The organism is Methylobacterium sp. Gmos1 (assembly GCF_053764715.1).
This window is the reverse complement of sequence record NZ_JBSNCC010000022.1, coordinates 19,549-74,628: the sequence shown is the minus strand read 5'-3', so window position 1 is coordinate 74,628 and position 55,080 is coordinate 19,549. Positions and strand designations below refer to the sequence as shown.

Sequence of the window (55,080 nt, the reverse complement as noted above, 5' to 3'; positions counted from 1 at the left end):
TCCGCGGCGTCTGGCACGTCGGCGAGAAGTATCCCGTCTGGATGAGCCACGGCGACCGGGTGACGAAGCTCCCCGACGGCTTCACCACCGTGGCGATCTCCCCCAACGCCCCGTTCGCGGCGGTGGCGGACGAGGCGCGCCAGTTCTACGCGGTGCAGTTCCACCCCGAGGTGGCCCACACCCCGCACGGCGCGCTGCTCATCCGCAACTTCGTGCGCGACATCGCCGGCTGCACCGGCGACTGGTCGATGGCCGCCTTCCGCGAGGAGGCGATCGAGCGCATCCGCGCCCAGGTCGGCGGCGCGAAGGTGCTGTGCGGCCTCTCGGGCGGCGTCGATTCGGCGGTGGCCGCCGTGCTGATCCACGAGGCGATCGGCGAGCAGCTGACCTGCGTCTTCGTCGACCACGGCCTGCTGCGCCAGGGCGAGGCCGAGGAGGTGGTGCGGCTCTTTCGCGACCACTACAACATCCCCCTCGTCCACGTGGAGGCCTCCGACCTGTTCCTCGGCGAGCTCGCCGGGGTCACCGACCCGGAGGTCAAGCGCAAGACGATTGGCCGCCTGTTCATCGACGTGTTCGAGGCCGAGGCGAAGAAGATCGGCGGCGCCGACTTCCTGGCGCAAGGCACGCTCTACCCCGACGTGATCGAGAGCGTGTCGTTCACCGGCGGTCCCTCGGTGACGATCAAGAGCCACCACAATGTCGGCGGCCTGCCCGCCCGCATGAACATGAAGCTCGTTGAGCCCCTGCGCGAGCTGTTCAAGGACGAGGTGCGGGTGCTCGGCCGCGAGCTCGGCCTGCCCGAGGCCTTCGTCGGCCGCCACCCCTTCCCGGGCCCGGGCCTCGCCATCCGCTGCCCCGGCGAGATCACGGGCGAGAAGCTCGACGCGCTGCGCAAGGCCGACGCGATCTACCTGGAAGAAATCCGCAAGGCCGGGCTCTACGACACGATCTGGCAGGCCTTCGCGGTGATCCTGCCGGTCAAGACGGTGGGCGTGATGGGCGACGGGCGCACCTACGACCACGTCTGCGCGTTGCGCGCCGTCACCTCGGTCGACGGCATGACCGCCGACTTCTACCCCTTCGACATGGCGTTCCTCGGCCGGGTCGCGACCCGGATCATCAACGAGGTCAAGGGCATCAACCGGGTGACCTACGACATCACCTCCAAGCCCCCCGGCACGATCGAGTGGGAGTGAGGAGCGGCAGGCCCCGCGCCGATACGGCCGTGGGGCATAAGCCGAGAGTGCGACTCAACCTCCGGCCGCAAATCGCTTAGCCTGCCGCCTCGAAGATGCGCGCGGCCGGCCCCACCGCGGCACGACGGGGCTGATGGACGATGCGGAGTGAAGCGAGTGCGGTCCTGGCGGACGAGCCTGATGCGGGCTCGGCCCTCCACGACGCCTGTTCCCGCCTCGTCTGGAACGCGCCCGACCATGCCCTGTGCCTCCTCGACCCGGCCGGCCGGGTCGCGGCCTGGAACCTGGGCGCGGAGCGACTGACCGGCTTTCCCGCGGCGGACGTGATCGGCCGCGCCTTCGCCTACGGGGAATCGTCCGAGGAGAGCAGTGCCGCGCTCGCGGCGGCGCGGGAGGCCGGGCGCTACGAGACGGAAGGGTGGTGGCCGCGCCGCGACGGCAGCCGGTTTCGCGCCCACACGACCATCGCGGCGATCCGCGACGGCGACACTCTCGCGGGCTTTGCTCAGATCATCCGCGACGCGACCCCGCGCGCCGAGGAGGACGGCCAGTTCCAGGCGGTGGCGCTGATCCTCGACCTCGCCCTCTCGACCATGTCGCAGGGGCTGTGCCTCTTCGACGCCGACGGCCAGGCGCGGCTCCTCAACCAGCGCTTCTTCGCGATGTTTCCCGCGATGGGCGGGCGCGACCTCGTCGGGACGCCGATCGTGGCCGTGTGGGCCCTCGCCTTCGCCGGGCCGGAGGCCGGGCCGCCGGAGGGCGCCGCCCTGCTCGCCGGGCACGAGGCGGCGCTCGCCCGCGGCGAGACCGTGGTGGCCTCCACCCCCGACGGGCGGGCGATCGCCCTGGTGCGCCGGGGCGTGCCGGGGGGAGCGTTCGTCGTAACCTTCGAGGACGTGACGCACCAGCGCGAGGCCGAGCTGGAGATCAGCCGGCTCGCCCACCACGACGCCCTCACGGGCCTCGCCAACCGGGCCAAGCTCTGGCGGCACCTGCGCGAGGGCGCCGTCGACGGCGCTCTCCCGGCCGGCAGCGCGCTCCTGTTCCTCGACCTCGACGGCTTCAAGGCGGTCAACGACGACCTTGGGCACCAGGCGGGCGACGCGCTGCTCCAGCAGGTCGCCGAGCGCCTGCGCCGGGCCCTGCCGGATGGCGGGCTCGCCGCCCGGTTCGGCGGCGACGAGTTCGCCCTGCTGCTGCCGGGGACGGCCGGGAACCTCGCGGTGCCGCTGGCCGAGGGGTTGCTGATCGAGCTCGCCCGGCCCTACGCGACCGAGGACCAGCGGCCGCGCCACGTCACGGCGAGCATCGGCATCGCCTTCGCGGAGGACGCCACCACGCCCGATGCGATGCTCCGCCAGGCCGATTGCGCGCTCTACGCCGCCAAGGGCGCCGGCAAGGCCGCCTGGCGCGCCTTCACGCCGCAATTGGAGACGGAGCGCAGCGACGAGGAGCGCCTCGAGCAGGATTTGCGGCACGCCATCGCGGCCGGCCAGATCGGGGTCGCCTACCAGCCGATCATCGGGCTCGCCCACGGCGCGGTCAACGCCCGCGAGGCGCTGCTGCGCTGGACCCATCCGGAGCGCGGCCCGGTCTCGCCGCGGAAGTTCATCCCGCTCGCCGAGAAGTCCGACATGATCCGGGTGCTCGGCCTGTGGGTGCTCGACCGGGCCTGCCGCGACGCCGCCGCCTGGCCCGACCAGGCTCGGATCTGCGTCAACGTCTCGGTGCGCCAGCTCGGCGACGGCAGCCTGCCGCGGGCGGTGGGCGAGATCCTGGCGCAGACCGGCCTCGGCCCCCGGCGCCTCGAGCTCGAGATCACCGAGACGGTGCTGAGCAACAGCACCGAGGGCATCGTCGACGACCTCCAGCTCCTCCACGCCATGGGCGTGCGCATCTCCCTCGACGATTTCGGCGTCGGCTTCTCGTCCCTCTCGCGCCTGCGCGCCTACCCGTTCGACCGCATCAAGCTCGACGCCTCGTTCGTGCGCGACGCGGTCGAGCGGCCGGATTGCCGGGCGATCGTCGGCGTGGTGGCCGAGCTCGGCCGGCGCCTCGGCATCGAGACGGTGGCGGAGGGCGTCGAGACTCCGGCCCAGCTCGCGGTGATCCAGCAGGAGGGCTTCACCGAGGCGCAGGGCCATCTGTTCGGCCGCGCCGTCATGACCGCCCCGGCGGCGTGAGCCGCCGGGACGTCGGCCCGGATCAGGCGATCGAGCCGGTGTGCTTCTCCAGCAGCGCCCAGGCGTCGTCGCCGAACTTGCCCTTCCACTCCTTGTAGAAGCCGGCCGATTGCAGCTTGGCCTGGAACGCCTTGGTGTCGACGTCGTGGAAGGCGAGGCCGCGGCCGCGCAGGTCCTGCTCGGTGGTGCTCGCGCGCTGGGCCATGTCCGCGCGCTGCGCCACGGCCTGCGTGTTGAAGTGCTTGGCGATCACGGTCTTCACGTCCTGCGGCAGGCCGCGCCAGACCTTGCCGTTCGACAGGAGCCAGAAGCCGTCCCACATGTGGTTGGTCTTCGAGAGGTACTTCTGCACCTCGTAGAGCTTGGCGGTGTCGATCAGCGTCAGCGGGTTCTCCTGGCCCTCGGCGATCTTCGTCTGGAGCGCCGAGTACACCTCCGCGAAGTTGATCGTCATCGGGGCGGCGTCGAAGGCCTTGAACATCGAGGTCCACATCGGGCTCGGCGGGACCCGGATCTTGAAGCCCTTGAAGTCCTCCGGCTTCAGGATCGGCCGGCTCGACGAGGTGGTCTGGCGAAAGCCGTTCTCCCAGATCCGGTCGAAGGCGTAGAGGCCCGACTTCTCGATCTGCGCCCGCACGTGGGCGCCGAGGTCGCCGTCCATCGCCGGCCACAGCTTGTCGTAGCCGTTCCAGGCAAAGCCCACGCCGCTGATCGAGGCCGAGGGCACCAGTGTGGCGAGGATCAGGGGCGAGAGGGTGAAGAATTCCAGCGCGCCGGAGCGCAGCTGGCTCAGCATGTCGGTGTCGCCGCCGAGCTGGTTGTTGGGAAACAGCTTGATGTCGACCTTGCCGCCGGACTCGTCGCGGATCGCGTCCGCCGCCTTGGTCATGTAGACCGTCAGCGGGTGGCTCACCGGCGTGTTGTTGGCGGCCTTCAGGGTGTACTCGGCCGCGTGCGCCCGGGTGATGCGCAGTACCGCCGGACCCGCGACGGCGCCGGCGAGCGTGAGATGGAGCGCGCGGCGGCGCGTGAGCATGGTCATGGTGTCCTCCCTCGGATGGACCCGGTGTCCGGGCCGATGGCGTGCCCCGCGTCTCGTGCGCGGGTCCGTCGAGGCTTAAAGCACGTTTTTCCGGCTCCGGCATCCGCCCGGGCGGGCCGGCATCGCCCGGCATTCACTGTTACGCGCGGGCCGAAATGCTCTAAGGAGGGGCCCGACCGCATCACGCGGGCGGCGCCTCGCCGGGCGCCGCATCCCCGTCCGCCCGCGGCCGGCCTCCGGGCCCGGCCCGAAGGTTCGCTCGCCGCTCGCTATGTCCCTCGTCCGCTCGATCCTGTTCACGATCGCCTTCTACCTCGTCACCGCCGCGCTCCTGATCGGCGGGCTGCCGGCCCTGGTCAGCCGGCGCAGCGTGGTGTGGCTGGCCCAGACCTGGGCCCGGATCATCCTCCGGCTGCTCGCGGCCATCGTCGGCCTCCGGGTCGAGTTCCGCGGGCTGGAGCACCGCCCGGCCGGGGCCTGCCTCGTCGCGGCCAAGCACCAGTCGGCCCTCGAGACCCTGGCCCTCGTCACGGTGCTCGACGACTTCAGCTACATCCTCAAGCGCGAGCTGATGTGGCTGCCCCTGTTCGGCTGGTACCTCGCCCGCAGCGAGATGGTGGCGATCGACCGCTCGAAGGGCTCCCGGGCGCTCGCCCTGATGAACGAGGAGGCCGCCGCCGCCATGGCCGACGGGCGCCGCCTGATCATCTTCCCCGAGGGCACGCGGCGCGCCCCCGGGGCGCCGCCGGCCTACAAGTACGGCCTCGTCCACATGTACGACCGGCTCGGCGTGCCGTGCCTGCCCGTCGCGCTCAACACCGGGGTGTTCTGGGGCCGGCGCCGCCTGACCTACCGGCCGGGCACCGCGATCATCGAGTTCCTGCCCCCGATCCCGCCCGGCCTGCCGAAGGACAGGTTCCTCGCCGAGGTGCAGGAGCGGATCGAGACCGCATCGGACGCCCTGGTGCGGGAGGCGGGGATGCCTGCGTCGCCGCGTGCCGCGGTGCGGGCGCAGGAGACGTAGAAGGGCCTCTCTCACCGGGAGGCCCCGCATCCTCCGCGTCGTGACGGGTTCCCGTGCGCCGCTCCGGACTGACCCTGTGGGTGTGCGATCGGCCAGGCTTTCAGGCAATCCCGAAGGCCGCCCGTGGGACGGCGTGAGGATCTAGGTCAAAAATACCAGTATATTCCAGTCCTTGCGTACGATCGGACATCGCCCGAGCATGGCCGTGACACGGCCTCGGGACGCCGAACATGAACTCTTCGTAACCTGCGAAACGATTTCGCCCCCTCGTGCATTTCATGGGCCTCACTCTACAGGAGGCTATGATGCGTTGGAGCATGATTGCTGGCGCCGCGATCCTGTCCGTCGGTGCCGTCGTCGGCACGGGGACGACCGCGGAGGCGCGTGACGGCTGCGGCCCCGGGTTCCACCGGAACTGGCGCGGCTGGTGCCGTCCGAACCTCGGCCCGCGGGTCTTCTACGCCCCGGTCGTCGGCTACCGCACCGTCGTCGTCGGCCCGCGCTGGGGCTACGGCTATCGCCGTGTCGGCTGGCACCGGCCCTGGGGCTACGGTTACCGCCGCGTCGGCTGGCATCGCCCGTGGGGCTACGGCTACCGGCGGGTCGGCTGGGGCGGCGGCTGGGGCCATCACGGCTGGCACCATCGCTGGTGAGTGACCGCGCCGCGGCCGGGAAAACCCGGCCGCGGCGCCCTTTTTACCGGTTCCCCGCCGATCCGATCTTGAACTCTTCGCACCCCCTCGCCAGATCCCGCGCACTCCGAGCGTTCACGCTTGACGGACCTCCGGAATCGGAACTAGGCTGGAACAAATGGCGAACAAACGAGCCCTGTCCTGGTCGGTGGCGATGCGGGACATCCAGAACGATCGCGCGAGGAGAATGGACGTGCGTGAGGAGCGCCTGAGAACGGCCACTGGCCTGCGCGGCACCCCGGCGCTGCCGCTGAGCGCCTGGCGCGGCCGCTCCGGCCGCCGCTACGTGGTGGGGATCCACGCCCTCGACGACGACCCGGCGGAGGTCGGCGAGGCGGTGGTGATCGCGGTGCGCCGCGGCGGCGACGGCACCGCCGAGCTGGTGGCGGTGGCCGCCGCCGGCGAGAGCCCGCGCGAGCGCCTCGCCCGCGGCTGGCTCACCCGTGCGCGCGCCCGCGGCGCGACCGAGATGCACGTCCATCGCCTGGCCGAGGACGCGGCGGCGCGCCGCGCCGTGGTGGCGGATCTCGGCGGCGCGCCGGCCTGACGAGACTGGTTCAGTAGATCGGCCCCGACGACCAGGTCGGGCTGCCGAGCGGCAGCGGCTCCGGCAGGGCGCGGGGCTCTGCGGCGACCGCCGGGCGTGCGGCCGGCGGCGGGGCGTAGGCCTGGACCGGCGCCGGGCGAGGGGAGGGCGCGCGGGCGACCTTCGTGCCGGTATCCCGGGCGCTCGTCGGCGACAGGCCGTAAGGATCGTCCTCCTCGACGTCGATCGGCGCCGGATCGGGGGCGGGCTGCCAGGCCGGCGGCTTCTTGCGGATCGGCGACAGCGGCGTGCCGGGCGGCGGCAGGCGCGACTCGTACTTGATCAGCGGCTTGCAGATCCGGCGCAGGCCCCGCGGATCGTGCCGCGCGAGGTCGAGGTGCAGGTGGTCGTAGTGGTAGACGTTCGACCCCGGCGCCAGCACCGTCGTGAAGTGGTTGCACGCCCCGAGGAAGACTTCTCGCAGGAAGCCCTGCTCGGCCTCGGTGCCGCGCCAGCCGCCCTTCACCGTCACCACGTAGCCGTCGGCGAAGCGGAAGGACATCACGTCGACCGCGTTGCCGAACGAGTGCTCCGAGAGCTTGGCGCCGACCTGGTTGTTGCGGCCGCGGCAGGAATACGAGCCGGAATTGATCTCGACCACGGGTTGCCCGAAATACACTTCCGCCGCCGGCTGCACCGTGCCGGCGAGCCAGGCCTCGACCTCCGGGATGATCGGGCAGGCGAGCGTCATGCGTTGCTTGAGCGCGACGGTGCCGCCGGCAAGCCGCGTGACCCGGAACGGGTGCACCATGCCGCAGACTCCCGGCCCGTCGATCTCCTTGACCGGCTGGATGTCCTCGCTCGGACGAACGAGTTTCTGGGCGAGGCAGACCTCTTCGGCCTGATTCCGCCAGGGTTCGCGCTGCTCAAACCGGTTGAGCGCGCATCCGGTAAGCCCCAGGCCGAAGAGCGTGAGGGCTGAGAACGCTACGATGCCACGACGCATGGTGCTGACAATGCGCACGATGCCGTAAACACCGCGTCAACCGTCGCCGTCAGAGCTTGGCCCAGGATGGGGCGGTGTCCTCATGCGAACCGCTTCCCGTCGGAGCGACGGTTCGCTCACGCGAACCGTTTGGCCCCCGCGACGCACAGGACCACCAGTCCGGTCACGGCGATCATCGAGGGGGCGACCGGCTCGCCGAGCAGCAGCCCCGCCAGCAGCAGGCCGAGGAAGGGCTGGAGCAGCTGCAACTGGCCGACGCCGGCGATGCCGCCCCGCGCGAGCCCCCGGTACCAGAACACGAAGCCGACCAGCATGCTGAACACCGAGACGTAGGCGAGCCCGAGCCAGGCGGGAGCGCCGACCCCCGCCACCCCGGCCGGCCGGGTCGCGAGCGCCAGGACCAGCATCGCCGGCAGGGCGAGCACCAGCGCCCAGGAGATCACCTGCCAGCCCCCGAGCCGGCGCGACAGGGCCGCGCCCTCGGCGTAGCCGAGCCCGCAGAGCAGGATCGCGGCGAGCATCAGGAGGTCGCCGGCGAGCGCCCCCGCGCCGCCCTGGAGCAGCGCGAACCCCGCCACCGCGCCGCTGCCGAGGAGCGAGAACAGCCAGAACGCCGGCCGCGGCCGTTCGCCTCCGCGCAGGACCCCGAAGATCGCGGTGGCGAGCGGCAGGAGGCCGATGAACACGATCGAGTGCGCCGAGGTGACGTGCTGGAGCGCGAGCGCCGTCAGGAGCGGGAAGCCGAGCACCACCCCGAGCGCCACGATGGCGAGCGACAGGAGGTCGGCCCGCGCCGGCCGCGCCTGCCGTAACCCCCACAGCAGGCCCGCGCCGAGGACGGCCGCGATCACCGCCCGGGCAGAGGTGAGGAACAGCGGCGAGAAGCCCCCGACCGCCACCCGGGTCGCCGGCAGCGAACCGCTGAAGATCACCACCCCGAGGAGCCCGCTGCCCCACCCGCCCGCCGACCGCTGCATGGTTCGCATCTCTGTTCGCTTCCGGCGAAAGGCATAGCGCCGCCCGGCTACCCCACGAAGGCACGGTCCCATACAGTCGCGCCGAACTGTACGGGTGCCACCACCCACACTGTCGGGAGCGGGACGCGATGGCGGAGGGCGGCCGCACGGCGGCGGTGATGGCGGCGATCCGGGGGCGGATCGCCGCGCGCGGGCTCGCGCCGGGCGAGAGGCTGCCCTCGATCCGCGGGCTCGCCACCGCCATGGGCGTCTCGCCCTCGACGGTGGTCGAGGCCTACGAGCGCCTGGCGGCGGAAGGCGCGGTGCGCTCGCGGCCCGGCGCCGGCTTCTACGCCGCGGCGCCGCCGCCCCTGACCCTCGCCGAGGCCGGCCCGCGCCTCGACCGGGCGGTGGACCCGCTCTGGGTCTCGCGGCAATCCCTCGACGGCGAGCCGGAGATCCCGAAGCCCGGCTGCGGCTGGCTGCCGCCGTCCTGGATGCCGGTGGCGGCTTTGCGCCGCGCCGCCCGCGGCCTCGCCCGGGCCGAGGATGCGGTGCTGACCGATTACGGCGCCACGCGGGGATCGCTCCCCTTGCGCCGGCTGCTCGCCCGGCAATGCGCCGGCGAGGGGCTGGCGGTCGGTCCGGACCAGATCCTGCTCACCGGTTCGGGCACGCAGGCGATCGACCTGATCTGCCGCCTGATGGTGCGGCCGGGCGACACGGTGCTGGTCGACGATCCCTGCTACTTCAACTTCCAGGCGCTGCTGCGCGCCCACCGGGCCGAGGTGGTCGGCGTGCCCTATACCGAGGCGGGTCCCGACCCGGAGCACTTCGCGCAGGCCGCGGCCGCGCATCGGCCGCGGCTCTACGTCACCAATTCGGCCCTCCACAACCCGACCGGGGCGACGCTCTCGCCGGCGACCGCCCACCGTCTCCTCAACGCGGCGGCCGCGCACGATGTCGTAATCGTCGAGGACGACATCTTCGCCGCCTTCGAGCCGGAGCCGTCGCCGCGGCTCGCCGCCCTCGACGGGCTGGAGCGGGTGATCCGCATCGGCAGCTTCTCCAAGACCCTCTCGGCCTCGATCCGCTGCGGCTACGTCGTGGCAAAGGCGGAGTGGATCGAGGCCCTGATCGACCTCCAGGTGGCGACCAGCTTCGGCGGGATCAGCCCGGTCGCGGCGGAGCTGGTCGCGGGCGTGCTCGGTGACGGGCAGTACCGCAAGCACATCGAATCTCTGCGCCGGCGACTCGACCGCGCCCGGCGCGAGGCCGCCGGGCGGCTCGCGCCCCTCGGCATCCGGCCCTGGCTGATGCCGAGGGGCGGGTTCTACCTCTGGTGCCGCCTGCCGGAGGGCCGCGACGCCGCGGACGTCGCCCGGGCGGCGCTCCGCGAGGGCGTGGTGCTCGCCCCCGGCGACGTGTTCAGCGTCTCGCGCACCGCCGGGGACCGGATGCGCTTCAACGTGGCGCAGATGGGGGATGCGCGGGTGCTGCCGGTGCTGGAGCGGGCGCTGGCGCCGCCGGAGGGGTGACGCGCGCCGCGATCCTCGCCGAGCGGCCGGAGCGGTGTTCGACCACGTTGCGGCCGAGCGCTGCTCCAAGTCATCGACCTTGCCACATACCTTCGGCGAACCGGTGTCCAAGGCGTCGGAGCAGGCGCCGACGTGTAAGGAGTGCGGCGGCGGGCAAGGTGGCGGAGCCTTGTGGTGTCCGCTCGCTACCGCAGGAAATCCGTACCCCCGCCATCTGGAGCGACACTGTTTTTGGGTGTACGAGTTTTCCATGCGGATCGTGTGGGATGAGCCGAAGCGGCAGCGGAATCTCCGGCCCGAGCCCGAGGGCCACGGCCTCGACTTCGCCGATGTGGAAGACGGTTTCGACTTCGGGACGGCGATGGTGTTCCCCACCCACCCGGGTCCTGACGGCCGGCCGCGGTTCCAGGCTCTCGGCCTGTTCGAGGGCAGGGTGCACGCCCTGTTCTATTCGCGCCTCGGCTCCGAAGGCATCTCCCTCATCAGCTTCCGCCCGGCGAGCGCCAAGGAGCGCAAGAGATATGACGAAGCGCAAGGCTGAGATCCCGCCCGTGACAGAAGCGGAGGAGGCCCGGATCCAGGCCCAGATCGCCAACGATCCGGATGCTCCTGAGATGACCGACGAACAGGCCGCGCAGATGCGCCCGTTCTCCGAGGCGATGCCCGACCTGTACGCCGCCTGGAAGCGCCGGCCCGGCCGACCGAAGGCCGAGGTGACGAAGGTGCCCGTCAAGCTCCGGCTGGATCCGGACGTCGTCGAGGGCTATCGCGCCACCGGCGCCGGCTGGCAGACCCGGATGAACGATGTGCTCCGCCAGGGATTGAGCCCCGGCCGGCCCCCGGAGGCGGCGATGCCGAAGGTTGACCCGACGCCCGCGAGGCTGGTCAAGGTCGCCACCTACGCAGTCCGCGGTACGATCGCCGGTCAGCCGGTGAACACGATGGCGGAACCGCGGGGCGGGAAGACCAAAGCCAGGAAACGGCCGAAAGCCGAGAGCGCGTGAGACTGACCTCCTCAGCGCCACCAACCGATGCGTGCGGTCGGACTCGAACCGACATGTCTGTCAGGACGGCGGATCTTGAGGCCGCGGCGCAGACCCATCCTCTCCGGGCGGCAGATCCTCTCCTGGGTGTACGAGCCTCCCCGATTTATGTACATTGATACGTACGGATGGAGACGACCGTGACGCATGTGAGCCTGACGGAATTCCGACAGAGCATCGCGACCCACTTCGACCGGGTCGAACGCGACCGGGAGGAGCTGGTGGTGACCCGTCAGGGCCACGAGCCCCTGGTGCTGCTGCCCCTCGCCGAGTTGGAGAGCCTGCGGGAAACCCTGCACCTCCTCGGCACTCCCGCCAACGCGCGGCGCCTGATGCGGTCGGTCGATCAGCTCGACGCTGGCCGAGGGGTCGAACGCTCGCTGATCGAACCCGATCGGTCGGAGGAATGAGGCTCACCTTCTCGGACGATGCCTGGGACGAGTACCTGTCCTGGCAGGGCGAGAGCACGGCCACCCTGCGGCGGATCAACGATCTCATCAAGGAGACCCAGCGCACGCCCCTCACGGGGACCGGCAAGCCCGAGCCGCTGAAATTCAAGCTCAAGGGCTGGTGGTCGCGTCGGATCTCGGGAGAGCACAGGCTCGTCTACCGGGTGAGCGGTTCCGGAGCGGCCCAGACGCTCGAGATCGCGCAGTGCCGGTGGCACTACGACGACTGACCTTGTCGGCAATGTCCGACCGCGAGGCGATCATCGTCAGAGACGCATGGTGCGGGCGGTCGGACTCGAACCGACATATCCGTGAGGACGGCGGATTTTGAGTCCGCTGCGTCTACCAATTCCGCCACGCCCGCGCGCGGTGAAGCCCTTCTCCTGTGCCGTGCGAAGCGGGAGCGTGTCAATCCCGTGCGGTGCGGCCATTGCCCTGGCGATGCGAGCCGCGCTGCTCCCGAGGCGGCGCCTCCTTGGCCGTCTCCGGCGCCTCGTTGATGCCGGGCGCGATGCCGGGGGCGATCTGGTCGGCGCTCGGGCCCGCCTTCGGGTCGGGGGTGGGCAGGGTCGAGACGTCGTGCGGGCCCTTGACCGTGGTGGTGACGCCCGCCGGCAGGGCGTTGGCATTGTCCGGCCGCTTCGGCCCGAGGCGGTCGACGAAGGCGCTGAACACGTCGCGCAGGCGGTCGCCGCGCTCGGCATAGGCGCCGACCGAGACCGTCGCGGTCATGCCGGCGACGAGCGCCACGTTCGGCGGCACCTCCTCGATGCGGATGCGCACCGGCACCCGCTGGGCGAGGCGGACCCAGGTATAGACCGGATCGACGCTGGGGAGCCCCTGCGTGCTCGCCGCGGCGTTCGAGGTGCTGATGCCGCGGGTGATGCTGTCGACCCGGCCGCGGATCGGCGCGGCGTAGCCCATCAGGGCCGCGGTCGCGGCGTCGCCGACCCGGATATGGTCCATCTTGGTCTCCTCGAAGTAGCCGTCGATCCAGTACGAATCGGCGTCGATGACCGAGATGTTGCGGGTGCCGGCGCTGGCGTAGTCGCCGACCCGCAGGAGCAGGTTGGTGACGTAGCCGTTGACGGGGCTCCGCACCTCCGTCCGCTTCAGGTTGATCTCGGCCTGCGCCGCCTGGGCCTGGGCCTGGGCGAAGGCGGCCTCCGCCTGCTTCGCGGTGCCGGCGAATTGCTGCTTCTCCTCGATCGAGGTCGAGACCGTGGTCAGCGCCTCGCGCCGCGCCGCCTGCGCGCGCTTGACCTGGAGGTCGGCGGCGCGGTTCTCGACGTCGGCCTTCGCCGAATCGAGCGCGACCTTGAAGTCGAAGGGATCGATGACGTAGAGCACGTCGCCCTTCTTCACGAGCTGGTTGTCGACGACGCGCAGCTCGGTGATCTGGCCCGAGACCTGGGGGGCGATGCTCGCCACCTGCACCCGCACGCGGCCGTCCCGGGTCCAGGGCGCGGTGACGTAGTACTGCCAGACGATCAGCGCCGCGGCGGCGGCGAGGACGAGCACCACCAGCGTGGCGAGGATCCGCACCAGGCGCCGTCCCCGCGTCGTCCGCTTGACCGCCACGATTCCCTCCTCAGACCAGCACGATCAGCAGCGCCAGGATGCAGACGTAGATTCCCGCCTCGGCGAGCGGCGGGTTCGCGAACACCCGCTCGAAGCGCATCAGCCGCAGGAGCGGCCGCAGGGCCAGCAGGATCGCCAGGGCTATCCCTGCATAGACGACGAAGGGGGAGACCAGCACCCCGCCGATCGTCAGGTCGTGAAACATGGCCTAGCGGGCCCCCCACAGGTCGAGGCGGCGCAGCACCCGGCCCTGCCCCTCGACGACATAGGACGCGGTGGCGAGGTCGGCCACGACCCGTGTTGCGATGCGGCGCGAATCGGCCGGCGCGGCGCGTGCCGCCGCGAGGAGGGTGATGCCGGCCTCGCGCAGCGGCCCGGCCTCCGCCCGTCGCAGCGCAGCGCGGGCCTCGCGCACCGCGCCGTCATAGGCCGGCATCCCGGCGAGCTGGTTGAGGCCGGCCTGCGCGCCGGCGGCGGCGGTGTCGAGGGCGGCGAGCGCGAAGGCGTGGTGCAGGCTGGCACGGCGCACGGCACCCGCGGTGCCGCCCCAGCCGGCGAACTGCACCAGGCGGTCGGCATCGAGGTTGACCCGCTCGTCGGCCTCCTGCGGTTCGCCCGACAAGGCCTCGATCACGTCGGCCCGGGCCGCTTGCAGTGACCAGCGCCGGCGCTGGGCATTCGAGGTCGGCAGCACGATCCGGATCACCAGGAACAGGATCAGCCCGGCGACGCAGAACAGCACCGACGCGGTGATGTAGGATTCCGGGTTATAGGGCTGGGGGTTCGTCGGTGCCAGCACCACGGGGAAGAACACCAAGAGGATAAAGCCGAGGCTCGCGGTCGCCGGTCGCAGGCTGAGCAGGCAGGCGACGATGATCACCGGCGCCATCGCGATCGCGAGCAGCGGGAAGCCTTGGCCGCCGTCGAGGATGATGAACTCGACCACCCCGGCGCAGGCCGCGGCGAGCGGCATGCCCCAGAGCGCGCCGGTGGCAAAGCCGATCGGGTTCGGGTTGATCGAGGCGAGGGCTGCGAAGGCTGAGACCTGCAGCAGCGCCGCGGAGGTCGCCGGCCAGCCGCTCAGGATGAACAAGGCCGCGCTGATCGCGATCGTGATGACGACGCGGGCGGCGTTGCGCAGCGCATCGGGGAAATCGCGGTGCACCGGCAGGCGCATGTCGCGCATCGGCGCGCGGCCGGTCTCCAGCGCCTCGATCCCGTCCGCGGCGAGCCGGTCCTGGCGCAGGAGGTCGATGGCGCGCCGGTGCAGCAGCACGGCATCGGGATCGGCCTCACCGCCCGCCGCGAGCGCGTCGAGGCGGGCCATCAGGGTGGGCAGGGCGTCGCGGTCGCCGTCGAGGCCGGCGAGCACCTGGCTCCGCAAGTCGTCCGGATCGCCGGAGCGCGAGACCGCGAGGGCAAAGGAGCGGGCCGCCGCGACCGAGGCGAACAGCGCCGCCACCGCGCTTCTGGCGCCCGCCGCCCGGTTCTCGCCGTCGTGGAACTCGGTCGCGACGACCCCGATCGCGTCGCGGGGCGCAGCGACGAGGCGCATCGCGTCGGCGGCGGGTTCCGGGCCCGGATCGCCGTCCCGCACCGCCCTGCGGACGAACTCGCGCACCGCGTCGCGGGCCTTGGCCATGCCGGCGCGGAGATCGGGGAAGACGTAAGGAGCGCCGAGCGCGTCGTTGATGAAGGTGATGGCGACGATGCCGAGCGTGATGGCGGCGACGCGCTCGACGCCGGTGGCGAACACCGATTGCGGCGCGTCGATGTTGTTGATCGCGATGATCGCCACCGTGTAGCCCGACAGCATCGCGCCGTAGGCCTTGGTGCCCTGGAGGTAGTTGGCGACGAAGACGCACAGCCCCATCCAGGTCGCGAAGGCGACCAGCATCTCGACCCGGTCCTGCCCGAACAGGGCGGCGAAGAGGATCGCGACGGCAAAGCCGATCACCGTGCCGAGGAAGCGGTAGGCCGCCTTCGACAGGGCCTGGCCGCGCCGGGGCTGGGCGAGGATCGCCACCGTGACGGCGGCCGAGGACGCGCTCTCGAGCTGGAGCCAGAACCCGGCATAGAGCGCCAGCATCATGGCGAGCCAGATCCGTAAGCCGTAGGCCCAGGCGGAGAGCGGCGGCGGCTCGATCCGCTCCAGCACCGCGTCGATCCAGCCGCGGCGTTCCGCGGTCACCTCGGCCATGGTGCACCCCGGACATCGATCGCGCCCGATTGGGATGCGCGATCCGGATACGATGGTAGGATGCGGGCGGCCGGGCGGAGACCCGGCACGCGGCCGCGCGCCGCGCCAGAACAGCCAGCCGAGGAAGCGCCGATGAGCAAGCCAGAGATCCGCGTCGCGACGTTTGCAGGGCCCGGGGCGGAGCCCGTGATCCAATCGGTGCCCTGGCCGAAGGTTCCGCGCAAGGCCGCGCTCATCAAGGTCGGCGCCTGCGGCGTCTGCGGCACCGACCAGCACATCCTCAAGGGCCACTGGCCCAAGCCCCTGCCGTGGCCGTTCACGCTCGGCCACGAGATCGGGGGCGTCATCGTCGAGAAGGGCGACGGGTTCACCGCCGACTTCATGGAGAAGCCGCTCCAGGTCGGATCGAAGGTGATGATCCCGCCGCTGATGCCCTGCGGGCACTGCTACTACTGCGTCCACTATCCCGAGCAGGCCAACAAGTGCCTGACCCCGGTCTATTACGGGCGCTATCTCGGCTTCGACAAGGCGCCGCACCTGTGGGGCGGCTGGGCCGAGTACGTCTACGTCGACCTCGAGATGCTGCCGGGCACCAAGGTCTACAAATTGCCCGACGACATGTCGCTGCGCCTCGGCGCACTGTCCGAGCCGCTGACCTCCTGCATCCGCGCCTTCAACCGCGCGACGAAGGCCGGCGGCTTCAAGTGGGGCGACACGGTGGTGATCCAGGGCTCCGGACCGATCGGCATCCTGGCGGTGGCGGCAGCGCAGGAGATGGGGGCGGGCCGCGTCATCTGCGTCGGCGCGCCGGAGGAGCCGCGCCTCGCGCTCGCCCGCAAGTTCGGCGCCGAGGCGACCGTCGACATCACGAAGGTGACGACGCCGGAGGCCCGCATCGCCGCGGTGCGCGAGATCGTCGGCGGCTTCGGCGCCGACCTCGTCATGGATTGCTCCGGCCACCCGAGCGCCGGCCCGGAGGGCATCGAGTTCCTGCGCGACGGCGGCACCTACGTCGAGATGGGCCAGTTCACCGATGCGGGGAAGATCGAGACCTCCTGGCACCGGATCTGCTCCAAGGACCTCAACGTGCTCGGCTCCTGGGCCTTCACCGGCAACGACCTGCCGCTCGGCGTCGACATGCTCTACCGCGCCCGGGACAAGTATCCGTGGCTCGAGATGCAGACGGTCTATCCGTTCACGCAGGAAGGCGTGTCGCAGGCGGTGAAGGACGCGATGGCGATGAAGACGGTGAAATCGACCATCGTGCCGTTCCCCGAACTCGTCGCCTGAGCGACCGGATGGCGGGACGGGCGCGGAGGCGCTAGGTCGGGGGCTCCATTCCGCTCATCCGGAGCCCTGGCCGTTGCGTCCCCTTTATCTCGCCGCCCTGTTCCTCGCCTGCGCCCCGGCTCTCGCCCACGCGCAGGCGGGTCCCCAGCCCGTTGGTACCTGGCTCACGCCCGGGGGTGACTCGCAGATCCGCATCAGCCGCTGCGGCGCCGCCTATTGCGGCATCATCGCCAAGGTGATGGCCGGCGAGACCAAGGACGTGAACAACCCCGATTCCAGCTTGCGCGGCCGCAGCCTCGTCGGCGTGGCGCTCAGCCGCGACATGCGCCCGTCCGGCGAGGGCTGGGAGGGCTCGCTCTATAATTTTCGCGATGGCAAGACCTATTCCGGCAAGCTCGCGATGAAGGGGCCGAACGTGCTCGAACTGTCGGGCTGCGTCCTCGGCGGGCTGATCTGCAAGAAGCAGCTGTGGACGCGGGTGGATTAGAACACCTCACGATCGCGTTGCGATCGTGAGGTGTTCCAAGTGTTTGTTTTGCCGCATACCTCCGACGAACCGGTATCCGCTTCGTCGGAAAATGCTCTGGGAGGGCGCGATGGGGCTTCTGGTCGACGGCGTCTGGCGCGATCAATGGTACGACACCAAGGAGACCGGCGGGCGCTTCGTGCGCAAGGACGCGGCCTTCCGCAACTGGATCACGCCGGACGGGCAGGCCGGCTCGAGCGGGGAGGGCGGCTTCCCGGCTGAAGCCGGGCGCTACCACCTCTACGTCTCGCTCGCCTGCCCGTGGGCGCACCGCACCCTGATCGTGCGAGCCCTCAAGGGGCTCGAGGACGCGATCTCGGTGTCGGTGGTCGACCCGCATATGGGCCACGAGGGCTGGGTGTTCGGCGACAGCCCGGGCGCCGGGCCCGACACCCTCAACGGCGCGACCCGGCTCTACGAGGTCTACCTCAAGGCCGATCCCCACTACACCGGCCGGGTCACCGTGCCGGTCCTGTGGGACAAGGCGCGCGGCACGATCGTGTCGAACGAATCGGCCGAGATCATCCGGATGCTGAACGGCGCCTTCGACGGCAGCGGGCCGGATCTCTACCCGGAGGACCTGCGGCCCGAGATCGACGCCCTGAACGCCCGGGTCTACGACCGGGTCAACAACGGCGTCTACAAGGCGGGCTTCGCCACCACGCAAGGAGCCTACGAGGAGGCGGTGACGGCGCTCTTCGAGGAGCTCGACGCCCTCGACGCCCGCCTCGATCGCGGCCGCTACCTGATGGGCGATCGCCTGACCGAGGCCGACATCCGGCTGTTCACGACGCTGGTGCGGTTCGACCCGGTCTATGTCGGGCACTTCAAGTGCAACCTGCGCCGGATCGCCGACTACCCGAACCTCGCGCCCTACACGCGCGACCTCTACCAGACCCCCGGCATCGCCCCGACGGTGAACCTCACCCACATCAAGCGGCACTATTACGAGAGCCACCCGACCATCAACCCGACCGGGATCGTGCCGCTCGGGCCGGTGCTGGATTACGATGCGCCGCACGGGCGGGCGGAGCGGTTCGGGACGTAGGTCGATAGAGCCCTCGCCGGCTTCACCTAGCGGTTCTACTCCACAGGGTCATCCCGGGTTCCGCTGCGCGGCCCCGGGATGACAAGGCGGGTTTCAGATCCCGGCAAGGACGCTCACGCCGTCGTGGAAAAGACATCCGGCAGCGACGGCAGCCGCTGCTTGAGCCGCAGCAGCGCGATGGTCTCGATCTCGGCGAGCGCCCGGGCCCGCTCGTCCTCCGGCGCGTTGTCCAGCCGTTCGGCGAGCTGTGACAGGATCTCGTCCGGGGCCTTGCCGCGCACCGCCATCACGAACGGGAAGCCGTGGCGGGCGCGGTAGCGCTCGTTGAGGTCGAGGAAGCGGGCGCGGCCCTCCGCGTCGAGGGCGTCGAGCCCGGCCGAGGCCTGCTCGGCGCGGGATTCCGGCGCGAGGTCGGCCGCCGCGACCCGTCCGGCGAGGTCGGGATGGGCGCGGATCAGGGCGAGCTGCCGCTCCGGCTCGGCTCCCCGCATCACCTCGACCATGGCGGCGTGGAGCCCGTCGGCCGAGTCCTGCATCCCCGACAGCCCGGCCGCGTGGGCGCCCTCGGCCACCCAGGGCGAGTGCTCGAACACGTCGCCGAAGCTCTCCACGAACAGCGCCCGGCCCATCCGGCTCGGGGTCAGGCCGGCGGGCGCGTGGGTTCTTGCCCAGTGCCGGGCGATGTCGACGCGCCGGGTCACCCAGACGTCGTCGTGCGCCGCGACGTGGTCGAGGAAGCGGGCGAGCGCCGCGATGCGCCCGGGCCGGCCGACGAGGCGGCAATGCAGGCCGATCGACAGCATCCGGGGGGTCTCGGCGCCCTCGGCGTAGAGCACGTCGAAGGAATCGCGCAGGTAGGAGAAGAACTGGTCGCCGGCGTTGAAGCCCTGCGGGGTGGCGAACCGCATGTCGTTGGCGTCGAGCGTGTAGGGCACGACGAGCTGCGGCGCCCGCGGTCCCTCGACCCAGTAGGGCAGGTCGTCGGCGTAGGAATCCGCCGAGTAGAGGAAGCCGCCCTCCTCCATCACCAGCCGCAGGGTGTTCTCCGAGGTCCGCCCCGTGTACCAGCCGAGCGGGCGCTCGCCCGTCACCTCGGTGTGGATCCGGATCGCCTCGCTCATGTGGGCCTTCTCCTCCTCGTAGGAGAAGTCGCGGTAGTCGATCCACTTGAGGCCGTGGCAGGCGATCTCCCAGCCGGCCTCGCGCATCGCCGCGACCGCGTCCGGATTGCGCTGGAGGGCGGTGGCGACGCCGTAGACCGTCACCGGCATCCCCCGCTCGGTGAAGAGCCGGTGCAGGCGCCAGAACCCGACCCGCGCGCCGTACTCGTAGATCGATTCCATGCTCATGTGGCGCTGGCCCGGCCAGGGTTGCGCGCCGACGATCTCCGACAGGAACGCCTCCGAGGCCCGGTCGCCGTGGAGCAGGCAGTTCTCGCCGCCCTCCTCGTAGTTGATGACGAACTGCACCGCGATGCGGGCGCCGTCGGGCCATCGCGCGTGCGGCGGGGTGCGGCCGTAGCCGACGAGGTCGCGGGGGTAGGGGGAGTCGGTCATGGCGTGCGGTCCGGTGGAGCCTGTCGCCCCTCCGTCCGGTGCCGGGTCAAGCGCGGGATCCCCTCTCCCGGGTGGGAGAGGGGTAGGGGCGATCGAAGATCGCGCGAGGGTGCTACGGTTCCGTGTGAAGCGCAGGGCGTCACGCTGCCAGCACGACGGTTCGAGCTTTACACTGAACCGTGTCACCCTCACCCCCGGCCCCTCTCCCACAAGGGAGAGGGGAGCCGCGCCCGGCCCAGTACCCGGAGGAGCAGGACGGCCTTGGGAATTCGTGCACAACCTTAGCCGTGCGGCAGCCAGGGCGCAAAACCGCCCCGACCCCTCACCCCGCGAGCGCCCCGAGCGCCGGATCGACCCGGGCGAAATGGTCCTCCCAGGTCGGCGCCCGGTAGGCCGCGAGGCGTTCCGCCATCTCGGCCCGGAGCCCCGAGCCCGGTGCCGCCAGGTCCTCCACCACCCGCATCCAGCCGAGGCCGTCGAGCGGGTGCAGGAACTCCGCGAAGCGGCCGGCGATCTCGCGGTGGACCGGGATGTCGGAGGCGACGACCGGCAGGCCGCTGGCGGCGGCCTCCACCACCGGCAGGCCGTAGCCCTCGGCGAAGGAGGGCATCAGGAGAGCGGTGGCGTGGCCCATCAGCCGCACCAGCCCGGCGGTCGAGAGGCCGGAAGCCTCGACGACGTGGGCGCGCACCGCTGGGCAGCGCTCCAGGAGGTCGATCACGTTCTCGCTCTCCCAGCCCCGCCGGCCGACGACGACGAGGCGCGGCGTCGCCTCTCCGTGCCGACTCTCCAACTCGCGCCAGGCGGTGAGGAGGCTGATGAGGTTCTTCCTCGGCTCGATCGTGCCGCAGACGAGGAAGAACGGCCGGGCCGGGGCAGATGAAGGGCCGCGATGGAACGCCGCCTCGGTGCCGAGCGGCCCGACGGTGACCGGCGGCACCCGGCGCCCGAGGCCGGCGAGGTGGGCGGAGAAGCGCGCGCCCACGTCGGCCGAGTTGACCACGATGGCTTGCGCGTGGCGCGCCACCGTCTCCATCCGCACCCGGTGCCGCTCGTCCTCGCCGGGGCGGCCGTATTCGGGGTACTCGATCGGGATCAGGTCGTGGATGAAGAAGACCGGCCGGATGTCGGGCCGGTCGTACAGCCAGTCGAACCGCGCCGGCTTGTCGAGGCGCAGGTGCGAGGTGTGGAGATAGAGCGCGTTCATCGGCACGCGCTCCGGGCCCGGCGACCGGAACGCCGCGAGCCAGGCCCGGAGCTGGCGCTCGCGGCGCGCCCGCGCACGGTCCGGCCTCGCGGTCCTCGGGCCCGCCGCGGGCACGGGCAGCCCGAGCCGGGCGGCGAGGTCGCGGTAGACCGGGTCGTCGCCGGCGGTGACCTCCTCGGTCCAGGCCGCGACCGCCGCCTCGACGAGGGCGGCCATCTGCGCCCGGTCGAGCACCTTCGGGCCGAGCGGCGTCGAGACCACGCCGAAGCGCGGGCCGGGCTGGTCCAGGAGGTGGCGGGCATAGGCGAGGTCGACCCGGTCGATCCCGGTCGGGCTCGCGTGGCGCAGGCGGGTGAAGAGGCGGGTGAGGTCGAGGGCGACGGGATGCGGGCGCATGAGACCTTGCAAGAGACCCTTGGGTGACACCGTGAGCGATGAAGTCCCCGCCGAGGGGGGACGCAGTCGCGGCGTTCCTACACAGCGGCGGCGGCGAAGCCGAATCCAGCTTGTGCGGCAGCGCACAAGACGACCCCCGGCCGCGGGACGGTCGCACTTGCAACGCTGAGCGATGATGATTTATCGCATTCGTCACCGCTCCGTCGCGTCGCGGTGACAAGTGTCGGACGCGCCGATTATGATCGTGGGTCGGCGCTGGGTCGACGCTTCGGGTGAGACAATGGCGATCGTCGATTGGGACCGGGATGCGGTGAAGGGCGGCCTGGCGGACGGATCGGTCCTGCTGATCGACGTGCGCGAGCCCAACGAGTTCGAGGCGGGCCACATTCCGGGCTCCGTCTCCTTTCCGCTCTCGAGCTTCGACGTCGAGCGGCTCCAGGCCCTGATCGCCGCGGATGGCCGCCGGCCGGTCCTGTCCTGCGCCGCCGGCGTGCGCTCGGCGCGGGCGCTGCAGTACCTCCAGAGCCAGGGCATCCCCCTCTCTGAGCATTACGCCGGCGGGTTCAAGGACTGGGCCAATGCCGGCGAGACCGTGGAATAGCTGAAATATCCTTCCGCCCGCGGGCGGTTCGACCCCTGAAGGCCCCCGGGAGGGCCGCGCCGGCACGGCGTGGTTCCCGTTCAAGGCCACCCCTCGACGCGGACGGGCCCCGGCCCGTCTCTTCGCGCGTCCGAGGGGCCGCATGCACGAGATGAACGGGAGAGTGAGTATGCGCAGGCTGAGGCTGGCGGCGGTGATCCCGGCGCTCCTGCTGATGGCCGGTATCCCGGCGCGGGCCCAGGCTCCCGGCGGGCCGCCCCCGACGGTCACGGTCGCCAAGCCCGTGGTCAAGGAGGTGGTGGAGCACGACGACTTCACCGGCCGCTTCAACGCGATCGAGTACGTCGAGGTGCGGGCCCGGGTCACCGGCTACCTGCAGAAGATCCACTTCCAGGACGGCGCCGTGGTGAAGAAGGGCGACCTGCTCTTCACCATCGACCGGCGGCCCTACAAGGCGGCCCTCGACCAGGCGACCGCCGCCCTCGATTCGGCCAAGGCCCGGCTGAACTTCAGCCAGACCGACCTCGAGCGCGCCCAGACCCTGAGCCGGTCCGGCAACATCTCCGAGCAGGTCACCGACCAGCGCCGGCAGAACTCGCAGACCGCCCAGGCCGACGTCGACAACGCCACCGCGGCCCTGCGCCAGGCCCAGCTCAACTACGACTTCACCGAGGTGCGCTCGCCGATCGAGGGGCGGATCTCGCAGCGCAACGTCACCGAGGGCAACATCGTCATCACCGACCAGACGTTGCTGACGACGATCGTCTCCCTCGACCCGATCTACTTCTCGTTCACGGTCGACGAGCGCTCGTTCCTGGCCTACCAGAACACCCTCAAGATCGGCATGGGGGCGACCCAGAACGAGCACACCGTGCCGATCCTGGTGGCGCTGACCGGCGAGGCCAAGCCCACCCGCAAGGGCGTGCTCAACTTCGTCGACAACCGGGTCGACGAGGCGACCGGCACGGTGCTGCTGCGCGCGACCGTCGAGAACCCCGACCGCTTCATCAAGCCCGGCCTGTTCGGCATCGTCAGCATGCCGGCCTCGAAGCCCTATCGCGGCGTGCTGATCCCCGACGACGCCATCGCGGCCAACCAGGACAAGCGCCTCGTCTACGTGGTGGGCGACGACAACGTGGTCCAGCCGCGCAACATCCGCCCCGGCCCGAAGATCGACGGCTACCGGGTGGTGCGCGACGGGCTGAAAGGCGACGAGACCATCGTGGTCACGGGCCTGACCCGGGTGCGCCCGGGCGCGAAGGTGACGCCCGAGCGCAAGGACCTGCCGCCGGTCCGCGAGTAACGACACGCGCCGCCCATCCGGGCGGCGCTTCCATCAGGACGCCAGCACCCCGCGAGGGAGCGCCACGCCCATACAGGGGCGCGAGAGGCCCACCGATGCGTTTTGCCCACTTCTTCGTCGACCGGCCGATCTTCGCCTCGGTGACCTCGATCGTCATCCTGATCATCGGCTACGTCTCGTACATCTCGCTGCCGGTCTCGCAGTACCCCGAGATCGTGCCGCCGACCGTGGTGGTGCGCGCCTCCTACCCCGGCGCCAACGCCGAGACCGTGGCGGCCACCATCGCGACGCCGATCGAGCAGGAGATCAACGGCGTCGACAACATGCTGTACATGTCGTCGCTGTCGACCAACGACGGCAACATGCAGCTGACCGTCACCTTCGCGCTCGGCACCAACCTCGACATCGCCAACGTGCTGGTCCAGAACCGGCTCTCGGTCGCCCAGCCGCGCCTGCCCGGCGACGTGCGCAACCTCGGCGTCACGGTCCGCAAGTCCTCGCCCGACCTGATGATGGTCGTGCACGTGCTGTCGCCCGACGGCACCTTCGACCAGAACTACCTGGCGAACTACATCTACCTGCGCCTGCGCGATCCGCTCCTGCGCCTCAACGGCGTCGGCGACATCACGGTGTTCGGCGGCTCGGAATACGCGCTCAGGCTGTGGCTCGATCCGAACAAGCTCGCCTCCTACCAGCTCTCCACCACCGACGTGATCAACGCGCTCCAGGAGCAGAACGTCCAGGTCGCGTCCGGCGCGCTCGGCGCGCCGCCGGCGCCGGCGAGCCAGGCGTTCCAGCTCACCGTCCAGACGCAAGGCCGGTTCCAGGACCCGAGCGAGTTCCGCAAGGTGATCGTCAAAGCGTCCGACGGGCGCCTGGTGCGGGTCTCCGACATCGCCCGGGTCGAGCTCGGCCAGAAGGACTACACGACGAAGTCGTTCCTCAACGGCCAGCCGGCGATCGGCATCGGCGTGTTCCAGCGCCCCGGCACCAACGCGCTGGAGGCGGCCGAGCAGGTCCAGGCGCTGATGAAGACCCTCTCGAAGGACTTCCCGCCCGGCCTCGAGTACAAGATCGCCTACAACCCGACCGAGTTCATCGCCGAGTCGGTGCACGAGGTCTACAAGACGCTGGGCGAGGCGATCGTCCTCGTCGTGGTGGTGATCCTGGTCTTCCTCCAGAGCTGGCGCACCGCGATCATCCCGATCATCGCGATTCCGGTCTCGCTCGTCGGCACCTTCGCGGTGATGGCGCTGCTCGGCTTCTCGCTCAACAACCTGACGCTGTTCGGCCTCGTGCTCGCCATCGGCATCGTCGTCGACGACGCGATCGTGGTGGTGGAGAACGTCGAGCGCAACATGGCCGAGGGGCTGTCGCCCGGCGAGGCGGCCCACAAGACCATGGACGAGGTCGGCGGCGCGGTGGTCGCCATCGCGCTGGTGCTCTCGGCGGTGTTCATCCCGACCGCCTTCATCCCGGGCATCTCGGGCCAGTTCTACCGGCAGTTCGCGCTCACCATCGCGGCCTCGACCATCATCTCGATGTTCAACTCGCTGACGCTGTCGCCGGCGCTCTGCAAGCTGCTGCTGAAGCCCCATTCCGAGCACCACCGGCCGCGCTTCTTCCTCGCCCGGTTCGGGGCCTGGGCGGCCAACACCTTCAACCGCGGCTTCGACGCGACGGCGAACGGTTACGCGGCGACGGTCCGCTTCCTCACCGGGCGGCTGGTGCCGCTGCTCGCGATGCTGCTGCTCTATGCCGGGGTGATCTACGGCGTGCTGCACCTCGTGCGCACCACGCCGACGGGCTTCATCCCGCTCCAGGACCAGGGCTACCTCCTCGTCGTGGTGCAGCTGCCGCCGGGCTCGTCGCTGGAGCGCACGACGGCCGTCGTCCAGGAGGTGTCGCGCCGCGCCCTCGACATCGACGGCGTCGGCAACACCGTGGTGATCTCGGGCTTCGACGGCGCCACCTTCACCAACACCACCAACGGCGCGGTGATGTTCCTGCCGCTCAAGCCCTTCAAGGAGCGCCTGGAGAAGGGCCTGACGGCGGGCAAGATCCTGCAGGCCGTGCTCGCCAAGACCGCCCCGATCCAGGAGGCGCGGATCATCGCGATCCCGCCGCCGCCGGTGCGCGGCCTCGGCAATGCCGGCGGTTTCAAGATGCAGGTGCAGAGCCGCGAGGGCTCGGACATCGCCCGCCTGCTCCAGGTCTCGGGCGACCTGATCGGCGCGGCCAACCGCGACCCGGCGCTGACCCGCGTCTTCACCACCTTCGGCAACGACACGCCGCAGATCTACCTCGACATCGACCGCACGGTCGCGCGGATGCTGAACGTGCCGCTCGCCAACGTGTTCTCGACCCTCCAGGTCAATCTCGGCGGCGCCTACGTCAACGACTTCAACACCTTCGGGCGCATCTACCAGGTCCGGGCCCAGGCCGACGCCCAGTACCGGATGGAGAAGGAAGACATCGAGCGGCTGAAGGTTCGCTCCTCGACCGGCGCGCTGGTGCCGATGGGAACGCTCGCCAACATCCGCGACATCTCGGGCCCCCAGATCGTCCAGCGCTACAACCTGTACTACTCGATTCCCGTGCAGGGCGATTCGCGGCCGGGCGTGTCCTCGGGCCAGTCCCTCGACGCGATGGAAAAACTCGCCCGCCAGACCCTGCCCGACGGCATGAGCTTCGAGTGGACCGAGATCGCGTTCCAGGAGAAGGCGGTGGGCAACACGGCGATCTACGTCTTCGCCCTCGGCGTGCTGCTGGTCTTCCTGGTGCTCGCCGCGCAGTACGAATCGTGGGCGCTGCCGCTCTCGATCCTGCTCGTGGTGCCGACGGGCGTGCTCGCGGCCTTGGCGGGTGTGCAGTTCCGGGCGCAGGACAACAACATCCTGACCCAGATCGGGCTGATCGTGCTCATCGGCCTGGCGGCCAAGAACGCGATCCTGATCGTCGAGTTCGCCCACCAGATCGAGGAGAGCGAGCGCCGCGGGCCCGTGGCGGCCGCCGTCGAGGCGTGCCGGCTTCGCCTGCGGCCGATCCTGATGACGGCCTTCGCGTTCATCCTCGGCGTGGTGCCGCTCGCCTTCGCCACCGGCCCGGGCGCCGAGATGCGCCAGGCGCTCGGCACCGCGGTGCTGTTCGGCATGCTCGGCGCGACCGTGTTCGGCCTGTTCCTGACCCCGGTCTTCTACGTGGTGATCCGCAACATCCTGATCCGGATCAACCGCTGGCGCGGGGTGGACGACCACCACGGCGAGCCGGAGCCGGCGCGGTAACGCCCGCGTCCGACACCCGCGCTTCACCAGACCCCCGGAGCGACCGTCCGGGGGTCTGTCGCGTTGCGGCCCATGCGATCGTGAAGCGCGACGTCGAGGACTTCTCATCCCACCCGCGGCCTCATCCTGAGGTGCGAACGAAGTGAGCCTCGAAGGAGGCCTCCAGAGATCGCCGGAGACTTCTGGAGCGCTCCTTCGAGGCTGCTGCAAGCAGCAGCACCTCAGGATGAGGTCGCGGGTGGGACACGGGTCTTCCGCGCCGGAAATGTCTCGACGAATGGCGGTGCGTCACCGCCGCACCCGAACCTCCGGCCCACTCACCGCATTGCCCGGCAGCTTTTTCTTAAGCCTTCGGGAGGTGCGCGTGGCGCGGGTGGCGGTGGTGACGGGCGGCACGGCGGGGATCGGTCTGGCGACCGCCCACGCCTTTGCCAGGGAGGGCTGGTCGGTCGGCCTCATTGCCCGCGACGAGGAGCGCCTGCGCGACGCGGAGGCCGCGTTGCGCCGGCACGGCGGCGCCGTGATGGGCATCTCGGCCGACGTGGCCGACGTCGAGGCGGTGAACGCCGCCGCCGACCGGTTCGAGACCGAGCTCGGGCCGATCGACACCTGGGTCAACAACGCGATGTCGTCGATCGTCGCACCGGTGCCCGAGATCGCGCCGGAGGAGTGGCGGCGGGTCACCGAGACCACCTATCTCAGCCAGGTCTGGGGCACGCTCGCGGCGCTCCGCCACATGCGGCCGCGCAACCGCGGCACCGTCGTGCAGGTGAGTTCCGGCTTAGGGCTCCGGTCGATGCCGCTCCAGGTTCCGTACTGCGCCGCCAAGCACGCGGTGACCGGCTTCACCGACGGCCTGCGCTCGGAACTGCTGCACGAGCGCGTCGACATCAACCTGACGGTGGTCTACCTGCCGGCGGTGAACACGCCGCAATTCGGCTGGGCCCGCACCCGCACGGGCGCGGAGCAGGACATCCCGGCCCCGGTCTTCGACCCCCGCCTCTGCGCCGACGCGATCCTGTTCGCCGCGAACAACCGGCGCCGGGACATCTGGGTCGGCCGCTCGACGGTGCAGATGGGGCTGATGCAGGTGGTCTCGCCGGCGCTCTCCGACCGGATGATGGCCGGCGGCTGGGACGCGCAGATCGGTGAGGCGGCGCCCGACAAGCCCGGCAACCTGTTCGAGCCCGCACCGGGACCTGCGGCGATCGACGGGCGCTTCGCCGACAAGACCACGGCGACCCGCAGCGAGTTCTTCACCGACCGCCAGCGCGACGTCCTCGTCGGCGGCCTCGCGGCACTCTTCGTCGGCGGCGCGGCGGCGCTCGCCCTCGGTGCCGGCGCGGCACGCCACCTCGGCCGGCGCCGCCGACGGCTCCTGCCGCGGCTGTTCTGAGGAGCGCCGTCGCCGGGCGAGGGCGCGCGCCCTATCTCGGAACTCTCCCCAAGGCTTCCCCGATAGGTCTCGCGTGCCCGGTTACCTGCCCTTCGCGGGCGCCCTCAAGCTTCCGAGCTTCGTCTGCGACAATTGCGGATTCTGGCAGCGCCACTTCGCGGCCCCGCCGAGCTGCCCGATGTGCCTCGACGCCCGACACGTCGTGCCGCAGGACGGCTGGCGCTTCCGCGACGTGGCGGAGGCTCAAAGCGCCTTCCCGTGCCATTGGGAAGAGGTCGAGCCGGGGGTGTGGAAGTTCTGGAACGAGCCGGTCACCGGCATCGGGCCGAGCGCCTACCTGATCGTCACGCCTGAAGGAAACATGGGCTTCGAGGGCTGCCCGGTCTTCAGCGAGGCGGCGCTCGACCATATCGAGGCCCTGGGCGGCATGAAGGTGCTCTCGGCCTCGCACCCGCACAGCTACGGCGCGCTGCCCCAGATCCAGGACCGCTTCGACCCCGAACTGTGCCTGCCGGCCGCCGACTTCACCTGGAGCGCCGCGCTCCAGGTCTCCTGGCCCTACGACGACACGCTGGAGCCGCTGCCGGGCCTGGTCCTCCATCGCACCGCCGGCCATTTCGACGGCCACGCCGTGCTGCACGACACGACCCGCGGCATCGTGTTCTGCGGCGACGCGCTCAAGTTCGAGCTGAGCCCCGAGAACCCGCGCGAGGCGCTGACGATCTCGGCCCACAAGGCCTTCGTGCGCGGCGTGCCGCTCACCCACGCCGAACTGCTGCGCTACCGCGCGGTCTTCGCGGCCCTCGACTTCCACCAGACCTGGACGCCGTTCGAGCAGGCGGCGAATGTCGGGCGCGCCGAGGTGCTGGCGCTCATCGACGCGATGCTGGCGGGTCGGCCGCACGCCTATCCGGTGCCGGTGGCCGAGCTGAAGTAAGCCCTTCGCTTCACAACCCGAACTGCGCGCCCGTATCCCCCGGTGTGACGAGGCTCCGGGCCCGGCTGCGCGACGGCAGGAAGGGCAGGGCGGCGCAGGTGGCGCCGACGCTGTCGCACAGCCGCTCCACCGCCCGCACGATCTCCGGCGGGCCGGCGGCGTGGACGGTGTCGCTGCCGCGCAAGGACGGCAGGTGGGCGGTGACGGGGCCGTGGCGCACGTCCGCCTGACCGCGGCGGTCGCGGCTCGCCGCCAGCGTGATCTGCTGCACGCCGGTGCCGCGCAGCCAGTCGAGGGCGGGGCGCATGTAGAGGTCGTCGGCGTCGGCGGCACCCGCCACCACCACCATCTCGCGGCCGATTTCCAGGTGACGCGCCGCCCGGGCGATGGCCCAGATCGGCGCGAAGCCGGTCTCGGCCGCGACCAGGATCAGCCGACCGGGGCCGGGGCGATAGGGCGTGCCGCCGGCCGGTCCCTTGATCCGCACGGCGTGGCCGGGATGCACCGCCTCGCCGAGGGCGGGGCCGAGCGCCCCGCGGTCGCGGCGCAGGTGGAAGACGAGCTCGTTGAGCTCGGTGTTGCCGTCGATGCGCTGGGTCGGGCAGTAGGGCCGGGCCGGCAGCCCCGCGAAGGCGACCTCCACGGCCTGGCCGGGGGCGACGTCGAGGCTGCGCGAGACCGTGACCACCACCTCCACCACCGCGCCGGAGAGCGGCGTCAGGGAGAGCAGCGTGCCGGCGCGCTTGGCGGTGCGCAGCACCGCCAGCGGCGAGGGCGCGGGACCCGGCCGGGTCGCGGCGCCCTCGCCGAGGCGGGGCCGGGCGCGGCTGGTGTTGCGCAGGCGCGGCAGCACCTCCTGCAGCACGGAATCCTGGATCACGCCGTCGCGGCCGGCCGCGACCGTCCGGGGCAGGGCGGCGGCGTGGGGCGTGTCGCCGGTCGCCACACGGACGGGCTTGCCGTTGACGACGAGCGAGCAGCGGGGGCTCATGGCCGTCTCCGTGCGACTGATCGGGCTCTGGGGCGTGACGGGGGGAGGGGCCACCTCGGCGTCAGCGCGGCGCGAACAGCAGGCGCTCGACCAGCGAGGCCCAGCGGTCGCGATCGGCGCGCAGATCCTCCTGCGTGTCCTCGTCGTGGGCCTGCTGGACCGTGAGCGCCGCGACCTGGGCGCGCAGTTCCGCGGCGGCCTCGCGCTCGGAGCGCAGCACGGCCTTCATCACCTTGTTCTCGGCCTCGAGCTGGGCGACGAGATCGTCGACCTCCTCGATCCCGTCGTCGTCGGGCGGGGGCAGCCGGTAGGGCCGGGGGCCAAGCCAGCCCGGCGGCAGGAGCAGGCGCCGCACCAGATCGAAGTCCGGACCGGTCCGCTCCTTCAGATCCGGGCCGCTCGTCTCCTGGCCCGGGATGTCCAACGCCGCCTCGCCCATCGCCGCCTCTCCGCGCCTCGTACCCGGCCGTCCGGACTCACGCCCGTGCGGGGCGCGCCGCGTCCGATCACGGCCAGGGTGACGATGCTGTCGTCATGGTTAAGGAGCGTTTAAGCGCGAGGCTCGCATTCGCGCGATTGACCGAACGGAGCCGGCGACACACTCTCGCCCCGCGACCCGGATCGGACGCTGATTCGCCCGCCCAGGAACCCACGGAGATCGCGATGCTGGATGGACGACGGGTGCTGATCGTCGAGGACGAGGCGCTGGTCGCCCTGGAGCTGACCGAGATCGTGACCGGCTCGAACGCCCACGCCGTCGGCCCGGCCCGCACCAACCGCGAGGCCCTGGCGCTGATCGACATGGAGGAGATCGACGTCGCGATCCTCGACCTCAACCTCGCCGACGGCGAGGCGACCCCGACGGCCGAGTGCCTGATCGGCAAAGGGGTGCCGGTCCTGATCTGCACCGGCGGCGTGTTGCCGCGGGCGATGCGGCTGATGTGGCCGGACCTGCCGATCCTGCGAAAGCCCCTCAACCCCGACCGCCTGGTCGAGGCGCTGGGCGCGCTCTGCACCGAGCCGGCGGGCGGGGCGCGGATGTAAAGCGCATGTCCCACCGGCACCATGCGGGAAGAAGCACGGGTCTTCCCCCTCTCCCCGCGGGCACAGGGCTGTCCGGAAAAATCCTCTTTAAAATCAAGCGCGGGATCCCCTCTCCCAAACGGGGAAGGGGAGGCGCGCCATTCTTTTCCCCGGACAGCCCTGCCGCGGGCGGGGAGAGGGCACGGCAAGCGCAGGCGAAGCCGGAGCGAGGGTGAGGGGGTATCGCGGAGTGAGACTCTTCCGGAAACACCCCCTCACCCTCGCGGCGAACCTGCGGTTCGCTGCTCCCTTCACCCCCGACAAGGGGGGTGAAGGCCTCTCCCCGCCCGCGGGGAGAGGGGGATCCCCACGCCATTTTCGGCCTAGAGGTTTCCCTGCATCCCCCGCGTAGCCGGGCAGGCCGAGACCCTACTCCCCCCACCGCAACGCCGCCGCCGCGGCAACTGTCCCCACTACCCCGGCCGCGAGGCTGAGCGCCGCCAGGATGGCGAGCGGCGTCGCGAACGGCACCGTGCCGCCGAGCGCCGCATCGGTGGCCGAGACGCCGAAGATCAGGGTCGGCACCATCAGCGGCAGCACAACCACGGCGAGGATCAGGCCGCCGCGGCGGATCGAAGCGGTCAGCGCCGCCCCGACGGCGCCGATGAAGGTGAGCGCCGGGGTGCCGACGAGGAGCGTGAGGCTCGTCGCCGCCATGCCGGTGGGGCTCAAGGCGACGAGGAGCCCGAACAGGGGGGTGGCGATCGCCAGCGGCAGGCCGGTGGTGAGCCAGTGCGCCGTGACCTTGGCGAGCACCAGGAGTTCGAGCGGCGCCGGGGCGCCGGAGAGCAGATCGAGGGAGCCGTCCTCGTCGTCGGCCTGGAACAGGCGGTCGAGGCCGATCAAGGTCGCCAGCACCGCGGCGATCCACAGGATGCCGGGCCCGATCCGCGCGAGCAGGTTGAGGTCGGGCCCGAGGCCGAACGGCACCAGGGCGACGATCATCAGGAAGAACACCAGGGACAGGGCGCCGGAGCCGCCGATGCGGCCGGCGAGCCGCAGGTCGCGGGCGACGACCGCCAGGAAGGCGCGGCCCATCACGGCGCCTCCGCGAACGGATCGGCCGCGGCCTCGGACCGGCCGGTGCGGAACGCCTCGACGGAGAGCTCGCGCGCGCCCTCGAGACCCAGCGCCTGGTGGGTGGCGGCGATCACGAGGCCGCCCCCCGAGAGGTGCGCGCGCATCAGCCCGGCGAGCGCCCCTTGCGAGGCGACGTCGAGGGCGGCGGTCGGCTCGTCGAGGAGCCAGAGCGGCCGGCGGCAGACGAGGAGCCGGGCGAGCGCCACCCGCCGGCGCTGGCCGGCCGAGAGGTAGGCCACCGGCAGTCCCGCCGCGTGGGCGAGGCCGAGGCGGGCCAGCGCCTCGCGGGGATCGAGATCGGCGTCGCCGAGGAGGTCGCGGGCGAAGGTCAGGTTCTCCTCCGCGGTGAGCGCGCCTTTGAGACCGTCGCGGTGGCCGACGACGTGGAGGCATTCGGGGATCGTGCGCTCGCCCACGCCCTCGGCGGCGAGCCGCCCGACCTCCGGCCGCAGCCGCCCGGCGAGGATCGCGAGCAGCGACGATTTGCCGGCGCCGTTGCGGCCGGTCACGGTCAGCGCCTCGCCGGCCCCCAGGGTGAAGGAGAGCCCGGCGAAGACGCGGCGGCCGGAGCGCCGGCAGGCGAGGTCCTCGGCGATCAGGCGCAAGGGCGGGGGTCCAAGGGCAGGGGTCTCCGCGAGGCGGGAGGGGACCGCCCGCGTTTACGCTATGCCCGCCCCGCCGAGAATGCGTGATTCCGCGGCCACCAGACCCGTAGCGGCCAGTTTCGAAGTGTTCTATACGCATCCCCGGCTGCGCCGCGCGACCTTCAGAGGCGTCCAAACCGTCCTTCGCGCATCCCAGTCCGGGCACCCCCGGGGCGGCGCGCGCACCGTCCGATTCTCGGCCGTAAAGGCGAGGGCGGGCGGCAGACGGGCGCGTTCCTTGCGTCAAGCAGGGCCGACCCCGCAGCGCATCCGGCCGAACACTTCTGAGTGGCGCAGGTCCTGCCTGCGCCGTGTTCGACAACCCCTCGCGAGGACCACGCCGTGGCATCGATCGACAGCTTCAAGTCCCGCCAGACCATCCAGGCCGGGCAGAAGACCTACACCATCTACGCGATTCCCGAGGCCGAGAAGAACGGCCTGCCGGACGCGAGCCGCCTGCCCTTCTCGATGAAGGTGCTGCTCGAGAACCTGCTGCGCTACGAGGACGATCGCTCGGTCAAGAAGGCCGACATCGAGGCCGTGGTCGGCTGGCTCGAGAACCGCGGCAAGACCGAGGTCGAGATCGCCTTCCGTCCCTCGCGCGTGCTGATGCAGGACTTCACCGGCGTGCCGGCGGTGGTCGATCTCGCGGCGATGCGCGACGCCATGGTGGCGCTCGGCGGCGACCCGCAGAAGATCAACCCGCTGGTGCCGGTCGACCTCGTCATCGACCACTCGGTCATCGTCGACGAGTTCGGCACCCCGAAGGCGCTGGCCGACAACGTCGCGCTCGAGTACGAGCGCAACGGCGAGCGCTACACCTTCCTGAAGTGGGGCCAGTCGGCCTTCGACAACTTCTCGGTCGTGCCCCCGGGCACCGGCATCTGCCACCAGGTCAACCTCGAGTACCTGTCGCAGACCGTGTGGACCAAGCCCTTCGAGGGCCATGAGGTCGCCTACCCGGATTCCCTCGTCGGCACCGACTCGCACACCACGATGGTCAACGGGCTGGCCGTTCTCGGCTGGGGCGTCGGCGGCATCGAGGCCGAGGCCGCGATGCTCGGCCAGCCTTTGTCGATGCTGATCCCCGAGGTCGTCGGCTTCAAGCTGTCGGGCAAGCTGCCCGAGGGCACCACCGCCACCGACCTCGTGCTCACCGTCACCCAGATGCTGCGCAAGAAGGGCGTGGTCGGCAAGTTCGTGGAGTTCTACGGCCCCGGCCTCGACGACATGTCGGTCGCGGATCGTGCCACGATCTCCAACATGGCGCCCGAGTACGGCGCGACCTGCGGCTTCTTCCCCGTCGACCAGAAGACCATCGACTTCCTGAAGGTCACCGGCCGCGCCGACGACCGCATCGCCCTCGTCGAGGCCTACGCCAAGGCGCAAGGGATGTGGCGCGACGCCCAGACCCCGGATCCGGTCTTCACCGACACGCTCGAACTCGACATGGGCGACGTGAAGCCCTCGCTCGCCGGCCCGAAGCGGCCCCAGGACCGGGTGCTCCTCGACGGCGCGAAGCCCGGCTTTGCCCAGTCGATGGAGACCGAGTTCAAGAAGGCGGCCGACATCGCCAAGCGCTACCCCGTCGAGGGCGCGAACTTCGACATCGGCCACGGCGACGTGGTGATCGCCGCGATCACGTCCTGCACCAACACCTCGAACCCGAGCGTGATGATCGGTGCGGGCCTGCTCGCCCGCAACGCGGTCGCCAAGGGCCTGCGCTCGAAGCCGTGGGTGAAGACCTCGCTCGCCCCCGGCAGCCAGGTGGTCGCCGAGTACCTCGACAAGGCCGGCCTGCAGCCGAGCCTCGACGCGCTCGGATTCAACCTCGTCGGCTTCGGCTGCACCACCTGCATCGGCAATTCGGGCCCGCTGCCGGCGGCGATCTCGAAGTCGATCAACGACAACGACGTGGTGGCCGCCGCGGTGCTCTCGGGCAACCGCAACTTCGAGGGCCGGGTGAACCCCGACGTGCGGGCGAACTACCTCGCCTCGCCGCCGCTCGTCGTCGCCTACGCGCTCGCCGGCTCGATGCAGATCGACATCACCAAGGAGCCGCTCGGCACGGGCTCCGACGGCAAGCCGGTCTACCTGAAGGACATCTGGCCCTCGACCGCCGAGGTGCAGGAGTTCATCGAGGCCAACATCACCTCGGGCCTGTTCAAGTCGCGCTACGCCGACGTGTTCGGCGGTGACCAGAACTGGAAGGACGTCGAGGTCACCGAGGCCGAGACCTTCGCGTGGAACGGCGGCTCGACCTACGTCCAGAACCCGCCGTACTTCGTCGGGATGGAGAAGACCCCGAAGCCGGTGGAGGACGTGGTCAATGCCCGCATCCTCGGCCTGTTCCTCGACTCGATCACCACCGATCACATCTCGCCGGCCGGCAACATCCGGGCGGCGTCTCCGGCGGGCCACTACCTCCAGGAGCACCAGGTCCGGGTGCAGGACTTCAACCAGTACGGCACCCGCCGCGGCAACCACGAAGTCATGATGCGGGGCACCTTCGCCAACATCCGCATCAAGAACCAGATGGTGCGCGACGAGTCCGGCTCCGTGGTCGAGGGCGGCTACACCCTCTACCAGCCGTCGGGCGAGCGGATGTTCATCTACGACGCGGCGATGCGCTACGAGCGGGAGGGCACCCCGCTGGTGGTGTTCGCCGGCAAGGAGTACGGCACCGGCTCGTCGCGCGACTGGGCGGCGAAGGGCACGAAGCTGCTGGGCGTGCGCGCCGTCATCGCCGAGAGCTTCGAGCGCATCCACCGCTCGAACCTCGTCGGCATGGGCGTGGTGCCGCTGGTGTTCCAGGGCGACACCTCCTGGGCCTCGCTCGGCCTGAAGGGCGACGAGACCGTGACGATCGAGGGCCTGGCCGGCGAGCTGAAGCCGCGCCAGACGCTCACCGCCAAGATCACCTCTGCCGACGGCTCGGTGAAGGAGGTCCCGCTGACCTGCCGCATCGATACGCTCGACGAGCTGGAGTACTTCCGCAACGGCGGCATCCTTCCTTACGTCCTGCGCCAGCTCGCGGCGTGAGGATTGGTCCTCTCCCCCCGGATGAATCCGGAGGGAGAGGTTCCGCAGACCGGGGAGCCCGTGACAGGCTCGCCCGGACCGCCATCACGACGGGGGCCTTTTCCGGCGGGAAAGGCCCCCGTCCCATTCTCGGGGGAGCTCGCGATGAGCCCGGACGACAAGATCAACGGCCTGACCACGCTCTCGGCCCGCCACGGCGAGATGATCGCCCGGCTCTCCGAGGCGCAATCCGACGTCGCCGCCAAGCAGGTGGCGTTGCAGATGGCGGTGCGGTTCGTCGCCGGCATCCTGCGCGGCGTCGATTCCGACCATTACCGGCACCAGCTCGGCGGCTTCCTCGCCATGCTGGAGGACGCCCTGACCCGCGAGGACCCGGATTCCGACCTCGCCCGGCGGGTGCTCGACACCGTCAAGGCGACCCTGGAGCCGGAGGAGGACGAGGACGCGTGAGGCCAAGTCTCCCGCGCGATCACAAGTCTCCCGCGCGATCACTTGTGCGCGAGACGATGGCCGGCGCCGGGGGTGCGGACCATAACAGCCGGGGCTCCCTCTGTTTCGGAGCCCGAGTCCCGAAAGTCGCTGGTTCCGGAGCTTTCATGAAAATCCTCACGACGATCGCGGCCGCCGGCCTGACCCTCGCGGCGAGCGCCGCCGCCCTGGCCGCGCCGCAGGTCGAGCGCCTGCGCGGCACGATCGAGCGCGTCGAGGGAGACGCGGTCACCATCCGCACCCGCGCCGGCGCGACCGAGACGATCCTCCTCGGCGCCGGCACCCGGGTGGCGCAGCTGGCGCCGGCGAGCCTCGACCAAGTCAAGGACGGCAGCTTCATCGGCACCGCCGCCAAGGCCGGGACTAAGCCCGGCGACCCGCCGGTCGCCCTTGAGGTGCTGATCTTCCCCGAGGCCCTGCGCGGCGCCGGCGAGGGCCATTACCCGTGGGACAAGCTGCCCGACGGCGCCGGCAGCGGCCCGGTCGAGACCAGCATGACCAACGGCACGGTCAAGGCTCCGGAAGTCGAGACCAGCATGACCAACGGTACCGTCGGCGGCAGCGGCACCAGCGTCGGGGGCGGTCGCACCCTCACGGTCTCCTACAAGGGCCAGAGCCTCGCCGTCGCGGTGCCGCCGGGCACCCCGGTCGTGATGCTGGAGCCGGCCGACCGGGCGGTGCTCAAGCCGGGCGCCAAGGTCTTCGCCGCGGCGGTCCGCGACGGCGACCGGTTCGAGGCGCGCAGCATCTCGGTCGGCAAGGACGGCCTGACGCCGCCGATGTAAGCGGCGAGCGCACTGCCGGTTACGGTCATGGTTAACCGGGATTAACCCGCGCGAATCGCACGAAGATCGGATTGCAGCCCCGAGGGGAGACCCTCGGGGCTGCATCCGTTCCGTGTGCGTGCCCGAAAATCGGGCGCAACTGCCCCCCAGGAAGCGCGTTGTCCCATGCGAGCCGGCGAACCGGCACTGGGAAATCAACACCAAGTCATCGGGAGGTGCGGTGCCGGTCAGCGCCGCAGACCCCATCTCTTTATTACTGACGGAGCCGGGACCCTCGTTCCCGTAATCGCGCCATGAAGTTGATTCCGAGCAATCACGCAGCGAGCTTCGGCCAGACGCACTCGACGGCGTCGTCGCTCGCCGACGCGTTGCTGCTTGCCAAGCTCGGGCACGACTTGCGGGCGATGTACACCGACGTGACCGACGAGCCGGTGCCGCAGGAACTCGACGCCCTGATCGGCCGGCTGCATACCGTGCTCGGCGACGAGGCGGAGGGGCGGGGCTAGACCGGGCCGTACCCGGCCCTCAGCTCCGTCAGATCGGGGCGTGACTGTACCGCGGAAGCGACAAGTTCCAGAACCATGGTGTACCGGTGCGATCGTGCCTTGAGTGCGGGCGCGAAACAGTGTGGGGTGCGCCTCCCGAGCCGCCAGCCCCCCAGCCTCATGCCTCCGCTCTCCCGCATCCGCCTCGCCCTTCCGCTCGCCCTCGCCCTCGCGGCGTTCGGGGCCGCGAGCGCGGGGGCCGCCACGCCGCCCGCCCAGCCGAAGGAGGGGCCGGGAGGCCAGGCCTACGCCGCCGCGAGCGTGGTGAAGCGGGCGCTCGGCCGGGCCGGCGCGGTGACGCTCGCCTATTACGGCAACGGCGCGGCCCCGGCGCAGGGGCGGCCGGTGGCGGTGCTGCTGCACGCCTGGGGCGCGGTGAACCCGCAGGCCTACGGCGCCTGGATCGAGCACCTGGCGCGCTCGGGCTACCTCGTGCTGTTCCCGCGCTTCCAGGAGGTGGGCCGCACCCGGCCGGTGGATGCGAGCGGCCTCGCCGCGACCCTGGTCAAGGACGCGCTCGCCGAGCTCGCCAACGACCAGGAGGCCAAGCCCGACGTGAGCCGGGTGGCGCTGATCGGCCACCTCGCCGGCGTGCCGCTGGCGGCGAACCTCGCGGCCCGTGCCAAGGAGACCGGCCTGCCGGTGCCGCGGCTGATCTTCGGCGCCATGCCGGGCGGCATCGCCCGGGACGACAAGGCCCGGGGCATCGCGCTCCACGACCTCAACGCCATCGATCCCGCCACGCTCATCGTCACGGTGATCGGCGACCGGGACGCCCGCGCCGCCGACATCGCCGCCCGGCGGGTGATGCGGGACGCGAGCGCGGTGCCGACCGACCACAAGCTGATGGTCCGCGCCCTCTCCGACGATCACGGCTTCCCGGCGCTCTCGGCGACCCTGGCCGCGCCGGCCGGCGGCAACCCGGCCTACGACGTCGGCCAGCTGAAGCTGCCCGCCCCCGACCCGAAGCAGAAGCCGGCCCCGTTCAAGTGGTCGGCCGACATGACCCTCACCGGCGAGCAGACGGTGCTGGTCGGTCAGGTCAACGCCGCCGGCGTCGACAGCCTCGACTACCTCGCCTTCTGGAAGACCTTCGACATGGCGGCGGCCGCCGCGTTCTCGGGCCAGAACGCCGCCAGCCTGAAGAGCAACCCGCGCTTCATCGACATGGAGCGCTGGAGCGACGGCTGGCCGGTGCGCCGCCTCGCGGTCGAGACCCCGCGCCCGCCGGCCCCGGCAAAGCCCGCCGCGGCGGCGGCCGGTGCCGCGCCGCCGGCCCCGGCGAAGCCCGCGGCCAGGCCGGTGGCCCGCTAAGCGGATTTCGCCGAAGCGGTTGCCGGTTCGGCGCCGAAAATCTGCGGTAGAACAAGAACCTGAGCGGACGAAGCGTCGGCCTGCCGACGCAATGTCTGCTCAGGACCGCTCACCGCTCCGCCCGCTCGACGAAGAACGGCGTCGGCGCCAGCTCGGCATCTTCGTGCGCCATCATGCGGGGGAAGTGCGCGTCGGCCTGCGCGACGAAGAGGTCGCGCACCAGCGCCTGCGCCAGCCGCGTCGCCCCGATGCCGAGGCCCGGGATGTCGCCTGCGAGCGCGCCGTGGCTGAGGGTGACGCCCCAGTTGAAGACGTGCAGCAGGCCGAGTTCCGGCAGCTGGCCGGGCACCCGCTCCAGCATCTGCATCCCGTCGCCGAGATAGGGGAAGCGCGCGGCCTCCGGGTGCGCCGCGGCCTCCTCCGGCGGGACCCGCTCGCCCCAGGTCAGCACCGCCTCGCGAAAGGCCTCCAGCTCCGGCCGCCGGGCCAGGTCGACGTCGAAGCCGACCGCCACCACGGCGGCCTCGACCGGATAGCGGCCCTTCGCGGTCTCGATGACCAGGCCGTCGGGCCGCTCCTCGATCCCGCTCCAGCCCTCGTCGAACCGCACCGCGAAGTTCGGGTGGCGGGTGCAGCGCAGGACCGATTCGTGCGGCGGCGGCGTACCCTCGCCCATCATGTAGCCGGTGAAGGCCCAGCGCCGGGCGTCGTCGAGGGCGGCGTAGCCGCGCAGGAAGCCCGGGAAGGCGGCCCATTTCGACTTGTTGACCTGCGGGAAGTGCGAGCGGCGCACGAACAGCGTCACGTCGGCGGCGCCGGCCTCGAGTGCCGTGGCGGCGTTGTCGATCGCCGAGGCCGAGGCGCCGAGCACCGCGACCCGGCCGCCGCGGAAGCGAGAGAAGTCGATCGGGTCGGAGGAGTGGAACACGCGGCCCTCCGCCCCCGCCGCGAAGGGCGGCATCCGCCGCCCGCCCGAGCCGTCGCGGCCGCAGGCCAGCACCACCTTGCGGGCGTGGATCGTCTCGGAGCCGGCTGGGCCCTCGATCGCCGCCCCGATCAGCCCGCCCGCCGGCCACAGCCGCGTCAGCCGCGTCTCGTTTTCCACCGGTACGCCGACGGTGTCGCGCACGAACAGGAGGTAGCGCAGCCAGTCGAGGCGCGGGATCTTGTAGAGGTCGCGCCAGCCCTCCTCGCCCGCTTGCGCCTCCCACCAGGCGCGGAAGGTGAGGGAGGGGATGCCGAGATCCGGGCCGGTGAGGTGCTTGGGCGAGCGCAGGGTCTCCATCCGGGCGAACGTGCCCCACGGCCCCTCGGCGCCGCGGGGCGCCTGGTCGATCACCCGGATGTTCGACACGCCCTCGCGCAGGAGCGCGAAGGCCGCGGTCTGGCCGCACATCCCGGCGCCGACCACCAGCACGTCGAGGGCGGGGCGCGCATCGGGACCTGCGACCGGCAGGGTCCAGGGATTCGGCGGGTGGTTGAGGCGGGCGAGGTCGCGCCGCACCTCGGCGGCGAGGGCCGTTAGACCCTTCACGGCCGCGCTCTCCTGGTGGATATCGATGCCCATCTCGTCTGGAGGTCCCCGATGGTCGAACTGTCCTGCTTCTACAGCCTGTCCTCGCCCTGGTCCTATCTCGGCGGGCCGCGGCTCCAGGACATCGTGCGCCGCCATCGCGCCCGGCTGGTGCTCAAGCCCTTCGACTTCCAGGAGGTGGTGCCGAAGACCGGCGGCGTGCCGATCCGGACCCGGCCGCAGCCGCGACGCGATTACCATGCCGTCGAGCTCGCCCGCTGGAGCGAGTATCTCGGCCTGCCGCTCAACGTCACGCCCCGCTACTATCCGATGCAGAACCCGGCGCCGAACTGGAACAAGCATGCCGGCTGGACGGTGATCGCGGCTCAAGCAGCCGGGCTCGACGCCTTCCCGCTCTCGCACGCGATCCTGCGCGCACTCTGGGCCGAGGAGCGCGACATCTCCGACGCCGAGGTGCGCCGCACCATCGCCGACGAGAACGGCTACGACGGCGCCGCCCTGGTCGCGGCCGAGCAGAGCGAGCCGGTCCAGGCCGCGTACCGCCGCTACGGTGAGGAGGCGGAGCGCCTCGGGGTGTTCGGCTCGCCGACCATCGTGCTGGACGGCGAGTTGTTCTGGGGCCAGGACCGGCTCGACTTCGTCGACCGGGCCCTGGCGAAGCGCAAGCGCTAACCTGGCGCAAGCCTGGGCTGAGCCGGGTGCATGGCACCCGGCCTCCATCGTGCGACAAGGGGCGGGGGCCAGGCACGAACAAGGCCCCGCACGCGGCGAGGAAACATGCACAACAGCGAGGCGATCTGGCGCCACGTCGAGGAGCACGCGGCGGCGTTCGTCGCCCTCTCCGACCGGGTCTGGGAGATGCCGGAGCTCAATTTCCAGGAGGTGCGCTCGGCCGCCGAGCACACCGCCATGCTCCGCGCCCACGGCTTCCGGGTGACGGAAGGGGTCGGCGGCATCCCGACCGCGATGATGGGCGAGGCGGGGGAGGGTGGTCCGGTGATCGCGATCCTCGGCGAGTACGACGCCCTGCCGGGCCTGAGCCAGGAGGCGGGCGTGGCGCAGCACCGGCCGCGCGCGGGCGAAGGCGCAGGCCACGGCTGCGGCCACAACCTGCTGGGGGCGGGCGCGCTCCTCGCCGCCACCGCGGTCAAGGACTGGCTCGCCGCGCAAGGGCTTCCGGGGCGCGTGCGCTACTACGGCTGCCCGGCGGAAGAGGGCGGGGCGGCCAAGACCTTCATGGTACGCGACGGCGTCTTCTCCGACGTCGACGTGGCGATCACCTGGCATCCGGGTCCGTTCGTGGCGATCTGGGAGCCGGTATCGCTGGCGATCCAGCTCCTCGACTTCACCTTCGCCGGCAAGGCCTCGCACGCGGCGGCAGCGCCCCATCTCGGGCGCTCGGCCCTCGACGCGGTCGAGCTGATGAATGTCGGCGTCAACTACCTGCGCGAGCACATGCCGAGCGACGCGCGGGTGCACTACGCCTATCTCGATGCCGGCGGGATCGCCCCCAACGTCGTCCAGGCCGGTGCCACCGTGCGCTACCTCGTGCGCGCCGCCGACCTGCCGGGCCTCCTCGACCTCGCGGCCCGGGTGGAGAAGATCGCGCAGGGCGCCGCACTGATGACCGAGACCCGGATGACGAGCCGGGTGGTGAGCGCGATGTCGAACCTGCTGGCGAACCCGCCGCTGGAGCAGGCGCTCCACGCCAACCTGATGCGGCTCGGGCCCCCGCCCTTCGACGCCGAGGACCGCGCCTTCGCGGAAGAGATCCGGGCGACGCTGACAGGTGAGGACATCGTCTCGGCCCATCGCCGCTTCGGCCTGCCGGTGACCGACGCGCCGCTCTGCGACACGATCGTGCCGCTCGGCGCGGTGGGCGAGCGGATGATGGGCTCAACCGATGTCGGCGACGTGAGCTGGGCGGTGCCGACGGTGCAGGCCCGCGGCGCCACCTACGCCATCGGCACGCCGGGCCATTCCTGGCAGATGACCGCTCAAGGAAAGACCCCGGCGGCGCACAAGGGCATGATCCACGTCGCCAAGGCGATGGCCGGCACCGCGGTCGATGTCCTGCGCAACCCCGATCTCCTCGCCCGCGCCAAGGCCGACCACGCCGAGCGGCTTTCCCGCACGCCCTATGTCAGCCCGCTGCCGGCCGGGCTCGCGCCGCCGCTCGACATGGCCGGCTGATCCTGGCGAAGCGATCTCAGGCCAGCAGGTCGCGATGCTCGCGGTGGCGCCTCAGCCACGCCGCCGCGTAGCCGCAGAGCGGCCGGATGCGCGCGCCCTCGGCCCGGGCGGTCTCGGCGACCGACTGCATCAATCGGTCGGCGGTGCCGGTGCCGCGCAAAGCTGGGGGCGCGTAGACGTAGGCGATGACGAGGGTGCCGGGCTGGCGGCGGTAATCGGCGTAGGCGACCTCGCCGTCCACCTCGAGCTCGAACCGGCTCCGCTCCGGGTTGTCGCGCATGGGGGTGATCCGGGCTTGCGGGGTGTGAGGGAAAGGGGTCGGGGCTGGGGTGGTTCCACTGATGGGCCCCGAGCGACCTTTCGGTCTCCGCTGCTTCAGCATTCACAAGCAAAGCGCGTCCCCCTCTCCCGTGTGGGAGAGGGGTCAGGGGTGAGGGTGGCGCGTTTCAGGATAGATCTGAGCCGTACCGCTACCAGCACGATGCTCAGCGCTTTCTGCGGAAGCGCGCCACCCTCGCGCGATCTCCGATCGCCCCTACCCCTCTCCCACACGGGAGAGGGGATCCCGCGCCTTCATTTTTACGGGGGCGCTACGCGAATTCACTCCTCCGGCACCAGCCGCCCGGAGAAGGTCAGGCACAGGCAGACCGCCCCGAGCACGAACTCCCAGCGGCGGATGTCGCCGCCGATCGAGGCCACCACCGCCTGCCCGATCAGGAACACCCCGACGAGGGGCGGCACGACCGTGAGGACCGCGCGCAGGATCCTGCGCCAGCCCCATCGCGAAGACCCGCCTGCCGAGGAGCCGCCCGACGCCATGGATCAGGCCTCGCCCGGCTGCGGCCCGTCGTAGCCCTCGATCACGATGAGGTCGATCTCGGCGCCGCCCTCCTGCTTGGCGCGGGCGGCCTGGTACTCGGGCGAGTTCCAGCAGGCGAGGGCCTGGTCGTAGCTCGGGAACGCGATCACCACGTTGCGGGCGCGGCTCGACCCGCTCACAGCCTCGAACGCGCCGCCGCGCACCAGGAAGCGCCCGCCGTACTTGGCGAAGGCGACGCCGTTGGCCGCGACGTAGTTCTTGTAGGCCTCCGGGTTCGAGACGTCGACGCGGCCGATCCAGTATCCCTTCGCCATTCACACCCTCCCGTTGTTGTCAGCGCTCGAACTAGAGCATCTTCCGACGAAGTGGATGCCGGTTCGTCGAGGAAAACGCGGCAAGTCCGAAGACCTGGAGCAGCGCCCGATCACAACGCGATCGGGCGCTGCTCTAGAGCGCCGCCGCCATCTCGTCGACGATGCGGCGGGCGACGTCGCGCGGGTCGGCCGCCCCGGTGATCGGCCGGCCGACGACGACGTGGTCGACACCGGAGCGCATCGCTTCCGCCGGGGTCACGACCCGCTTCTGGTCGCCGATCGCGGCGCCGGCCGGGCGGATGCCGGGCGTGACGATCAGGCGGTCGGGCCCGAGGATGTCCCGCACCTGCGGCGCCTCCGCCGCCGAGCAGACGATGCCGTCGATACCGATCGCCTTGGCGGCGGCGGCGCGCACCGCGACGAGGTCGGCGACCGTCAGCGCGTAGCCGGCCTCGCGCGCATCCGCATCGTCGTAGGAGGTGAGCACCGTGACCCCGAGGATCTTGAGGCCGGTGCCCGCCCGGTCGCGCCCGCTGGCCGCAGCCCGCATGGTCTGCGGATAGGCGTGCACGGTGAGGAAGGTGGCGCCGATCCCGGCCAGCGACTGCACCCCCTCCTCGACGGTGTTGCCGATGTCGTGGAGCTTGAGGTCGAGGAACACCTTGTGGCCGCCCCGGACCAGCCGCTCGGCCAAGCTGAGGCCGCCGGCATAGCCGAGGCGGTAGCCGATCTTGTAGAAGCTCGCGGCGTCGCCGATCCGGTCGATCAGGCGCTCGGCCTCGTCGGTGCTCGCCATGTCGAGGGCGACGATCAGGCGGTCGCGGGGGCTGATGGGCTCGGGCACGGGACCTCCGTCACGGAAGGAAATGTCGTACGCACCCCATCATGGGAGCGCGCCCGGGAATCAAGCCCGTCCAGCCAACCGCGCCACCTCCGCCCGCAGCACCGGCAGCAGCTCCGCCTCGAACCACGGATGCTTCTTCAGCCACGGCGTGTTGCGCCAGGAGGGATGGGGCAGCGGCAGCAGGCGGGGGCGCCGACTTTCCGAAAAAAACTCGCGCCAGCGGGCCACCGTGCCGGTGAGGCCGCCGGGCTGGCGCCCGAGATGCCAGCCCTGCGCGTACTGCCCGATCAGCAGGATCAGCTCCAGGTTCGGCAGGCCGGCGAGCAGCGGCGCGCGCCAGGTCTCGGCGCATTCGCGCCGCGGCGGCAGGTCGCCGCCCTTGGCGTCGTGGCCGGGAAAGCAGGCGCCCATCGGGACGATCGCCACGAGATCAGGGTCGTAGAAGGCCGGCTCGTCGAGGCCGAGCCAGTCGCGCAGGCGCTTGCCGGAGGGGTCCTGGAACGGCACTCCGCTCTGGAACGCCCGGTTGCCCGGGGCCTGGCTGGCGATGCAGATCCGCGCGCGGCCCGTGCCCTGCACGATCGGCCGCGGCTCGACCGGAAGCGGCGGCCCGTGGCGCGGCGCCTCGCGGCAGAGGCGGCAGGCGCGCACCCGCTCGGCGGTCTCGACGAAGTCCGGCGCGGATGAAAAAAGGGTGCGGCTCGCGCCGCACCCTGAAGTCGTCTCGGGTCCAAAACTGGAAGTCATCCCCCTCATATAGGGCGCTGGTTAAGGGTGTGGTGCGCGATCACACGCCGCGGAGCGCCGCAAGGCGCGATCACACACCACGGAGCGCCGTGAGGTCGAGGGGGAGCGAGCGCAGGCGCTGGCCGGTGGCGGCGAAGACCGCGTTCGAGATCGCGGGCGCGAGCACCGGCACGCCGGGCTCGCCGATGCCGGTGGGGGCGGCGGCCGACGGCACGATGTGAACCTCGACCTTCGGCATCTCGCTCATCCGGGTCGGCTCGTAGGCGTCGAAGTTCTTCTCCTGCACCTGGCCGTCCTTGAAGGTGATCTTGTTGCGAAGCACCGCCGAGAGCGCGAAGCCGACCGCGCCCTCGACCTGGGCCCGGATGATGTCCGGGTTCACCGCCACGCCGACATCGACAGCCGCCACGATGCGGTTGACCTTCACCTTGCCGGCCTCCGCCGTCACGTCGGCCACCATCGCCACGTAGGAGCCGAACGACTCGTGCGCGGCGACGCCGTAGCCGCGCCCGGGCCTCGAGTCGCGGGCGCTCCAGCCCGCCTTCTCGGCGGCGAGCGTCAGCGCGGCCGAGAGCCGCGGGGCCTGTTTCAGCAGGCCGAGCCGGTAGGCGACCGGGTCCTGCCCGGCGGCGTGCGCCAGCTCGTCGACGAACACCTCCATCGCCTGCGCGGTGTGCGAGTGCCCGACCGAGCGCCACCACAGCACCGGCACGCCCTCGCGGGCGTTGTGGACCTCGAACCGGTAGGCCGGGAGCGCGTAGGGCGTGTCGGACGCGCCCTCGACGGTGGTGGCGTCGACCCCGTCCTTGACCATCATCGCCTCGAGCGCCGTGCCGATGATGATCGACTTGCCGACGATCTTGTGCTCCCAGCCGGTGATCGCCCCCTTGGCGTCGAGGCCGGCGCGGATGCGGTGATAGGCGGCCGGGCGGTAGTAGCCGCCGGTGATGTCGTCCTCGCGTGTCCAGACGAGATGGATCGGCGCCTTCTCGCCAGTGGCCTTCAGGATCGCGGCGGCCTCCGCGATGTAGTCGGCCGAGGCCGTGGCGCGCCGGCCGAACGAGCCGCCGGCCCACAACGTGGTGATGCGGATCTTGTCGGCGGTGGTGCCGAGGATGCCGGCGGCGACCGCCTGCTCGATGGTCTGGAACTGCGAGCCGGCATAGATCTCGTAGCCGCCGTCGGCGGCGCGCTCGATCGTGGCGTTGAGCGGCTCCATCGGGGCGTGCGCCAGGTAGGGGAAGCTGAACTCCGCCTCCAGCACCTTGGCGGCGCCCTTGATGGCGCCCGCGGCATCGCCCCGCTTCGAGGCGACGAGGCCGGGCTTGTCGGCCATCGCCTTGTAGGCCGCCTGCTGCGACTCGGTGGACTGCCGCTCGGCACCGGCATCGTCCCAGGTGAGCGTCAAGGCCTCGCGGCCCTTCATCGCCGACCAGGTGTCGCGCGCCACGACCGCGACGCCGCTCGGGATCCGCACGACCTCGACCACGCCCGGCACCGCCTTGGCGGCTTTGTCGTCGACGCTCTTCAGCGGCGCGCCGAAGCGCGGGGGGCGGGCGACCAGCGCCGTGAGCTGGCCCGGCCGGCGCACGTCGAGGGCGTATTGCGCGCTGCCGTCGGTCTTCGCGCTCGAATCGAGCCGCGGCAGCTTCGTGCCGATCAGCCGGAAGGCGGACGGGTCCTTCAGCGCCGGGTTCTCGGGGACCGGCTGCACCGCCGCCTTGGCGGCGAAGGTGCCGAAGCGGCCCGCCTTGCCGCTCGCGTGGCGCAGCACCCCCTTCTCGATGGTGATCTCGCCGGCCGGCACCTTCCACTCGTCGGCTGCCGCCGCGACCAGCATCGCGCGGGCGGCGGCCCCGGCCTTGCGCAGCTGGATCCAGGAATTCGCCACCGCGGTCGAGCCGCCGGTGCCCTGGATCGGCCCGAAGGCGAGGTTGTTGTAGAGGCTGGCATCGGCCGGCGCGAAGACGGCGCGCATCTGCGCCCAGTCGGCGTCGAGCTCTTCCGCCACGATGGTGGCGAGTCCCGTCGTGTTGCCCTGGCCCATGTCGAGGTGCTTGATCACCACCGTCACGGTGTCGTCGGCGGCGATGCGCACGAAGGCGTTGGGCTTCGCCGGCGCCTTCGACAGGTCGGGGCCGCCCGCGGCCCGCGCGCCCTTCGGGTCGAGGTGGAGCCCGATCACCAGGGCGCCGCCGGCGGCGGCCGAGCCGCGCAGGAAGGCGCGGCGCGAGGTGACGGCGTGGTCGCGAGTCTTGAGGCTGTGGTTCAGCATGGCGGCGTCCCGGTCAGGCGAGGGAGCGGGCGGCGTCGTGGATCGCCGCGCGGATGCGCTGGTAGGTGCCGCAGCGGCAGACGTTGCCGTCCATAGCGGCGTCGATGTCGGCGTCGCTCGGCTTCTTGTTCTCCGAGAGGAGCCCGATCGCCGACATCATCTGGCCCGACTGGCAGTAGCCGCACTGCACCACGTCGAGGCTGCGCCAGGCGGTGCGGACCGCCTCGGCCACCGGGCCGGAGATTCCCTCGATCGTGGTGATCTTGCCCTCGCCGACATCGCCGAGGCGGGTCTGGCACGAGCGCACCGGCTGCCCGTCGACGTGGACCGTGCAGGCGCCGCACTGCGCGATGCCGCAGCCGTACTTCGTGCCGGTGAGGTTGAGATGGTCGCGGATCGCCCAGAGGAGCGGCATCTCGGGATCGGCCTCGACCTCGTAGGTCCGGCCGTTGAGGGTGAGCTTCGTCATCGTGCGCTTCCGACGAGAGGCTGGAACGTTTCCAGGCCTGCTCTGTGTGCGGCCGCTCCTGGACCCGCGGCAAGCCTGGCCGATGTGCGCCAGCGCACGCCCCCGTGAGTGTCGCAACGGCAGGGCGGGGCGGCCGATCGCGTCGCATTCTCGGGGTCGCGGCAGGAGGACCTTAACGAAATTCGGTCAGCCTCTCCCCGACCAGCCCACGGTGTCAGGCGGCGAGGGAGCGGCAGACCCGATCGCGATGTCCGAAGTCACGGCGGAAATGGTTCAGCGCGGGCGCGGCCCGACGGCGGAGGAGGCGGCCCGGCGGCGCAAGGTCGCGCGGGACGTGCGCTCCGCCCGCGAGCGGCTGACCTCGTCGATCGGGCTCGAGCGCGCCTTCGACTACGAATTGCTGCGCGTCTACGCCCAGTACCGCATCGGCGCCTGCCTGCCGCTGGTGGTGCTCACCTGCTGCATCGCCGCGGCCTCGGTGTTCTGGGCGCCGGTGCTGCTCAGCGGCACCTGGTGTCTCGGCGTGCTGGCGGTGATCGCCGGCAACACCGCGCTCGCGCGCGCCTTCCTGCGCCAGGACCCGGACGCGCTGTCGCTGCCGGCCTCGCGCCGGCGGGTGATCGTCGGCGAGGTGGTCCAGAGCCTCGCCTGGGCGCTCCTGACGCTGATGCTGCTCCAGGTCGACGCCGCGAACGCCCGCACCTTCGTGATGTTCGTCCTCGTCATCGTGGCCGCGGTGACCACGATGCTCGCCGCCACGGTGCCGCTCGGCGCCTATGCGGGCCTGTTGCCGCTCAGCGCCGCCACCACCGCGCTCCTGTGCCTGTCGCGCGGGGCGGAATCGGTCCTGCTCGTCGGCATGGCGGTCTGCGCGCAGCTGTTCTTCCTGTTCCTGTCGAACCACCTGCACGCCTCGACGGTCGCGGCCCTGCAATCGCGGGCCGAGAAGGACGCGATCTTCGGCGAGCTGGAGCAGGCCAAGGCCAATTCCGACGAGGCGCGCCGGCGCGCCGAGGAGGCGAACCTCGCCAAGTCCCGCTTCCTCGCCACCATGAGCCACGAGCTGCGCACGCCGCTCAACGCCATCCTGGGCTTCTCGGAGGTGATGAAGAACGAGGTGTTCGGCCCGCATTCCGCGGCCTCCTACCGGGAATACTCGACCGACATCCACGACAGCGGCCTGCACCTGCTCAACCTGATCAACGAGATCCTCGACCTCTCGCGGATCGAGGCCGGGCGCTACGAGCTCAACGAGGAGGCGCTGCACCTCGCCTACGTGGTCGAGGAGAGCCGGCACATGATGAGCTTGCGCGCGCGGGCCAAGAACCAGACCTTCCGCGAGCTCATCGACCCCACCCTGCCGCGGCTCTGGGCCGACGAGCGGGCGTTGCGCCAGATCGTGCTCAACGTCCTGTCGAACGCGATCAAGTTCACGCCGCCGGGGGGCGAGATCACCATCAAGGTCGGCTGGACCTCGTCGGGCGGCCAGTACCTCAGCGTGAAGGATACCGGCCCGGGGATCCCCGAGGACGAGATCCCGACCGTGATGTCGTCCTTCGGCCGCGGCTCGCTCGCGATCAAGACCGCCGAGCAGGGCTCGGGCTTAGGCCTGCCGATCGTCAAGGGCCTCGTCGACCTGCATGGCGGCGGCTTCCAGCTGAAGTCGCGCCCGCGCGAGGGCACCGAGGTCATCGTCACCTTCCCGGCGAGCCGGGTGATGGACGCCCTGCCGGCGCTGGCGGAGGAAATCCCGGTGCGGCCGGTGCGGGCGGCGTGAGGCGGCGACGGCACAGGATTCCCGACGAAGAGAACTGGCGCGGGTCTTCTCTTCTCCCCGCCCCGCGGGGAGAGGGGAATCTCGGCGCGGCTTCTTTCCCCGGACAGTCCTTGCGCCCGCGGGGACGAGGGTAAGGTCCGCGGCTTACCGTGAGCGCCGCCTCGGCCGCCTCACGCCAGCGGAATGTCCAGCACGAAATGCGCCCCCGGCCCGCCCTCCCCGGTGCTGAGGCGCCCGTCGAGCTGGCGGATCAGGCTGGCGATGATCTTGAGGCCGAGCGAGCGCTGGCGCATCGACACGTCGAAGCCCGGCGGCAGGCCGACGCCGTCGTCGCGGACCGAGAGGCGCAGGCCCTCCTCGCGCACCGAGAGCGCGACCCGCACCGGCCCGGTGCCGTGCGGGTAGGCGTGCTTGACCGCGTTGGTCACCAGCTCGTTGACCACGAGGCCGATCGGGATCGCCTGGTCGGCGCTGATCACCTTCGAGTCGGCTTCGCAGGCGAGATCGTGGCCCGGCGCTTCCTCCCGGAGCTTCGCCACCAGTTCGCGCAGGAAGTCGGCCAGCTCGACCATGCCGAGCTGGTGGATGCCGCGCCAGAGGTGGTCGTGCACCTCGGCCACGGTGGCGATGCGCGCGCCGGCATCCTCGAGGGCGTGGCGCACCTCCTCGGACTGGGCGTCCCGCGCCTGGAGCCGCAGCAGGCCCGCCACCACGCCGAGGCTGTTCTTGACCCGGTGGCTCATCTCCCGGGTCAGCTGCACCTGGTGGTCGAGGGCGTCGCGCAGGCGCGCATCGCCCTGGTGGCGCTCGACCGCGATGCCGATCAGCCCGGCGAAGCCTGCGAGGAATTCCTGGTCGGCGCGGTCGAAGCCATGGCTCTCGGTGCCCCAGGCCTCCAGCACCCCGTAGGCGCGCCGGCTCTCGTCACCGAGCGCGATCGGCACGTTGACGGCGTGGCAGGGGCCGGCGGGCGCCAGGGCCTCCGGCAGGTGGAAACGCGCGCCGTGATGCTCGGTCCCGGGCCGGATCCCGTTGGCGAGCACGCCGGCACCGGTACGGAAGGCGTAGGCCGCCGGCGTCGCCTCGTCGCCGGCGGTGAAATCGGTCCCGACCCGGTCGTCCCCGAGGCCGGTGCAGGCCCGGATCACGAAGGCGTGATCGCCGGCGCGATATTCCAGCACCTGGCAGCACACGGCGCCGAGGGCCTCGGCGCAGAGCTCGCTCGCCCGCGCCAGCAGCGCGTCGAGGTCGCGGGTCTGCAACGCCATCCGGGCGAAGGCGCCCATCAGCGCCTGCTGCCGCAGCCGGTACGGCAGCTCCGCCCGGCCGTTCCCGGCCTCGTGCGCCTCGCGGATCGACCCGTCACTCGCCATCCACCGGGACTCTCGCAAACGGTAGGCGCCTTCCCCGGAGGCACCTCGGACGGCCGGACTCTTACGCCATCCTGCCCCGAGCACAAGCCGAGCGGCGAGCCGATGGGCCTGGAGCGGGCGGCGCCCCGGACGCGTCAGGCCGCCGCGTCCTCGTGAGGCAGGGCCTCCGCGGGCACCTCCCGGGGCAGCGACGGCACCCGGGCCCAGGGCTCGATCCGGACCGGGACGTCGCGCAACTGCGCCGAGGCGCTGGCACCGACCGCCACGATGTCGTCCCAGCGCGACAGGAAGGCCGCGACGCAGGCCGGATCGAAGTGGCGGCCGCTCTCCGCCGCGATGCAGGCCCGCGCCTCCCCGAAGGGCATCGCCGCCTTGTAGGGGCGCTCGGTGGTCAGGGCGTCGAACACGTCGGCGACGGCGACGATCCGGGCGGCGAGCGGGATCGCCTCGCCCGTCAGGCCGTTCGGGTAGCCGCCGCCGTCCCAGCGCTCGTGGTGCGATTCGGCGATCTCCGCCGCGAGGCCGATCAGCTCGCAGGTGCTGCCGCCCAGGATACGCTTGCCGATCGCCGCATGGGTGCGGATCAGGGCGAATTCCTCCTCGTCGAGGCGGCCGGGCTTGAGCAGCACGCCGTCGGGGATCGCCACCTTGCCGACGTCGTGGAGCGGGGCCGCGAGGTAGACCCGGCGGCAGAACTCCGCATCGAGCCCCAGGGCTTCGGCCATGATCTGGCTGTAGCGGGCGACGCGCCAGGTGTGGTCGCCGGTGTCGTTGTCCCGGTATTCCACGGCCAGCGAGAGGCGGAAGATGATCTCGGCCTCGCGCTCGCGCAGGGTCCGCACCGCCGTCTCGACCTCGCCGGCGAGCCAGGAGGCCTGGTCGTCGAGGCGGCGCACGGCGGTGGCGAGCCGCACGAGGTTGCGCAGCCGGACCTGGAGTTCGAGGCGGCCGATGCGCTTGTCGAGGAAGTCGGTCGCGCCCGCGTCGAGGGCCGCGAGGCGCACGGCGTCGCTGACCTCGCTGGTGAACATCACGACCGGCACCTGGGCGTAGTGCGCGATCCCCCGCAGCTCGCGGATGACGGATGCGCCGTCCATCTCGGGCATGTTGTAGTCGACGAGCACGAGGTCGAAGGCGCGCATCCGCGCCTCGTCGAGCGCCAGCAGCGGGTTGCAGAAGATGGAGGTGACCGCCTGCCGGTCCTGCTCCAGCAGCCGCTTCATCTGCGCCAGCACCGCCTGGCTGTCGTCGATGACGAGTACGTCCATCTGCCATCTCCCGCGGCGCACGACGCCGGCCATGGGCCGGGTCCCGCGGCATGGGAGCCGGGCGGCTCCCTGATTTCGAGGCCAGGGTCGGTCTCGATCTCGTGACAGGATGGCGCTTGCTGGCTTAACTGCCAGTAAATGACTTTCCGGAAGCTAAGGATTCAGGCGGGAGACCGCGATCGAGCGGCGGCCGGGTTCTGCTGCCCGCATGTCACGATCATGTACGGACGGGCCGGATCATCGGGTCGGAGATGGGATACCGATGGATACGATCTCGGCATTCGTGTCCATGACCACAATGCTTCGTGCGGGATCGGCGGGATTGTCGTTCGTCCTGCCAGTGCTGCCGCAGGGTTTCCGGCGATGACCGGTTGGATCGACTTCCCGCCGTCGGGGCGCGGCCGGGTCCGCTCCGGCCCGGTGGGGTGCGGAGCGGCCGGTCGGCCGCTCGCGCGGGAGCGCGGACTAGAAGTAGAACCGCGGGCCGTAGACCCGACGGTACGGCCGGTAATAGGGCCGGTAGTACCGGCGGTAGTACGGGCGATAGGCGCGCCGGTAGTACGGACGGTAGTAGAAGCGGCGATACGGCCGGTAGCCGTAGTACCGGCGGTAGGGCCGGTAGCGGTAGTAGCGGCGGTAGTAATAGGCCTTGTCGACCAGCGGCGCGGCGGCGCTGGCCCCGGCCGCCAGGGCGCCGGCGCTCGGCAGGGCGGCGGCGGAGCTGCGGCTGGTGCCGAGCCCGATCCCGGCGACGAGCAGGGTCAGGACCAGGCTGATCCATCGAAGGGCACGCATGATGTCGGTCTCCCTCGGGCGGCGCGGCGCTCGGCGCCGCCGCCCCGGCTGTAGGTTTGGCAACGAGGCACGTTCCCGCCGGGAACGAGGCGGCGGGACGCCCGCCGGATGTCCGAGGGGCGCTGGCGGATCATCTAGACGCGGCCGGCCCCGCTTCAATCGACGTGGTGAAAAACTTGCGGTCGACTTGGATCTGTTCGGGCAGGTCCCGCTCGCGCAGGTCTTGCCAGGGGAGTGTTGGTCGCGGAGGCCCCGGGGTGCGGCCCCGGGCTCGCTTGCCGGGATGGGGTGGGCCGCCTACCAGTCGGGTCCGCCATCGGAGACCCCGCCCCGCCATGCCGTTCCGGCCCCTCGCCGCCCTGCGCGCCCTCCTGCCCGACGCTCTCGCCCGCCGTCACCCGGTGGTGCCGGTCGTGCGCCTGAGCGGCGCCATCGGGGCGGTCTCGCCCCTGCGGGCCGGCCTCTCCCTCGGCGCCTGCGCCCCGGCCTTGGAGCGGGCCTTCGGCATGAAGGGCATCCGGGCGGTGGCGCTCGTCGTCAACTCGCCGGGCGGCTCGGCGGCGCAGTCGCACCTGATCTTCCGCCGCATCCGGGCCCTGTCCACCGAAACCGGGGTGCCGGTCCTCGCCTTCGTGGAGGACGTCGCGGCGTCGGGCGGCTACATGATCGCCTGCGCGGCCGACGAGATCTTCTGCGATCCCTCCTCCCTAGTCGGCTCGATCGGGGTGGTCTCGGCCGGCTTCGGCTTCACAGGGCTGATCGAGCGCCTCGGCGTCGAGCGCCGGGTCCACACCGCCGGCAAGGCCAAGGCGATGCTCGATCCGTTCCGACCGGAGAACCCGGACGACGTCGCGCGCTTGAAGACCATCCAGGCCGACGTGCAGGCGATGTTCACCGAGCTGGTGACGAGCCGCCGGCCCGGTCTCACGGGCGATCCCGACGAGCTGTTCTCCGGCGCGGTCTGGACCGGGCGCCAGGGCCTGGCGCTCGGCCTCGTCGACGGCCACGGCGACGTCCGCTCGGTCCTGCGTGCCCGCTTCGGCGACACGGTGAAGCTGCCGGTCGTCGAGCAGGTCCGCGGCGGCCTGCTGTCGCGGCTCTTGCGCCGGCGCGAGCCGGGGGCGGTCGGCCTCGCGGCGATCGAGGGGGCGCTCGCCGCCCTCGACGAGCGCGCGGCCTTCGCCCGCTACGGGTTGTAGGCCGTTACGGCTCGCGCAGGCTCGCCGGCAGCTGCGTCAGGCACAGGATCTGGTCCTGGCGCTCGTAGGTCTCGCGCTCGCGGATCGCCCGCTCGACCTCCTCTGTGCCGGCGCTGGAATAGCGCAGGCCGAAGGGGATCGAGCCGTCCTTGGGGTAGGTGGCGAGCTTGCGCCGGGTCTCGGCCCGGCAATAGGCGGCCCAGTCGGGCGACAGGCCGAGCCGGCGGGCGTAGTCCGCCACCGCGACGCCGACCCGCCGTTGCGCCTCGCGCTCGCTGCGGGCGAGCGCCCGGTCGTCGAGGCCGTTGATGAGCCCGCTGACCACGAAGCCGAGGGCGACCGCGATCGACATCAGGACGAACAGGCTGCGCATTCCCGGGTCTGCTCCCCCGTGGCGGCGTGGGGCCTAAGCAGATTTCGCCGAAGTGGTTGCCGGTTCGGCGCCAAAAATCTGCGGCAAAACAAGAACCTAAGCGGACGAAGCGTTGGCGGGGAACGCGGATTGGAGAGGTGACC

50 protein-coding genes, 1 tRNA gene and 2 pseudogenes (1 of these 53 only partly in view) are annotated in these 55,080 nt (G+C 71.4%); 28 read left to right on the top strand and 25 right to left on the bottom strand.

Annotated features, from left to right (window positions below):
- Both guaA and ACS5PV_RS28030 read left to right on the top strand, forming a co-directional pair.
- Positions 1-1,199, top strand: partial view of a glutamine-hydrolyzing GMP synthase gene (guaA, locus tag ACS5PV_RS28035; protein WP_455398615.1) — the 3' portion only. The gene continues 358 nt to the left of window position 1, outside the view; only the last 1,199 of its 1,557 coding nucleotides appear in the window; the start codon falls outside the window, past its left edge; its stop codon occupies positions 1,197-1,199.
- Between the two features lie 140 nt (positions 1,200-1,339).
- Positions 1,340-3,382 (top strand): putative bifunctional diguanylate cyclase/phosphodiesterase, encoded by a 2,043-nt coding sequence (locus ACS5PV_RS28030; protein WP_455398614.1) that lies wholly within the window; start codon positions 1,340-1,342, stop codon positions 3,380-3,382.
- Between the two features lie 22 nt (positions 3,383-3,404).
- On the opposite strand, the gene ACS5PV_RS28025 is transcribed toward ACS5PV_RS28030, so the two are convergent.
- Positions 3,405-4,424 (bottom strand): TRAP transporter substrate-binding protein, encoded by a 1,020-nt coding sequence (locus ACS5PV_RS28025; protein ID WP_455398613.1) that lies wholly within the window; start codon positions 4,422-4,424, stop codon positions 3,405-3,407.
- Between the two features lie 271 nt (positions 4,425-4,695).
- On the opposite strand from ACS5PV_RS28025, the gene ACS5PV_RS28020 reads away from it, so the two are divergent.
- From ACS5PV_RS28020 to ACS5PV_RS28010, 3 genes are all read left to right on the top strand, one after another.
- A complete protein-coding gene (locus ACS5PV_RS28020; RefSeq protein ID WP_455398612.1) occupies positions 4,696-5,448 on the top strand; it encodes a lysophospholipid acyltransferase family protein in 753 nt (250 codons plus the stop codon).
- A gap of 305 nt (positions 5,449-5,753) precedes the next feature.
- Complete coding sequence (locus tag ACS5PV_RS28015) at positions 5,754-6,101, top strand: GCG_CRPN prefix-to-repeats domain-containing protein (protein ID WP_093568844.1); 348 nt, start codon at positions 5,754-5,756, stop codon at positions 6,099-6,101.
- A 232-nt stretch (positions 6,102-6,333) separates the two neighbouring features.
- Positions 6,334-6,687 carry a hypothetical protein gene (locus tag ACS5PV_RS28010; protein WP_244539556.1) on the top strand — a complete coding sequence of 118 codons (354 nt, stop codon included), beginning with the start codon at positions 6,334-6,336 and terminating at the stop codon, positions 6,685-6,687.
- 10 nt (positions 6,688-6,697) lie between these two features.
- Here the strand turns inward: ACS5PV_RS28010 and ACS5PV_RS28005 are convergent, their stop codons facing one another.
- Positions 6,698-7,672, bottom strand: coding sequence for an extensin-like domain-containing protein (locus tag ACS5PV_RS28005; protein WP_455398611.1), 975 nt, complete (start codon positions 7,670-7,672; stop codon positions 6,698-6,700).
- Between the two features lie 116 nt (positions 7,673-7,788).
- A complete protein-coding gene (locus ACS5PV_RS28000; RefSeq protein WP_455398610.1) occupies positions 7,789-8,649 on the bottom strand; it encodes a DMT family transporter in 861 nt (286 codons plus the stop codon).
- Positions 8,650-8,777: 128 nt separating this feature from the next.
- Between ACS5PV_RS28000 and ACS5PV_RS27995 the strand changes: the two genes are divergently transcribed.
- The 5 genes and pseudogenes from ACS5PV_RS27995 (at position 8,778) to ACS5PV_RS27975 (ending at position 11,888) form a co-directional block, all read left to right on the top strand.
- Positions 8,778-10,166, top strand: coding sequence for an aminotransferase-like domain-containing protein (locus tag ACS5PV_RS27995; RefSeq protein ID WP_455398609.1), 1,389 nt, complete (start codon positions 8,778-8,780; stop codon positions 10,164-10,166).
- Positions 10,167-10,416: 250 nt separating this feature from the next.
- Positions 10,417-10,707, top strand: a complete 291-nt coding sequence (locus tag ACS5PV_RS27990; RefSeq protein WP_455398608.1) for a BrnT family toxin — start codon at positions 10,417-10,419, stop codon at positions 10,705-10,707.
- Positions 10,688-10,990, top strand: a pseudogene (locus ACS5PV_RS27985) (BrnA antitoxin family protein); the annotation flags it as partial. The gene ACS5PV_RS27990 and the pseudogene ACS5PV_RS27985, both read left to right, overlap by 20 nt.
- Before the next feature lie 347 nt (positions 10,991-11,337).
- Positions 11,338-11,619 (top strand): type II toxin-antitoxin system Phd/YefM family antitoxin, encoded by a 282-nt coding sequence (locus ACS5PV_RS27980; protein WP_455398607.1) that lies wholly within the window; start codon positions 11,338-11,340, stop codon positions 11,617-11,619.
- Positions 11,616-11,888, top strand: coding sequence for a Txe/YoeB family addiction module toxin (locus tag ACS5PV_RS27975; protein ID WP_455398606.1), 273 nt, complete (start codon positions 11,616-11,618; stop codon positions 11,886-11,888). Before ACS5PV_RS27980 ends, ACS5PV_RS27975 begins: the two co-directional genes overlap by 4 nt.
- A gap of 47 nt (positions 11,889-11,935) precedes the next feature.
- On the opposite strand, the gene ACS5PV_RS27970 is transcribed toward ACS5PV_RS27975, so the two are convergent.
- The 4 genes and pseudogenes from ACS5PV_RS27970 to ACS5PV_RS27955 all read right to left on the bottom strand — a co-directional run bounded on the left by ACS5PV_RS27970 (position 11,936) and on the right by ACS5PV_RS27955 (position 15,439).
- A tRNA-Leu gene (locus ACS5PV_RS27970) sits at positions 11,936-12,022 on the bottom strand.
- Between the two features lie 344 nt (positions 12,023-12,366).
- A pseudogene (locus tag ACS5PV_RS27965) lies at positions 12,367-13,242 on the bottom strand (efflux RND transporter periplasmic adaptor subunit); the annotation flags it as partial.
- Between the two features lie 7 nt (positions 13,243-13,249).
- Positions 13,250-13,444 (bottom strand): DUF1656 domain-containing protein, encoded by a 195-nt coding sequence (locus tag ACS5PV_RS27960; RefSeq protein WP_455398605.1) that lies wholly within the window; start codon positions 13,442-13,444, stop codon positions 13,250-13,252.
- 3 nt (positions 13,445-13,447) lie between these two features.
- Positions 13,448-15,439: an FUSC family protein gene (locus ACS5PV_RS27955; RefSeq protein WP_455398604.1), complete on the bottom strand. Its 1,992-nt coding sequence runs from the start codon at positions 15,437-15,439 to the stop codon at positions 13,448-13,450.
- A 132-nt stretch (positions 15,440-15,571) separates the two neighbouring features.
- Here ACS5PV_RS27955 and ACS5PV_RS27950 point away from each other — a divergent pair, with 132 nt between their 5' ends.
- From ACS5PV_RS27950 to ACS5PV_RS27940, 3 genes are all read left to right on the top strand, one after another.
- Positions 15,572-16,729, top strand: a complete 1,158-nt coding sequence (locus ACS5PV_RS27950; protein WP_455398603.1) for a zinc-binding dehydrogenase — start codon at positions 15,572-15,574, stop codon at positions 16,727-16,729.
- A 73-nt stretch (positions 16,730-16,802) separates the two neighbouring features.
- Entirely contained in the window at positions 16,803-17,216 is a 414-nt protein-coding gene (locus tag ACS5PV_RS27945; RefSeq protein WP_455398602.1) for a DUF2147 domain-containing protein, read from the top strand.
- Positions 17,217-17,325: 109 nt separating this feature from the next.
- Complete coding sequence (locus ACS5PV_RS27940) at positions 17,326-18,303, top strand: glutathione S-transferase family protein (RefSeq protein WP_455398601.1); 978 nt, start codon at positions 17,326-17,328, stop codon at positions 18,301-18,303.
- 113 nt (positions 18,304-18,416) lie between these two features.
- Here ACS5PV_RS27940 and puuE read toward each other — a convergent pair whose 3' ends face one another.
- Both puuE and ACS5PV_RS27930 read right to left on the bottom strand, forming a co-directional pair.
- Entirely contained in the window at positions 18,417-19,859 is a 1,443-nt protein-coding gene (gene puuE, locus ACS5PV_RS27935) for an allantoinase PuuE (RefSeq protein WP_455398600.1), read from the bottom strand.
- Positions 19,860-20,181: 322 nt separating this feature from the next.
- A complete protein-coding gene (locus tag ACS5PV_RS27930) occupies positions 20,182-21,462 on the bottom strand; it encodes a glycosyltransferase family 4 protein (protein WP_455398599.1) in 1,281 nt (426 codons plus the stop codon).
- Positions 21,463-21,742: 280 nt separating this feature from the next.
- Between ACS5PV_RS27930 and ACS5PV_RS27925 the strand changes: the two genes are divergently transcribed.
- The 5 genes from ACS5PV_RS27925 (at position 21,743) to ACS5PV_RS27905 (ending at position 28,983) form a co-directional block, all read left to right on the top strand.
- Positions 21,743-22,063, top strand: coding sequence for a rhodanese-like domain-containing protein (locus ACS5PV_RS27925; protein WP_455398598.1), 321 nt, complete (start codon positions 21,743-21,745; stop codon positions 22,061-22,063).
- Positions 22,064-22,232: 169 nt separating this feature from the next.
- On the top strand, positions 22,233-23,366 hold the full coding sequence (locus ACS5PV_RS27920; RefSeq protein WP_455398597.1) for an efflux RND transporter periplasmic adaptor subunit: 1,134 nt from the start codon (positions 22,233-22,235) through the stop codon (positions 23,364-23,366).
- Between the two features lie 95 nt (positions 23,367-23,461).
- The gene (locus tag ACS5PV_RS27915) at positions 23,462-26,650 is read left to right on the top strand and encodes an efflux RND transporter permease subunit (RefSeq protein WP_455398596.1); all 3,189 of its coding nucleotides are present in this window, start codon (positions 23,462-23,464) and stop codon (positions 26,648-26,650) included.
- Between the two features lie 364 nt (positions 26,651-27,014).
- Positions 27,015-28,046 carry an SDR family oxidoreductase gene (locus tag ACS5PV_RS27910; RefSeq protein WP_455398595.1) on the top strand — a complete coding sequence of 344 codons (1,032 nt, stop codon included), beginning with the start codon at positions 27,015-27,017 and terminating at the stop codon, positions 28,044-28,046.
- Between the two features lie 73 nt (positions 28,047-28,119).
- Positions 28,120-28,983, top strand: coding sequence for a hypothetical protein (locus ACS5PV_RS27905; protein WP_455398594.1), 864 nt, complete (start codon positions 28,120-28,122; stop codon positions 28,981-28,983).
- Positions 28,984-28,993: 10 nt separating this feature from the next.
- Here the strand turns inward: ACS5PV_RS27905 and ACS5PV_RS27900 are convergent, their stop codons facing one another.
- Entirely contained in the window at positions 28,994-29,974 is a 981-nt protein-coding gene (locus ACS5PV_RS27900) for an oxidoreductase (protein ID WP_455398593.1), read from the bottom strand.
- 61 nt (positions 29,975-30,035) lie between these two features.
- Complete coding sequence (locus ACS5PV_RS27895; protein WP_455398592.1) at positions 30,036-30,413, bottom strand: hypothetical protein; 378 nt, start codon at positions 30,411-30,413, stop codon at positions 30,036-30,038.
- Positions 30,414-30,637: 224 nt separating this feature from the next.
- On the opposite strand from ACS5PV_RS27895, the gene ACS5PV_RS27890 reads away from it, so the two are divergent.
- A complete protein-coding gene (locus tag ACS5PV_RS27890) occupies positions 30,638-31,018 on the top strand; it encodes a response regulator (protein ID WP_455398591.1) in 381 nt (126 codons plus the stop codon).
- 408 nt (positions 31,019-31,426) lie between these two features.
- On the opposite strand, the gene ccmB is transcribed toward ACS5PV_RS27890, so the two are convergent.
- Both ccmB and ccmA read right to left on the bottom strand, forming a co-directional pair.
- A complete protein-coding gene (gene ccmB / locus ACS5PV_RS27885; protein ID WP_455398590.1) occupies positions 31,427-32,095 on the bottom strand; it encodes a heme exporter protein CcmB in 669 nt (222 codons plus the stop codon).
- Positions 32,095-32,742, bottom strand: a complete 648-nt coding sequence (gene ccmA / locus ACS5PV_RS27880; protein ID WP_455398589.1) for a heme ABC exporter ATP-binding protein CcmA — start codon at positions 32,740-32,742, stop codon at positions 32,095-32,097. The genes ccmB and ccmA overlap by 1 nt, the downstream gene beginning before the upstream one ends.
- Positions 32,743-33,123: 381 nt before the next feature.
- Between ccmA and acnA the strand changes: the two genes are divergently transcribed.
- The 5 genes from acnA to ACS5PV_RS27855 all read left to right on the top strand — a co-directional run bounded on the left by acnA (position 33,124) and on the right by ACS5PV_RS27855 (position 38,956).
- Positions 33,124-35,823: an aconitate hydratase AcnA gene (gene acnA, locus ACS5PV_RS27875; protein ID WP_455398588.1), complete on the top strand. Its 2,700-nt coding sequence runs from the start codon at positions 33,124-33,126 to the stop codon at positions 35,821-35,823.
- A gap of 144 nt (positions 35,824-35,967) precedes the next feature.
- A complete protein-coding gene (locus tag ACS5PV_RS27870) occupies positions 35,968-36,273 on the top strand; it encodes a hypothetical protein (protein WP_109973178.1) in 306 nt (101 codons plus the stop codon).
- Between the two features lie 146 nt (positions 36,274-36,419).
- Positions 36,420-37,097, top strand: coding sequence for a metal ABC transporter permease (locus ACS5PV_RS27865; protein WP_455398587.1), 678 nt, complete (start codon positions 36,420-36,422; stop codon positions 37,095-37,097).
- Positions 37,098-37,390: 293 nt separating this feature from the next.
- Positions 37,391-37,603, top strand: a complete 213-nt coding sequence (locus ACS5PV_RS27860; RefSeq protein ID WP_455398586.1) for a NepR family anti-sigma factor — start codon at positions 37,391-37,393, stop codon at positions 37,601-37,603.
- Between the two features lie 159 nt (positions 37,604-37,762).
- On the top strand, positions 37,763-38,956 hold the full coding sequence (locus tag ACS5PV_RS27855; protein WP_455398585.1) for an alpha/beta hydrolase: 1,194 nt from the start codon (positions 37,763-37,765) through the stop codon (positions 38,954-38,956).
- A gap of 109 nt (positions 38,957-39,065) precedes the next feature.
- On the opposite strand, the gene ACS5PV_RS27850 is transcribed toward ACS5PV_RS27855, so the two are convergent.
- Entirely contained in the window at positions 39,066-40,523 is a 1,458-nt protein-coding gene (locus tag ACS5PV_RS27850; RefSeq protein WP_455398584.1) for an NAD(P)-binding domain-containing protein, read from the bottom strand.
- An 18-nt stretch (positions 40,524-40,541) separates the two neighbouring features.
- Here ACS5PV_RS27850 and ACS5PV_RS27845 point away from each other — a divergent pair, with 18 nt between their 5' ends.
- Positions 40,542-41,162 carry a DsbA family protein gene (locus ACS5PV_RS27845; protein WP_455398583.1) on the top strand — a complete coding sequence of 207 codons (621 nt, stop codon included), beginning with the start codon at positions 40,542-40,544 and terminating at the stop codon, positions 41,160-41,162.
- Between the two features lie 105 nt (positions 41,163-41,267).
- On the top strand, positions 41,268-42,683 hold the full coding sequence (locus tag ACS5PV_RS27840; RefSeq protein ID WP_455398582.1) for a M20 family metallopeptidase: 1,416 nt from the start codon (positions 41,268-41,270) through the stop codon (positions 42,681-42,683).
- Positions 42,684-42,699: 16 nt separating this feature from the next.
- On the opposite strand, the gene ACS5PV_RS27835 is transcribed toward ACS5PV_RS27840, so the two are convergent.
- The 7 genes from ACS5PV_RS27835 to ACS5PV_RS27805 form a co-directional block, all read right to left on the bottom strand.
- Entirely contained in the window at positions 42,700-43,065 is a 366-nt protein-coding gene (locus ACS5PV_RS27835; RefSeq protein WP_455398581.1) for a GNAT family N-acetyltransferase, read from the bottom strand.
- Between the two features lie 218 nt (positions 43,066-43,283).
- A complete protein-coding gene (locus ACS5PV_RS27830; RefSeq protein ID WP_455398580.1) occupies positions 43,284-43,502 on the bottom strand; it encodes a hypothetical protein in 219 nt (72 codons plus the stop codon).
- Positions 43,503-43,505: 3 nt separating this feature from the next.
- Positions 43,506-43,817, bottom strand: a complete 312-nt coding sequence (locus tag ACS5PV_RS27825) for a DUF1330 domain-containing protein (protein ID WP_455398579.1) — start codon at positions 43,815-43,817, stop codon at positions 43,506-43,508.
- 133 nt (positions 43,818-43,950) lie between these two features.
- Positions 43,951-44,661, bottom strand: coding sequence for an orotidine-5'-phosphate decarboxylase (pyrF, locus tag ACS5PV_RS27820; protein WP_455398578.1), 711 nt, complete (start codon positions 44,659-44,661; stop codon positions 43,951-43,953).
- 60 nt (positions 44,662-44,721) lie between these two features.
- Positions 44,722-45,408: a uracil-DNA glycosylase family protein gene (locus tag ACS5PV_RS27815; protein ID WP_455398577.1), complete on the bottom strand. Its 687-nt coding sequence runs from the start codon at positions 45,406-45,408 to the stop codon at positions 44,722-44,724.
- Positions 45,409-45,478: 70 nt separating this feature from the next.
- Positions 45,479-47,683 carry a molybdopterin cofactor-binding domain-containing protein gene (locus ACS5PV_RS27810; RefSeq protein ID WP_455398576.1) on the bottom strand — a complete coding sequence of 735 codons (2,205 nt, stop codon included), beginning with the start codon at positions 47,681-47,683 and terminating at the stop codon, positions 45,479-45,481.
- Between the two features lie 13 nt (positions 47,684-47,696).
- Entirely contained in the window at positions 47,697-48,152 is a 456-nt protein-coding gene (locus ACS5PV_RS27805; RefSeq protein WP_455398575.1) for a (2Fe-2S)-binding protein, read from the bottom strand.
- A 247-nt stretch (positions 48,153-48,399) separates the two neighbouring features.
- On the opposite strand from ACS5PV_RS27805, the gene ACS5PV_RS27800 reads away from it, so the two are divergent.
- Positions 48,400-49,929, top strand: a complete 1,530-nt coding sequence (locus ACS5PV_RS27800; protein WP_455398574.1) for a sensor histidine kinase — start codon at positions 48,400-48,402, stop codon at positions 49,927-49,929.
- A 170-nt stretch (positions 49,930-50,099) separates the two neighbouring features.
- Here ACS5PV_RS27800 and ACS5PV_RS27795 read toward each other — a convergent pair whose 3' ends face one another.
- The 3 genes from ACS5PV_RS27795 to ACS5PV_RS27785 form a co-directional block, all read right to left on the bottom strand.
- Entirely contained in the window at positions 50,100-51,302 is a 1,203-nt protein-coding gene (locus ACS5PV_RS27795) for a sensor histidine kinase (protein WP_455398573.1), read from the bottom strand.
- A gap of 134 nt (positions 51,303-51,436) precedes the next feature.
- On the bottom strand, positions 51,437-52,570 hold the full coding sequence (locus ACS5PV_RS27790; protein ID WP_455398572.1) for an HD domain-containing phosphohydrolase: 1,134 nt from the start codon (positions 52,568-52,570) through the stop codon (positions 51,437-51,439).
- Positions 52,571-53,035: 465 nt separating this feature from the next.
- Complete coding sequence (locus ACS5PV_RS27785) at positions 53,036-53,365, bottom strand: hypothetical protein (protein WP_455398571.1); 330 nt, start codon at positions 53,363-53,365, stop codon at positions 53,036-53,038.
- 335 nt (positions 53,366-53,700) lie between these two features.
- On the opposite strand from ACS5PV_RS27785, the gene ACS5PV_RS27780 reads away from it, so the two are divergent.
- Positions 53,701-54,564 carry a S49 family peptidase gene (locus tag ACS5PV_RS27780; RefSeq protein WP_455398570.1) on the top strand — a complete coding sequence of 288 codons (864 nt, stop codon included), beginning with the start codon at positions 53,701-53,703 and terminating at the stop codon, positions 54,562-54,564.
- Positions 54,565-54,568: 4 nt separating this feature from the next.
- Here ACS5PV_RS27780 and ACS5PV_RS27775 read toward each other — a convergent pair whose 3' ends face one another.
- A complete protein-coding gene (locus ACS5PV_RS27775) occupies positions 54,569-54,937 on the bottom strand; it encodes a hypothetical protein (protein WP_455398569.1) in 369 nt (122 codons plus the stop codon).
- Positions 54,938-55,080: the final 143 nt, after the last annotated feature.

Coding starts and splice junctions, on each gene's coding strand:
- ACS5PV_RS27960 (WP_455398605.1), bottom strand. CDS start 13,444: ATGTTTCACGACCTGACGATCGGCGGGGTGCTGGTCTCCCCCTTCGTC.
- ACS5PV_RS27800 (WP_455398574.1), top strand. CDS start 48,400: ATGTCCGAAGTCACGGCGGAAATGGTTCAGCGCGGGCGCGGCCCGACG.
- ACS5PV_RS27950 (WP_455398603.1), top strand. CDS start 15,572: ATGAGCAAGCCAGAGATCCGCGTCGCGACGTTTGCAGGGCCCGGGGCG.
- ACS5PV_RS27845 (WP_455398583.1), top strand. CDS start 40,542: ATGGTCGAACTGTCCTGCTTCTACAGCCTGTCCTCGCCCTGGTCCTAT.
- ACS5PV_RS27810 (WP_455398576.1), bottom strand. CDS start 47,683: ATGCTGAACCACAGCCTCAAGACTCGCGACCACGCCGTCACCTCGCGC.
- ACS5PV_RS27815 (WP_455398577.1), bottom strand. CDS start 45,408: ATGACTTCCAGTTTTGGACCCGAGACGACTTCAGGGTGCGGCGCGAGC.
- ACS5PV_RS27940 (WP_455398601.1), top strand. CDS start 17,326: ATGGGGCTTCTGGTCGACGGCGTCTGGCGCGATCAATGGTACGACACC.
- ACS5PV_RS28005 (WP_455398611.1), bottom strand. CDS start 7,672: ATGCGTCGTGGCATCGTAGCGTTCTCAGCCCTCACGCTCTTCGGCCTG.
- ACS5PV_RS27795 (WP_455398573.1), bottom strand. CDS start 51,302: ATGGCGAGTGACGGGTCGATCCGCGAGGCGCACGAGGCCGGGAACGGC.
- ACS5PV_RS27865 (WP_455398587.1), top strand. CDS start 36,420: ATGAAAATCCTCACGACGATCGCGGCCGCCGGCCTGACCCTCGCGGCG.
- ACS5PV_RS28000 (WP_455398610.1), bottom strand. CDS start 8,649: ATGCAGCGGTCGGCGGGCGGGTGGGGCAGCGGGCTCCTCGGGGTGGTG.
- ACS5PV_RS27990 (WP_455398608.1), top strand. CDS start 10,417: ATGCGGATCGTGTGGGATGAGCCGAAGCGGCAGCGGAATCTCCGGCCC.
- ACS5PV_RS27995 (WP_455398609.1), top strand. CDS start 8,778: ATGGCGGAGGGCGGCCGCACGGCGGCGGTGATGGCGGCGATCCGGGGG.
- ACS5PV_RS27900 (WP_455398593.1), bottom strand. CDS start 29,974: ATGAGCCCCCGCTGCTCGCTCGTCGTCAACGGCAAGCCCGTCCGTGTG.
- ACS5PV_RS27805 (WP_455398575.1), bottom strand. CDS start 48,152: ATGACGAAGCTCACCCTCAACGGCCGGACCTACGAGGTCGAGGCCGAT.
- ACS5PV_RS27930 (WP_455398599.1), bottom strand. CDS start 21,462: ATGCGCCCGCATCCCGTCGCCCTCGACCTCACCCGCCTCTTCACCCGC.
- ACS5PV_RS27955 (WP_455398604.1), bottom strand. CDS start 15,439: ATGGCCGAGGTGACCGCGGAACGCCGCGGCTGGATCGACGCGGTGCTG.
- ACS5PV_RS28030 (WP_455398614.1), top strand. CDS start 1,340: ATGCGGAGTGAAGCGAGTGCGGTCCTGGCGGACGAGCCTGATGCGGGC.
- ACS5PV_RS27785 (WP_455398571.1), bottom strand. CDS start 53,365: ATGCGTGCCCTTCGATGGATCAGCCTGGTCCTGACCCTGCTCGTCGCC.
- ACS5PV_RS27925 (WP_455398598.1), top strand. CDS start 21,743: ATGGCGATCGTCGATTGGGACCGGGATGCGGTGAAGGGCGGCCTGGCG.
- ACS5PV_RS27870 (WP_109973178.1), top strand. CDS start 35,968: ATGAGCCCGGACGACAAGATCAACGGCCTGACCACGCTCTCGGCCCGC.
- ACS5PV_RS27860 (WP_455398586.1), top strand. CDS start 37,391: ATGAAGTTGATTCCGAGCAATCACGCAGCGAGCTTCGGCCAGACGCAC.
- ACS5PV_RS27840 (WP_455398582.1), top strand. CDS start 41,268: ATGCACAACAGCGAGGCGATCTGGCGCCACGTCGAGGAGCACGCGGCG.
- ACS5PV_RS27915 (WP_455398596.1), top strand. CDS start 23,462: ATGCGTTTTGCCCACTTCTTCGTCGACCGGCCGATCTTCGCCTCGGTG.
- ACS5PV_RS27890 (WP_455398591.1), top strand. CDS start 30,638: ATGCTGGATGGACGACGGGTGCTGATCGTCGAGGACGAGGCGCTGGTC.
- ACS5PV_RS27920 (WP_455398597.1), top strand. CDS start 22,233: ATGCGCAGGCTGAGGCTGGCGGCGGTGATCCCGGCGCTCCTGCTGATG.
- ACS5PV_RS27775 (WP_455398569.1), bottom strand. CDS start 54,937: ATGCGCAGCCTGTTCGTCCTGATGTCGATCGCGGTCGCCCTCGGCTTC.
- puuE (WP_455398600.1), bottom strand. CDS start 19,859: ATGACCGACTCCCCCTACCCCCGCGACCTCGTCGGCTACGGCCGCACC.
- ACS5PV_RS27790 (WP_455398572.1), bottom strand. CDS start 52,570: ATGGACGTACTCGTCATCGACGACAGCCAGGCGGTGCTGGCGCAGATG.
- ACS5PV_RS27780 (WP_455398570.1), top strand. CDS start 53,701: ATGCCGTTCCGGCCCCTCGCCGCCCTGCGCGCCCTCCTGCCCGACGCT.
- ACS5PV_RS28015 (WP_093568844.1), top strand. CDS start 5,754: ATGCGTTGGAGCATGATTGCTGGCGCCGCGATCCTGTCCGTCGGTGCC.
- ACS5PV_RS27980 (WP_455398607.1), top strand. CDS start 11,338: ATGGAGACGACCGTGACGCATGTGAGCCTGACGGAATTCCGACAGAGC.
- ACS5PV_RS27835 (WP_455398581.1), bottom strand. CDS start 43,065: ATGCTGAAGCAGCGGAGACCGAAAGGTCGCTCGGGGCCCATCAGTGGA.
- ACS5PV_RS28025 (WP_455398613.1), bottom strand. CDS start 4,424: ATGACCATGCTCACGCGCCGCCGCGCGCTCCATCTCACGCTCGCCGGC.
- ACS5PV_RS27825 (WP_455398579.1), bottom strand. CDS start 43,817: ATGGCGAAGGGATACTGGATCGGCCGCGTCGACGTCTCGAACCCGGAG.
- ACS5PV_RS27975 (WP_455398606.1), top strand. CDS start 11,616: ATGAGGCTCACCTTCTCGGACGATGCCTGGGACGAGTACCTGTCCTGG.
- ACS5PV_RS27895 (WP_455398592.1), bottom strand. CDS start 30,413: ATGGGCGAGGCGGCGTTGGACATCCCGGGCCAGGAGACGAGCGGCCCG.
- ACS5PV_RS27855 (WP_455398585.1), top strand. CDS start 37,763: ATGCCTCCGCTCTCCCGCATCCGCCTCGCCCTTCCGCTCGCCCTCGCC.
- ACS5PV_RS27830 (WP_455398580.1), bottom strand. CDS start 43,502: ATGGCGTCGGGCGGCTCCTCGGCAGGCGGGTCTTCGCGATGGGGCTGG.
- ACS5PV_RS27850 (WP_455398584.1), bottom strand. CDS start 40,523: ATGGGCATCGATATCCACCAGGAGAGCGCGGCCGTGAAGGGTCTAACG.
- ccmB (WP_455398590.1), bottom strand. CDS start 32,095: ATGGGCCGCGCCTTCCTGGCGGTCGTCGCCCGCGACCTGCGGCTCGCC.
- ACS5PV_RS28020 (WP_455398612.1), top strand. CDS start 4,696: ATGTCCCTCGTCCGCTCGATCCTGTTCACGATCGCCTTCTACCTCGTC.